This is a genomic window from Microbacterium abyssi (assembly GCF_015277895.1).
Lineage (GTDB): Bacteria > Actinomycetota > Actinomycetes > Actinomycetales > Microbacteriaceae > Microbacterium > Microbacterium abyssi.
Map to the genome: position 1 here is coordinate 1,577,379 of NZ_CP063815.1, position 55,972 is coordinate 1,633,350.

The window sequence follows — 55,972 nt, forward strand, 5'->3', positions numbered from 1 at the left end:
TCGCCCAGCCCACGATGTCACTCATGAGCCAAGCTTAGAACCGCCGGTACCGCGTAGGCATCCGCCCTCAGATCGATCCCGAAGTTCTGTCCCGCACGGGCCACGTGCCGTCGAGGGCGTCTTCAGGCTCGATGCGCCCGATCCGGATGAAGTACTCGGTGAGACTCTCGGCCTGGGTACGCGCCCAGCCGATCTGCTGCGTGTGGAGCTCGTGCGCAGAGCCCGCGAGCGGAAAGCTCCGCGCGATCGCCTGGGCGACGCGCCCCGCGGCGATCGCATCCGCCGACGCCTCGTGCGCGCCGTCGAGCGGGACTCCGTAGTGCTGTGCGACGACCTCCAGAGTGCGCTTGCCCTTCCTGTAGCGGTCGACGGCCTTGTCGATCACCAGCGGATCGATGATCGGTCCCGGTGCCTCGAGGACAGGGAAGCCATGGCGGACGCACTCGTGAGTGAGAAGCGAGAAATCGTAGGCGGCGTTGTACGCGACGACGGGAAGACCCTGCGCGAACAGCGATCGCAGCGAATCCGCGACCTCGGCGACGACCTCGTGGGCGGGCCTGCCGTGTGCTCGCGCCTGCTCGGTCGTGATGCCGTGCACCGCCGCGGCGCCGTCGGGGATGGGCACGCCCGGGTCGGCGAGCCAGGAACGGGCGGCGATCTCACGCCCCTTCGCGTCGAGCACGCCGACGTGCGCTGTGACGATGCGGTCGGCCGTGACATCGACGCCGGTCGTCTCCAGGTCGAAGACGCCGATGCGGCCGAGCCAGGTCGGGAGGTCGAGATCGAGTGCCATGAGATTCTCCTATGTCACGCCCCACGCTAGGGACGACCTCGGACATCGCGCCGCAGGCACGCCCGTAGACTGATTCCATGCCCGTGCCCTCGCCCTATGCCGATCGGCTCAGCCGCATCCCGATCGAACGACGCGAGGTCGACGTACGCGGTGGTCGCACCGCCTACTGGGTCTACGGGCCGGAAACCGCCGCGATGACGATCATCGCCGTGCACGGCTTCCGCGGCGAGCACCACGGTCTCGAACCCGTTCTCGCCTACCTCCCCGAGGTCAGGGTCATCGGCCCCGATCTGCCGGGGTTCGGTGAGAGTGCACCGCTGCCCGGGCGCACCCATGATCTCGACGAGTACGCGCAATGGCTGCGCGAGTTCGCAGCCGCCGTCGCCCCCGGTGCGATCATCCTCGGTCATTCCTTCGGCTCGATCGTCGTCTCCGCCGCCGTCGCAGGGGGCCTGGAGACGCCACGACTGATCCTCATCAACCCCATCGGCGCGCCGGCGCTGGAGGGGCCGAAGGGCGTCCTGACCAAGCTCGCCGTGCTCTACTACGCGCTCGGAGCGAGGCTCCCGGCCGTCATAGGCACGGCGCTGTTGCGCAACCGCCTGATCGTGCGGGGGATGAGCATCGTGATGGCGAAGACGAAGGACCCTGACCTCCGCCGTTTCATCCACGATCAGCACGACACGTACTTCTCCGACTTCGCCGACCGCGACGCGCTGCGTGACGCGTTCGTGGCGAGCGTCTCACACGACGTCCGGGCGTTCGCTGCCGACATCGACGTGCCCGTGCTCCTGGTCGCCGCCCAGCAAGACGACATCACCCCGATCGAGGCCGAGCGGCACCTGGCGACGCTGTTCGCGGATGCGGAACTCGTCGAGATCGCGGACGTCGGCCATCTCATCCACTACGAGACGCCTGCGGAGGCAGCCGGTGCTATCCGCCGCTTCCTCAGGGTTCCCGTCGCGCGAGACCGATGAGTCCGGCGACGCGGTAGGGGATGACCTCGCCCATCGCCAGCGACGTCTCGGTGCGCTCGACCCCCTCGATCGACAGGATGCGGGCATCCGTGTCGAACAGGTGCCGGGCATCGCGGCAGGCCACGCGGGCCAGCAGATCGATCGATCCGCTCAGGCCGTGTACCTGCAGCACCTCGGGGATGCGCGCGAGCTCTGCCGTGATCCGGGGAAGCTCAGTCTGCCGCAGACCGATGTTGATGAAGGCCTGAAGGGGGAACCCAAGCACCTCCGGTGAGAACGATCGCTCGTAGGACAGGAAGACGCCGGTCTGCTCCAGCCGGGCCATTCGGGCCTGGATGGTGTTGCGCGAAAGACCGAGGCGTTCGGCGAGCGCGACGACGGTCATGCGCGGGTCCTCGGACAGCGCACTCAGCAGTTCGAGATCTACACGATCAAGCGTGGACATAGTGCCAAACGATAGCAGGTCGCGATGCCGGGAATTGGGCAACATGCTCAAGTATGGCGCGGATGCTTGAGCGTGCTGATCAGCGGACGTACCCTCGAAGTACCCGATGAAGACGTCGGTACAAGGCGTGCACGTCCCCACAAGGGACCCACACGACAGGAGGACGAAGATGTCACCGCAGACCACTCCGATCGCAGACACAACGCAGGATCTCGAACTCGCAGAGCGGCTGATCGCTCCGGACGGGACCCGGCTGAGCAATCCCGAACTCGACGCGTTCGTGTCCGATGTCGATCCCGCACAGCTGCGTGCGCTGCACCGCGACATGGTCATCCTTCGTCGCATCGACGCCGAGGGCGTCGCCCTGCAGCGTCAGGGTCAGCTCGGTCTCTGGGCGCCGTGCAACGGCCAGGAGGCCTCCCAGATCGGGACGGCCCGCGCGTTGGACCCGATCGACTTCGTGTTCCCGAGCTATCGCGAGACCGGGGTCATCTACGCCCGCGGTGCCCAGCCAGGCGACTTCGTGCGCGTCTGGCGCGGTGAGGAGGGTGCGCCGTACGACCCCATGCAGATGCGAGTGGCCCCGCTCCAGATCATCATCGGGGCCCAGACGTTGCATGCTGTCGGTTACGCGATGGGCATCAAGCAAGAGAAGGCTCCTGAGGTAGCCGTGACCTACTTCGGCGACGGCGCGACGAGCCAGGGCGACGTCAACGAGGCGATGGTTTTCGCAGCCTCGTACCAGGCACCGGTCGTGTTCGTCTGCCAGAACAACCACTGGGCGATCTCCGAGCCGGTCGCTCTGCAGTCGCAGTACCCGATCTCGGGCCGCGCCCCCGGCTTCGGCATCCCGAGCATACGGGTCGACGGCAACGACGTGCTCGCGTGCATGGCGGCGATGCGCTGGGCGCTTGCGCACGCTCGCGACGGCAAGGGCCCCGCCTTCATCGAGGCGGTGACATATCGGATGGGACCCCATACGACGTCGGACGACCCCACGCGATACCGCGACCCGGCCGAGCTCGAGTCGTGGAAGACCCGTGACCCGATTGCGCGCGTCGAGTCGTACCTGCGCGGTCTCGGCGAGATCGACAACGAGCAGATCGCTGCTACCCATGCCGATGCCGACAAGATGGCGCGCGAGATGCGCGCCGAATGCCTCGGCATGGTCACGCGCGAGCCGCTGGCTGTGTTCGACGGGGTGTATGCCGAGCCGCACTGCGGCATCGACCGGCAGCGCGACGAGTACGCCGCGTACCTCGCCACCTTCGAGGAGGCCTGAGATGACCCAGCTCACGCTCGGCAAGGCCCTCAACGCCGGCCTTCACAAGGCCATGCACGACGACGACAAGGTCGTCATCATGGGCGAGGACATCGGCAAGCTCGGTGGTGTCTTCCGGATCACCGACGGGCTGCTCGACGAGTTCGGCGCGGCCCGCGTGATCGACACGCCGCTCGCCGAGTCCGGCATCGTCGGGACCGCAGTCGGTCTCGCGTATCGCGGCTACCGGCCGGTCGTGGAGATCCAGTTCGACGGCTTCGTCTACCCCGCGTTCGACCAGATCGTCTCACAGGTCGCGAAGCTGCACTACCGGACACAGGGCCGGGTGAAGATGCCGATCACGATCCGCATCCCATGGGCGGGCGGCATCGGCGCGGCGGAGCACCACTCCGAATCGCCCGAGGCCTATTTCGTGCACACCGCCGGTCTGCGCGTGATCGCCGTGTCGAACCCGCAGGATGCGTACCGCTGCCTGCAACAGGCGATCGCCTCCGACGACCCGGTGATCTTCTTCGAGCCCAAGCGGCTCTACCACCACAAGGGCGAGGTCGACCTGGACGCCTCGCTCGCGGACGCCCCGCCGATGGGGCTCGCGCACGTCGTCCGGCAGGGCACCGACGCGACGATCCTGACGTACGGCGCGATGGTCTCGACGGTCCTGGATGCCGCATCCGCCGCCGAGGACGAGGGGCTGTCGCTCGAAGTCATCGACCTGCGCTCCCTATCGCCGATCGACTACGACACGATCGCGGCGGCGGTGCGACGCACCGGCCGTGTCGTGGTCGCGCACGAAGCCTCGCGCGAGGCCGGCGTCGCTGCAGAGGTCATCGCCAGCATCACCGAGCGCTGTTTCGAGTACCTGGAGGCGGCGCCCGTGCGGGTCACCGGGCACGACGTGCCGTATCCTCCCGCCAAGCTGGAGAAGTTCCATCTCCCCGATCTGGATCGGATCCTCGATGCTGTCGACCGCGTGCTCGATCGCCCGAACAGCCTGACGGGAGCTGAATCATGATCCAGGAGTTCCGCCTTCCGGACCTCGGCGAGGGGCTGACCGACGCCGAGGTCGTGCAGTGGCTCGTGGCCCCCGGTGACACGGTCGCCCTGAACCAGACGCTCGCCGAGGTCGAGACAGCCAAGGCGGTCGTCGAGCTGCCGTCACCGTACGACGGCACGGTCACGACGCTGCACGCCGAGGCGGGGGACACTGTCGAGGTCGGCGCGCCGCTGATCGCCTTCGACGTGGCCGGTGCTGAGACCGCCGACGCCGCGCAGGCGGGCGCCGAACCGGCGGATGCCGCGACTGCCGCGAACACGGGCGACGCATCCGATGCCGGCGAGAAGACGCCGCCGAACCTCGTCGGTTATGGAGCTGCGCCCTCGAGCAAGGCTCGTCCGGCCCGGCGCGCCCGGAGAGCCGCAGCCGCGTCGACGCCGACCGACACCGCAGTGCTCGAGGCCGCCCCCCATGACGTTCTTCCTGATGCCCCGGCATCCCCTCGCATCGGAGACCGCCCGCGCTCCACTCCACCGGTGCGCGCCTACGCGAAGCGCCTGGGAGTCGACCTCGTCCTCGTCGCCGCGGAGGTCGGCGACCGCGTGATCACCCGTGACGATATCGACGCCTATGCCGAGCGCATCGGCGGTCAGACGGACAGACCCGCTCCTGCGGCATCGCAGCCAAGCGCCTTCGGGGATGCGTCGGAGCGCGAGACGCGGATCCCCATCCGCGGAGTGCGCAAGCACACCGCCGCGGCCATGGTTCAGAGTGCGTTCACCGCTCCGCACGTCACGACGTTCCACACCGTCGATGTCACCGCCACCATGGATCTCATCGCCAGTCTGCGCGCTGATCGCTCGCTGTCGGAGCACAGGATCGGCCCTCTCGTGGTCGTCGCGAAGGCGGTATGCCTTGCACTCGGCCGCACGCCGGGACTGAACTCCCGCTGGGACGAGGAGGCCGGCGAGATCGTACAGCCGCACTACGTGGACCTCGGCATCGCGGCGGCGACGGATCGCGGCCTGATCGTTCCGAACATCCGCGATGCGGACGGGATGAACCTGCCTCAGCTCGCAGACGCTGTCAGCGCACTCACGCAGACGGCACGGTCAGGCAAGACCTCACCGGCTGACCTTGCCGGGGGTACCTTCTCGATCACGAACATCGGCGTGTTCGGCATCGACGCGGGCACCCCGATCCTCCCGCCGGGGCAGTCGGGCATTCTCGCGGTCGGCGCTGTGCGGCGGATGCCGTGGGAGCACCACGGCGAGATCGCGCTGCGTCAGGTCATGACGCTCAGCCTGTCCTTCGACCACAGGATCGTGGACGGCGCAGAGGGTGCCAGGTTCGTGAAGGACGTCGCTGACATCCTCGAACAGCCCGGCCGCGCCATGATTCTCGGCTGATCCGCAGCCACTGGGACCGACGCGACGTCGCGGCCGTCGCGACCCTCAGGCGGTGAGCGCCGCGTGCGCCATCGCGCCGAGGATCGCGGCGGTCGATCTCTTCGATCGCGAGGCGCTGCGCGTGCTGTGCGGTGTCGAGTTGATCAGCCCGAAGCAGGCCTGCACCCGCAGCCGGAGTTCGTCCGCAGGTGCCTCTCGCAGCGGCGAGAGCGCGGAGATCCACAGATCGATGTAGGCGCGCTGCAATCGGCGCACCTCGGCGCGATCCTCGTCGTCAAGATGGGCGAGATCGCGGTCGTGGACACGGATCACATCGGCGTTGCCGAGTGCGAAGTCCACGTGGAAGTCGATCAGCGCCTGCATCCGAACGTCGGCGCTCCCCGCGCCATTCGAGACGCGCGAGCCACCGCTCACAAGGTCCTCGCTGACCTTGACCAGCACGGCGCCGAGCAGTGCCTGCTTTCCGGTGAAGTGCCGGTAGACCGCTGGGCCGGAGACGCCGACGGCCGCTCCGATGTCCTCCAGACTGACACCGGAATAGCCGCGCTCCGCGAACAGGCGGGCTGCCTCATGCAGCAGCGCATCAGCACGCTCCGCCTTTGCGCGATCCCGTGCAGTGAGTGGGGTTGTCATTTCAGTTAACGCTCGCTAACCTAATTTATCGGGTTAGTGCACACTAACCGAAAAGGCACGCTCGGTGCCACTGCGTGAGTCGAGGAGGACGTCACGATGCCCGTGACCCAGCAGACGCTTGCCACCCAGCTGCGTGAACGCCTTGCGACCGTCGCTCTCGGCGGGCCGGAGAGATCACGCGAACGTCATGTCGCTCGTGGCAAGCTCCTGCCGCGGGAACGCATCGTCAGGCTTCTCGACGAGGGGAGTCCCTTTCTCGAGGTCGCCCCGCTCGCGGCGGAGGGCCTGTACGGGGGAGAGGTTCCGGCGGCCGGAGTGGTCGCGGGCATCGGGCTCGTTCACGGTCGGCACGTGATGGTGGTGTGCAACGACGCCACCGTGAAGGGCGGCAGCTACCTGCCGCTCACGGTGAAGAAGCACCTCCGCGCGCAGGAGATAGCGATCGAGAATCGGCTTCCGTGCCTGTACCTGGTCGACTCGGGCGGCGCGTTCCTGCCTAAGCAGGACGAGGTGTTCCCCGACCGGGATCACTTCGGGCGGATCTTCTTCAATCAAGCACGGATGAGCGCCGAGGGCATTCCGCAGCTCGCGGCAGTCCTCGGCTCCTGCACCGCCGGCGGCGCATACGTGCCCGCGATGAGCGACGAGACCGTGATCGTGCGCAATCAGGGCACGATCTTCCTGGGAGGCCCGCCGCTCGTTAAGGCCGCGATCGGCGAAGTCGTCACGGCTGAGGAGCTCGGCGGGGGAGAGCTGCACGCACGTCGGTCCGGCGTCGTCGACCACCTCGCAGAGGACGACGAGCACGCCCTGGAGATCCTGCGCGACATCGTCCAGACGCTGCCACCGCCGGCCGCCCCGGCATGGGAGGTCTCGGCATCCCGCGCTCCCGACGAGCAGACCAGTCTCTATGACATCGTGCCAGTGGATGTGAACGCCGCCTACGACGTGCACGAGGTGATCACGCGGCTCGTCGACGGCGACTCCTTCCGCGAGTTCAAGGCCGAGTACGGCACGACCCTGGTCACCGGATTCGCTCGGCTGCACGGGCACCCGGTCGGGATCATCGCCAACAACGGCGTGCTTTTCAGCGAGTCGGCGCTCAAGGGCGCGCACTTCATCGAGCTGAGCGATCAGCGCGGCATTCCGCTGCTGTTCCTGCAGAACATCACCGGCTTCATGGTCGGCTCCGACGCGGAGGCCGGCGGCATCGCGAAGGATGGCGCGAAGATGGTGACAGCGGTCGCGACGACGCGCGTGCCCAAGCTCACCGTCATCATCGGCGGCTCCTTCGGTGCCGGGAACTACTCGATGTGCGGGCGGGCGTACTCGCCGCGATTCCTGTGGACCTGGCCGGCGAGCCGGATCTCGGTGATGGGCGGCAACCAGGCGGCATCCGTGCTCGCCACGGTCAAGGAGGACCAGTTCGCAGCCCGCGACGAACCGTGGAGCGCGGATGAGCGCGCCGCCTTCGAAGAGCCCATCAAGGCACAATACGAGAGTCAGGGCGAGCCGTACTACGCGACCGCCCGATTGTGGGACGACGGCATCATCGACCCGGATCAGACCCGTGATCGGCTCGGCCTGGCGCTCGACGTGATCGCCCGCAGCCCGCTGCCCGAACCGCGCTTCGGCATTTTCAGGATGTGACCGCCATGACCGTCTTCGATACAGTCCTCATCGCCAATCGCGGCGAGATCGCCCGTCGCATCATCCGCACGGTCCGGGCGCAGGGCCTGCGAAGCGTCGCGGTGTACAGCGACGCGGATGCCGCCGCACCGCACGTCCGCGAGGCCGACGCCGCAGTGCGCATCGGTCCGGCGCCGGCATCCGAGTCGTACCTCGACGTGGATGCCGTCATACGCGCAGCGCGCGAGTCAGGAGCGCAGGCGATCCACCCGGGTTACGGCTTCCTGTCCGAGAGTGTCGACCTGGCTAATGCGTGCACCGACGCGGGCATCGTGTTCATCGGTCCCTCCGTCGAGGCCCTGCAGATCATGGGCGACAAGGTAGCCGCACGCGAGCAGGTCGCAGCGCGCGGAGTGCCGGTCGTCCCCGGGTTCGACGCGACCGGCCTCTCCGACGACCAGATCGCCGTGCGTGCCACGCAGGTCGGCTACCCGCTGCTGGTGAAGCCGAGTGCGGGCGGTGGCGGCAAGGGGATGGAGATCGTCACGGATGACGCGCATCTCGAGGCCGCTCTCGCTTCTGCCCGGCGCGTGGCGAAGGCGGCCTTCTCAGACGACGCCTTGCTCCTCGAGCGGCTCATCGCCCGGCCGCGCCACATCGAAGTGCAGGTGTTCGGGGACGCGCAAGGCACCGTCGTCGCCCTCGGCGAGCGAGAGTGCACGCTGCAGCGACGCCACCAGAAAGTGATCGAGGAGGCGCCGTCGGCGGGATTGCCCGATGGCGTGCGCGAACGACTGTTCGAGGCCGCGGTGCGCGCGGCGGAGAGCGTCGATTACGTGGGCGCCGGCACGGTGGAGTTCCTCGTCGATGCGGACGCCCCGGACGAGTTCTTCTTCATCGAGATGAACACGCGGCTGCAGGTGGAGCATCCGGTCACGGAGGCGGTCACAGGGCTGGATCTGGTCGCGTTGCAACTCGCGGTCGCGGCCGGCGACGCTCTGCCCGCAGTGCCGCCCGTCACGGGGCACGCTGTCGAAGCGCGTGTCTACGCGGAGTCGCCGGAGGGCGGGTTCCTGCCATCGACAGGCCGCGTGCTGCGATTCGACGCCCCCGCCGGCGTGCGGGTTGACGCCGCGATAGAGACGGGCAGCGAGGTCACCGGGTTCTACGATCCGATGATCGCGAAGATCATCGCGCACGGGCACGACCGGCGGGCTGCGCTGGCACAGCTCGACGAGGCGCTGTCGCGGACCGTCATCCTGGGCGTCGAGACGAATGTGGACTTCCTGCGCTCTCTCGTCACGAACGAGCGCGTCGTAGCCGGCGACCTCGACACCGGACTGATCGAGACGCTGCTGCCCATCGCGCGCACCATTGTGTCCGCGCGGATGATCGCGTCCGCGAGAATTGCTCTGCGCGATGAGACTGCTGCTCCCAGCGCAAGTCTCGTCGCGCAAAGCAATTCTCGGGCGGGAGGGGTGTGGAGCGCGCTCGTCGACGCGAGGGCGCGAGAGGTGGCGTTCGAGACGGACGACGGCGTGGTCGTGGACGAACACGCGGATGCTGAAGCTGGGGGCGATGCTGAGAGCGTCGCCGCGTCCATCTCGGCTGCGGTGGATGCCGACGGCGCTGTCTGGGTCAGTGAGCAGGGTCGCGTCGCCAGGCTGAGCCCCCTGGACCGCCGTGCGCGCATGAAGCACCGGCTCGCGGCACAGCAGCCGGCGTCCGCCAAGACCACGCCGGAGGCGCGCGCGCCGATGCCGGGCAACGTCGTCGCCGTGCACGTCGAAGACGGTGTCACTGTCGAGGCGGGCCAGCCGCTGGTCTCGATCGAGGCGATGAAGATGGAGCATCCCGTGCTCGCGCCGCACGGCGGCAGGGTGCACGTGCTCGTCGCCGTCGGTGATCAGGCACGGCGCGGACAGGCGGTCGCCACCGTCATAGCAACAGCAGATTCCCCAGACAGCGAAGGAGCATCATGACCATCGACCTCACCGAGGAGGAGACCGAGCTCAGCGCCATGGTGCGCGAGTTCGCCGACACCGTCGTCGCACCCCAGGCGTACGAGGCAGACCGCACGCACACGCTTTCGATGGACGTCGTGGCGCAGATGGGCGAACTCGGCCTGTTCGGGCTGCCGTTCCCCGAGGAGCTCGGCGGACAGGGCGGCGACTACATGGCGCTGGGCCTCGCGATCGAGGCGCTCGGGCGAGTCGACCAGTCCATCGCCATCACGCTCGAGGCCGGCGTGAGCCTCGGCGCGATGCCGATCTTCCGGTTCGGCGACGACGCGCAGCGTGAAGAGCTCCTTCCCGACCTCCTCGCAGGGCGAGCCCTCGCCGGCTTCGGCCTCACCGAGCCCGAGGCGGGCAGCGACGCGGGCGCCACGCGGACCACCGCGCGCCTGGACGACGACGAGTGGGTGATCGACGGCGCGAAGCAGTTCATCACGAACTCCGGCACGCCGATCACGCGATTCGTCACGGTCACGGCAGTCACCGGTGCGCACGACGGGCGAAAGGAGATCTCCACGATCATCGTGCCGAACGGCACACCGGGATTCACGGTCGAAGCACCGTACGACAAGGTCGGATGGCGGGCCTCCGACACACATCCGCTGAGCTTCGACGGCGCGCGGGTGCCCGCGTCGAACCTCGTCGGCGAACGCGGTACGGGCTTCAAGAACTTCCTCAGCATCCTCGACGAGGGACGCATCGCGATCGCCGCTCTCGCCACAGGGGCCGCGGAAGGATGCCTCGAGGCTGCTGTCGACTACGCCAAGAGCCGCACGGTCTTCGGCGCAGCCCTCAGCACGCGCCAGAACGCGCAGTTCACGCTGGCGCGTATGCGTGCCCGCGTCCACACCGCGCGGCTCGCGTGGCACCACGCCGCCCGGCTGCGCGATGCCGGCAAGCCGTTCGCCGAGGCGGCCGCGATCGCCAAGCTCGCGGCCGGCGATGCCGCCATGGACAACGCCCGCGACGCCACACAGATCTTCGGTGGCAACGGGTTCATGAACGAGTTCGCCGTCGGACGGCACTATCGTGACTCGAAGATCCTCGAGATCGGGGAGGGGACGACCGAGGTGCAGCTGCTCGTGATCGCGCGTGGATTGGGACTGATATGACGGCGGACATCCTCCAGCGGGGCCTTTACTTCGAAGAGCTCGACGTCGGCGCCCGCTACCTGCATCGCCCCGGCCGCACTGCCACCGAGGCCGACAACGTACTCTTCACCACGCTCACGATGAACACCCAGGCCCTGCACCTCGATGCCGCGTTGGCCCAGACGCAGGAGTTCGGCCAGCGCCTGATGAACTCGATGTGGACGCTGTCGACCATGGTCGGCGCGTCCGTCGCCCAACTCACCCAGGGCACGCTCGTCGCGCAGCTCGGCTTCGGCGACATCGCCTTTCCGCACCCGCTGTTCGCCGGCGACACGCTCTACACCGAGAGCGTCGTGACCGAGAAGCGTCTGTCGAACTCGCGTCCGGGTCAGGGGATCTGCACGATCGCGCACACCGGGCGCAACCAGGATGACGTCGTCGTCGCCACCGCGACCCGCACTGTGCTCATGCACTGCTTGCCGAAGGAGACCTGAGGTGTTCGAACTCGGTCCGGCGCTGCTGTTCTGCCCCGGGGACCGTCCGGAGCGTTTCGCCAAGGCGGCCGAACGGGCCGATGCCGTGATCCTCGACCTCGAGGATGCGGTGGCGCCTGCGGACAAGGCAGCAGCGCGCGCGCACGTCGCGGCATCCGATCTCGATCCCGCTCGAGTGATCGTTCGCGTCAACGCGCCCGACACCGCGGAGTTCGCGGCCGACCTCGAGATGCTCGATGAGTCGCCGTTCCGCACGGTGATGGTCGCCAAGGTCGAGGACACCGTTCCTCTCGACCGATTCGACGAGTCATACTCGCTGATCGCCCTGTGCGAGACGGCCCGCGGGGTGAGCGCAGTGGCCCGGATCGCGGCGCACGACCGCGTCGTCGCGCTCATGTGGGGTGCCGAAGACCTCATCGCATCCCTCGGCGGCACCGCCAGCCGCCATGCCGACGGACGATACCGCGATGCTGCCCGCTATGCGCGTTCCCGTGTTGTCATCGAGTCCGCCGCCTGCGGCAAGGCCGCGATCGACGCCGTGCACATCGACATCGACGACGCCCTCGGCCTGGCTGCGGAGGCCGAGGATGCCGCGGCATCCGGGTTCGTGGCTACCGCGTGCATCCATCCGGGCCAGGTGGGGACGATCCGCGCGGCCTACGCGCCGGATGCCGAAACGGTGGCCTGGGCGCGTGACGTGCTCGCCGCAGCGGAGGGAGAGCGGGGCGTGTTCCGGTTCCGCGGACGGATGATCGACGAACCTCTGCTGCGGCACGCGAGGGCCGTGTCGGCGCGCGGCGCCTGAACTCAGATCACGATCGGCTCGAGCAGACGGAGCAGACCGGGACCGGCCTCGAACCTGTGCAGCGAGCCGTTGCGCAGCACATCGCCCTCTCGTGGCAGCGATCCGCTGGAGGAATGGTGCAGCAGCGATCGGATCACGCCGCCGTGGGTCACGACGATCACGGACTCCGCGACGGGAGCCGAGCGGCGTCGCGACTCTCGTGCGATGACGTCCAGCGCACCGAGAGCGCGGTCGCGGACGGTGTCCAGCGACTCGGCTCCGGTCGGCGCCGAGTGCCAGTCGCCGAAGCGCTCCAGGTACTCGGGCACCAGCAGTCCCTCGCCCTCGCCGAACTCGCGTTCGCGCATGTCGTGCGCCGTCGCGGGCGCCGCCAGGCCGAGGCGCTCCGCGATGATGCGCGCGGTCTCATGCGCGCGCACGAGCGGGCTCGCGTAGATCGCGTGGTGCACACCGCCGCCGAGGAGTTCGGCCGCGGCCAGTGCATCGGCCCGGCCGGTCTCGTTCAGCGGGATGTCGGTGGAGCCCTGGATGCGGCGTGCGAGGTTCCAGTCGGTCTGACCGTGGCGGACGAGGGTGATGAGAGTCAAGACAGCAGTACCTTGAGTGCGGGGAGCACGAGGCCGGTGCCGCCGGGCAGCACGACGTGCGCCCACGGGTCGGCGCGTGTCGGCTCGTGGTTGACGATGATGAGCGGGATGCCGCGGCGGCGGGCGCGCTCGACGAGCCGGACACCGGAGTTCACGACCAGCGACGACCCCGCCACGATCAGCGCCTCGCTTCCGCGCAGCAGCGACTCCGCCGCGCGGAAGCGGTCGGCCGGCACGAACTCGCCGAAGAACACGACGTCGGGCTTCAGCATCCCGCCGCAGATCGTGCACGCCGGGATGATGAATCCGTCGCTGCTCTCCGGCGCCACATCGCCGTCTGGGTTCAGGACGATGTTCTCCGGGACGGTGATCCAGGGATTGAGCTCTTCGATCTGCGCGGCGACGTCGCGGCGGTCGAAGACCTGGCCGCAGTGCAGGCACAGCACGCGGCGCATCGTGCCGTGCACCTCGACCACCCGCGCGCTGCCTGCGCGCAGATGAAGCCCGTCGACGTTCTGCGTGATGATGCCGGAGACGATGCCATCGCGCTCCATCTCCGCGAGCGCGATGTGTCCGGAGTTCGGCTGCGCCGATGCGAAGGCGCGCCAGCCGAGATGGCCGCCGATCCAGTAACGCCGCCTGGCCGCCTCGTCTGCGAGATACCGCTGACCGGTCATCGGGTCTGCGCGCGTGCGGGCGCCCTCACCGCGGTAGGCGGGGATGCCGGAGTCCGTGGAGATGCCGGCCCCGGTGAGCACGGCGATCCTGCGGCCGCGGAGGAGGTCTGCAGATCGCTCGATGCCGGCGGACAGCTCGGCACTGGTCGTCACACTCACGGAACCTCCCAGACGAGTCTACGCGGCACGGCGTCCACGGCCGCGATGGCAGAGTTGTCACCATGCACATCGAGCACGTCGCGAATGCCGCGGACCCGCGGCTCGCCGACTACCGGAACCTCACCGACACGGCGCTGCGCCGCGTGCAGGAGCCGGCGGGCGGTCTGTACATCGCCGAGTCGGCGAAGGTCATCGAACGGGCGATCGCGGCAGGCCACGCGCCCCGGTCGGTGCTGACCCAGCAGCGGTGGCTCGCGGGACTCGAGCGCCTGCTCGGCGGCATCGACGCGCCGGTGTACGTCGTTCCGGACAGCGTCGCCGAGGAGGTCACCGGGTTCGCCGTACACCGCGGCGCGCTCGCGTCGATGCATCGCCCCGGGCAGCCTCGACTGGGCGACATCCTGCGGGATGCGCGTACGGTGCTCGTGCTCGAGGACCTCATCGAGCACACCAACGTCGGCGCCGCCTTCCGTGCTGCTGCAGGCCTCGGCGCGGATGCCGTGATCGTCACGGCGCGGTGCGCCGACCCGCTCTACCGCCGCAGCGTGAAAGTCAGCATGGGGACGGTGTTCCAGGTGCCGTGGACGCGGATCGACGACTGGGACGATGCGCTGCGAACCCTGCGGGAGTCCGGATTCGAGTTGGCGGCTCTCGCCCTGAGCGATGATGCTGTGCCGCTGGACGCGTATGCGGCGGCACGGCCGGAACGGGTGGCGCTCGTGCTCGGCACGGAGGGTGACGGGCTCTCCCGCACCGCGCTGGATGCCGCGGACGCCGTCGTCACGATCCCGATGCGCGGCGGCGTGGACTCGCTGAACGTCGCCTCCGCGGCGGCCGTCGCGCTGTGGGCGCTGATGAGCTGACCGGCTACTCGTCGTCGGCGACGAGGAACACCGGTGACGGCTCGGGCCGCTTCGCCGTGATCAGGTCGCCCGACGACTGATGGCGCAGACGCCGCAGCACCCAGGGCACGAGGTGCTCGCGGGCCCAGCCGAGGTCCTCTGCGCGAGCCTCCCGCCACGTTCGCACCGGTAGCGGATCCGGCTGCATCGCCTGCAGGTCGTTCGGCACATTCAGGGCGCGCAGCACCATCCGCGCGACCTCGTGGTGGCCGAGCGCGTTGTAGTGCAGCCGGTCGTCGTCGAAGAACCGCGAGTCCTGCACGGTCTTCAGCGCCCATTGATCGGCCACGATGCAGTCATGCCGCTCTGCGATCGCTCGAACGTTCTCGTTGTAGATCGCGACCTTCCCGCGGAACGCGCGGAAGACCGGAGTGAACCCGGTGTCGATCCCGGTGAACAGAATGATCGCAGCTCCCGTCGATGCGAGGCGCGAGACCGCGTCGTCGAGCTGTGCGGCGATGTCGTCGGGGTCGGTACCCGGGCGGATCACGTCGTTGCCGCCGGCGCAGATCGACACCAGGTCGGGGCGCAGGGCGACGGCGGGTTCGATCTGGTCGGCGACGATCTGCGCGATGAGCTTTCCGCGCACGGCGAGGTTCGCGTACGCGAAGTCGTCGGCCTGCGCGGCGAGCACCTCGGCGACGCGATCGGCCCAGCCGCGGGTGCCGCCGGGAGCATTCGGATCCGGGTCGCCGATGCCCTCGGTGAACGAATCGCCGACCGCGACGAACCGGTGCCACGGGTGCGGTCCCTCGTTGGCGATGTACGGGGCCCTGGAGGATTCCTGATCGGTCATCATGCGCTCCTTCACAGCATGCGCGGCCGAGAGTGGCGGCCGCGCAGTGAACGAGCATACTCCGCACCTGCGATGCGCTGTCGTCGGGCACCCGGTGTCAGTGGCAGCGATTACCCTTGAGTCGATGCTCTCTCCGTCCTTCCCCCAGCGCGCCCCGTGGGGAACGGCGGACAAGCTTCGCGCCTGGCAGCGGGAGGCGCTGGATCTGTACTTCACGCGTGATCAGCGTGACTTCCTCGTGGCCGCCACGCCGGGCGCTGGAAAGACCACGTTCGCGCTCACGCTGGCCGTCGAGCTGCTCCGCATGGGCGAGGTGAACCGCGTCATCGTGGTCGCGCCCACAGAGCACCTCAAGACGCAGTGGGCGGATGCCGCGGCACGCGTGCACATCCGCCTCGATCCGCGATTCCGGAACAGCCACTGGGCGCCATCCCGGCAGTACCACGGCGTCGTGGTCACCTACGCGCAGGTGGCGGCCAAACCTTCTGTGCACCGGCATCTCACCGAAGACGCCAAGACGCTGGTCATCCTCGACGAGGTGCACCACGGCGGCGATGCGCTGAGCTGGGGCGACGGCATCCGCGAAGCCTACGCGTCCGCGAAGCGCCGCCTCTCGCTGTCCGGCACGCCGTTCCGCAGCGACACGGCGCCGATCCCGTTCGTCACCTACGCGCCCGACGAATCGGGCTCGCGCATCTCGACGACCGACTACGCCTACGGCTACGGCCGCGCCCTCGCCGACGGGGTCGTGCGGCCCGTGCTCTTCCATATGTACTCGGGCAAGATGCGGTGGCGCACCAGCGCGGGCGACGAGCTCGAAGCGCACCTCGGGCAGGACAACACCAAGGACGTCACGTCGCAAGCGTGGCGCACGGCGCTCGACCCGGAGGGCGAGTGGATGCCGGCCGTGCTGTCCGCCGCTGACCGACGGCTGACCGAGATCCGTCATCACGTGCCGGATGCCGGGGGACTGGTGCTGGCGACCGACCAGACCGTCGCGCGCGCCTACGCCAAGATCCTGCACAGCATCACCGGTCAGCAGCCGACGATCGTGCTGTCCGACGACGCCACCGCCTCCGAGCGGATCGAGAAGTTCAGCGCGAGCGACTCCCGCTGGATGGTCGCGGTGCGCATGGTGTCCGAAGGCGTCGACGTGCCCCGCCTCGCCGTCGGCGTGTACGCGACGTCGTCGTCGACGCCGCTGTTCTTCGCGCAGGCCATCGGCCGCTTCGTGCGCGCCCGTCGTCGCGGCGAGGCGGCCAGCGTCTTCCTGCCGAACGTACCCGTGCTGATGGGGCTGGCGAATGAGCTCGAGAAGCAGCGCGACCATGCACTCGACCGGCAGAGCAAGGACGACGACGGTCTCGAGGACTCGCTGCTGGAGAGTGCGAACCGCGAAGAGGAGGCCTCGGACGCGCTGACACAGGAGTTCACCTACCAGGCGATCTCCTCGCTCGCGCACTTCGACCGCGTCGTCTTCGAGGGCCAGGAGTTCGGCCAGCTCGCCGAACCAGGCACTCCCGAAGAGGAGGAGTTCATCGGGATCCCGGGGCTCCTCGAGCCCGAACACGTGCACGAGCTGCTCATGCAGCGGCAGTCGCGGCAGTCGAAGTTGCGCTCGGCGCGAGAAGCGACGGAGGGGCCGGAGCCCACCACCACGCTGCCGCAGCCGTTGCACCGCACCCTGCGCGAGCAGCGGCAGCTGCTCAACAGCCTCGTCGGACTGTACGCACGCCAGGCCGGCGAGCCGCACGGCGCCGTGCATGCCGAGCTGCGCCGGCTCTGCGGCGGCCCCGCTGTCGCCCAGGCGACCGTGGCCCAGTTGCAGCAGCGCATCGACCTGTTGCGCAAGCGCGTCCGCTCCTGAGCTGAGACCCGCGTGCATTAGGAGCCCCGAAATGCTGGCAATCCGGGCTTTCACGCCATCCCCGTCGAACCGCGCCGATAGCTTTGAAGACGCCCGAAGACACCGCTTCCCCTGATCCGGAGAACATATGAGCGCGCCTGCAGACGCGGAGCCGACCGAGTCCGATCGCCGTCGTTGGGCGCGCTATCTCGTCGAGGAGCGCGCCGAGGGGCTGGTGTACCAGAAGCTCGCGGACCGCAGATCCGGTGAAGAGCAGCAGATCCTGCAGAGCCTCGCCGATGCGGAGCGCCGTCACGAGCAGCACTGGCTCGGTCTGCTCGGCGGTGAACCCGCGCGGCTTCCGAGCGCCGGTGTGCGCTCGCGCATGCTCGGGTGGATGGCCGGCCACTTCGGCTGGATCTTCGTGCTGGTGCTCGCGCAGAGTGCGGAGGCCCGCTCGCCCTACGACACCGAGCTGTACGCGACGCCCGCGATGCGGGCGGACGAGAAGATCCACTACGAGGTGGTGCGGGGACTCGCCGCCCGCGGCAGGAGGCGCCTGTCCGGTTCGTTCCGGGCCGCGGTGTTCGGCGCGAACGACGGCCTCGTCAGCAACCTCGCGCTCGTGCTCGGAATCGGCGCGACCGGCGTCGCACCGAGCTTCGTCCTGTTCAGCGGCATCGCGGGTCTGTTCGCCGGCGCCCTCTCCATGGGGGCGGGGGAATTCGTCTCGGTGCGCTCGCAACGCGAGCTGCTGGCGTCGACCGAGGCCAACGAGAGTGCCGCCCAGTCGGCCGGAGACCTCGACATCGACGAGAACGAACTGGCGCTGGTGTACCGTGCGCGCGGCATGGACCAGGAGGAGGCGCTGGTGCGCTCGCGTCGCATCATCGGGGCGGCGCAGGAGGGCGTCCGCCGTTCGGCGACCGGTCCGATCCACGCGCACGCACCGTCGAGCGACCACGAGCTTGTCGGCAGCGACTGGACGGCCGCGGCGTCCAGCTTCCTCCTGTTCGCGTCAGGGGCGATCGTTCCCGTGCTGCCGTGGATCTTCGGTCTGCAGGGCATCACAGCGATCCTGGTGGCACTGCTGCTGGTCGGCGTCGCGCTGCTCGCGACGGGAGCGGCCGTCGGCATCCTCTCCGGAGGCCCGCCGCTGCGTCGGGCGCTGCGCCAGCTGGCGATCGGCTTCGGCGCCGCCGCGATCACGTACGCGCTCGGCCTGGTGTTCGGCGTCGGGGCGGTGTAACGCAGAAGGTGAAGCAACCGGATACAAGAAAAGCCCCCGTCAGGGGGCTTTTCTGTGTTGTGCGCGGAGCGGGACTTGAACCCGCACGCCCTATTCGGGCACTAGCACCTCAAGCTAGCGCGTCTACCATTCCGCCACCCGCGCAGGTGGTGAAGGTCGTTGCCGACCGAAGAGAAACATTACCAGGTTTCCCCGGCACTGCCGAACCGGGACGCGGCTCGGGCGCGCCGCAGGCGCTTCGATAGCCTGGAGTCATGCCCGAGCCCCAGCATCCGGAAGTCGCGCGCCTCGCGCGGGACCTCATCCGCATAGACACCTCCAACTTCGGGGGCGGCAGGGCGGCGGGAGAGCGCGAGGCCGCCGAGTACGTCGGCGCGTACCTCGAGGGCCTCGGGCTCCAGACGCACTATTACGAACCCGTTCCGCGCCGCACCAACGTGATGGCCCGCGTTACCGGGCGCGACTCGAGCAAGCCCGCCCTGGTGCTGCACGGCCACCTGGACGTGGTTCCGGCCATGGCCGAGGACTGGACGGTCGATCCGTTCGCCGGTGAGATCCGCGACGGGATGCTGTGGGGACGCGGCGCCGTGGACATGAAGAACATGGATGCCATGATCCTGACCGCCGTCGCAGACATCCTGCGCGCAGGGGAGCAGCCGGAGCGCGACCTGGTGCTGGCGTTCTTCGCCGACGAGGAGAACGGCGGCGTCGAGGGATCGACGCAGGTCGTGAAGGACCATCCCGAGTGGTTCGCCGGCGCCACTGAGGCGATCAGCGAGGTCGGCGGCTACTCGATCACGGTCGACGACCGCCGCGCCTACCTGCTGCAGGTGGGGGAGAAGGCGCTCATCTGGATCCGTCTGGTCGCCAAGGGCCGTGCGGGGCACGGCAGCCGATTCCATGAGAACAACGCCGTGGTCAAGCTCGCCGAGGCCGTCGCTGCGATCGGCCGGACACGCTGGCCTATCCGGCTCACCCCGACGACCACCGCGCTGCTGCAGGGGCTCAGCGACCTCACCGGACGTGCAGTGGACGATCCGGACGCCCTCGCCGCGGCAGCCGGGCCCGCCGAAACGTTCCTGCGTTCCACCTTCCGCACGACGACCAACCCGACGGTGCTGACCGCGGGCTACAAGCACAACGTGATCCCCGAGCGCGCCGAGGCGCTGATCGACGTCCGCGTCATCCCCGGTACGGAGGACGAAGTGCTCGCCGAACTGCAGGACATCGTCGGCGAGGACATCGTGATCGAGACCGTCGTGCGCGACATCGGCATGGAGACGCCGTTCTCAGGCGATCTCGTCGACACCATGGTGTCCTCTCTCGGCCGACACGACCCCGGCGTCCCCGTGATCCCGTATCTGCTCGGGGCAGGCACCGACAACAAGGCGTTGTCGAGGCTCGGCATCACGGGGTACGGCTTCGCGCCGCTGCGGCTGCCGGCCGATCTCGACTTCACGGGAATGTTCCACGGTGTCGATGAACGCGTCCCCGTAGAATCGCTTGTCTTCGGTCAACGTGTTCTGACCGATCTGCTGCGCTCGTACTGACGCATACCCCGCTCTACCGGAAAGCTCCTCCATGCATCTACTCGAAGCGCTGTTCCTCGGCATCGTCCAGGGACTGACCGAGTTCCTCCCGATCTCCTCCAGCGCGCACCTGCGCATCGTCGGCACGTTCACCGGCTCGGGCGAGGACCCGGGGGCGGCGTTCACCGCGATCACGCAGATCGGCACCGAGGCCGCAGTGGTCGTGTTCTTCTGGCGTGACATCGTCCGCATCATCGGGCACTGGTTCCGATCGCTGGCAGGCAAGCTGCCTCGCAACGACCCGGATGCCAGGATGGGCTGGCTCATCATCATCGGCAGCGTCCCGATCGTCCTGCTCGGGCTGCTGTTCCAGGACCAGATCGAGACGGTGCTGCGGTCGATGTGGATCGTCGCGATCATGCTCATCGTCTTCGGCATCCTGCTCGGTATCGCCGACCACGTGGGCGCGAAGCGCCGCAAGCTCGACCAGATCACCTACCCGCACGGCATCTTCTTCGGCCTCGCGCAGGCGCTCGCGCTGATCCCCGGTGTCTCCCGCTCGGGCGGCACGATCACGATGGGGCTGTTCCTCGGATACGAGCGCGCGGCGGCTGCCCGCTACGCGTTCCTGCTGGCGATCCCGGCCGTGTTCGGCAGCGGCTTCTTCCAGCTGTTCAAGAGCTGGGACGCACCTGACCAGTACTTCACGATGGGCGAGACCATCGCCGCGACAGGCATCGCCTTCGTCGTCGCCCTCGGTGTGATCGCGTTCTTCATGAACTGGATCTCGAAGCGCAGCTTCCTGCCGTTCGTGATCTACCGGATCCTGCTCGGAGCCACACTGCTGATCCTGCTCAGCACCGGAGTGCTCGCAGGATAGCCCTAGCGCTTGCGGTCGCCGGGGCCGTCGTCCCGGCGGCGCAGGTAGCGCTCGAACGCCTGGGCGATCGCGTCGCCGGACGCCTCGGGGGAGTCCCACGTGTCGCGCGTGCGCTCGAGCTGGTGGATGTACTCGGTCATCTCCTCGTCGTCCGCCGCGGCCGCGTCGATCGATGCCTCCCAGGTGGCGGCATCCGTGCGGAGGCGCTCACGGGGGAAGTCCACGCCGGTGAGCTCCTCGAGGCGGTCGAGCAGGGCCAGCGTCGCCTTGGGCGACGGCGCCGCGGAGGCCACGTAGTGCGGCACGCTCGCCCACAGAGTGGCGCTCGGGATGCCGGCGCCTTCGGCGAAGTGCTCGATCACGCTGAGGATGCCGACCGGGCCCTCGTACAGCGAGCGTTCGAGGCCGAGGGTCTCACGGGCCTGCTCGTTCGAGCTGGCGGCGAAGATCGAGATGGGGCGCGTGTGCGGGACGTCGGAGAGCATCGCGCCGAGCAGGATGAAACCGGTGATGTCGTCGCGCAGGGCGACATCGATGAACTCGTTCGCGAAGGCCTGCCAGGTGCGCGCCGGCTCCACTCCGGTGAGCAGCCAGAACTCCGGCTCCCCGTCCTGGCGCTCGGCCCGCGGACGCCAGAGCGACGCTTCCGGCCAGCGCAGCTCCCGACGGCCCGTGGCGTCCATCTTGGAGGACGGCCGGGTGTACTGATAGTCGAAGTAGAGCTCCGGATCCACGGAGTGGACGAGTTCGTAGTCCGCGCTCTCGCGCAGCACCTCGATCGCACCGCTCGCGGCCTCGCCGGCGTCGTTCCAGCCGTCGAAGGCGACCACGATGATGCGATCTCCGAGTGCATCCATCCGGTTCTCTCCCTTCGACGGCGGAATGCGGCTATCCCTCCAGGCTAGTCCGCGCCCAGCCGAGGTGGTGCATCGCCCGGATAGCATGGACGGGTGAGTCACAAGCCGCAGGCAGTCCTCTGGGACATGGATGGAACACTGGTCGACACCGAGCCGTACTGGATGGCGGCCGAGACGGCTCTGGTGGAGTCGTTCGGCGGCACCTGGAGCCACGAGCAGGCGATCCAACTCGTCGGGAACGGGCTGGAGGACAGCGCGCGGATCCTCCGGGATGCGGGCGTCGACATGGCGCCGGAGGCCATCGTCGCGCACCTGACCGAAGAGGTCAGGACCGCTCTCGCCACGCAGGGCGTGCCCTTCCGCCCCGGCGCACGCGAGCTGCTGCGCGACCTCCAGGCCGCGGGAATCCGCACCGCGCTGGTGACGATGTCGCTGCGACGGATGGCCCGCAGCGTCGTCGACCTGATGGATTTCGACGCGTTCGAGCACATCGTCGCCGGTGACGATGCGGATCACCCGAAGCCGCATCCCGCGCCCTACCTGCAGGCCGCCGACCTGCTCGGCATCGACATCGCCGATGCGCTGGTGATCGAGGATTCCGTCACCGGGCTGCGTTCCGGGCTCGCATCCGGCGCCGTCGCACTGGGCGTTCCGCACATGATCCCGCTCGACGAGGCCGGTGCGCACGCGCTGTGGCCGACGCTCGAAGGACGCACGGCCGGCGACATCGTCGATGTGTTCTCCTCCGTGCGCACGCAGCAGCGCGAAGGGGCACTGCGTTGAGCGCCGCGTCGCGCCCGAGCGGTCCGTTCCGCGTCGGCGACCGCGTGCAGCTCACCGGGCCCAAGAACCGCCTGCACACCGTCACCCTCGCCGAGGACGGCGAGATGCACACGCATCATGGCGTGCTGTTCCACCGCGACCTGATCGGTCTTCCGGACGGTTCGGTCGTCGCCAACAGCTCGGGCCACGAATACCTGGCGTTGCGCCCGCTGCTGCGGGACTTCGCGATGTCGATGCCGCGTGGCGCGGCGATCGTCTATCCGAAGGATGCCGCGCAGATCGTGATGCAGGCCGACATCTTCCCCGGCGCCACGGTCGTGGAGGCCGGCGTCGGATCAGGTGCGCTGTCGCTGTCGCTGCTGCGCGCGATCGGTCCCGCCGGTCGTCTGGTGTCGTTCGAGCGCCGTGAGGACTTCGCCGAGGTCGCGAGGTCCAACGTCGAGACGTTCTTCGGCGCGGAGCCGGAGACCTGGGAGGTCGTCGTCGGCGATCTGCTCGACGCGCTGCCACAGACGCAGCCGGCCGGAAGCGTGGATCGCGTGGTCCTCGACATGCTCGCGCCGTGGGAGGTGATGGATGCCGTCGCAGAGGCCCTGACGCCAGGGGGAGTCGTGCTCTGCTACGTGGCGACCGCGACTCAGCTCTCGCGCGTGGCCGAGTACATCCGTGGCACGGGCTGCTTCACAGATCCGGACGCCTCTGAGACGATGGTGCGCGGCTGGCACGTGGAGGGACTGGCCGTCCGCCCGGATCACCGCATGGTCGCCCACACCGGCTTCCTCCTCACCGCCAGGCGCCTCGCGCCGGGAACGGTGGCGCCGGAGGTCAAGAGGCGTGCCTCCAAGTCGAGTTACGGCGATGAGGACGTCGAGCTCTGGACGCCGGGAGCCGTCGGCGACCGCGACATCACGGACAAGAATCTCCGCAAGCGTGCACGGGAAGCGGCCAGAGCCGCAGACGGCGCGCGCCAGGCCGCCGCGTCGCGCGACGCCGAGGAACGATCGCAATAGACTGGAGCGCGTGCGTAAAACCTCAGCCGCTCTGGCCACACTCGCCCTTGCCGCCGTCGCCCTGACCGGATGCGCGGCCGGCCCCTCATTCGACGGTGCGGCGTGCGATCGCGCGGCATCCTCGAGCGGCATCGCGGATCTCGCCGACGTCTCCGGCGAGATCGGGAGCAAGCCCGACGTCGGGCTGTTCACGCCCATCGGCGGTGAGACCAGCTCTTTCGGCGACATCGTCGTCGGCTCAGGCCCGGCCCTCACCAGCTCCACGCAGAGCGCGGTCTTCGAGTTCTCGCTGTTCTCGGGCAAGACCGGCGAACCGGTGGCCGCGACCGCCTACGACGAGGACAGTGCTCAGCTGGCGAGCGTCGGCTACTGGGCGCAGACCGTCCCGGCATTCGGCAGCGCACTGGAATGCGCGACCGAGGGCTCGCGCGTGCTCACCGTCGTTTCGCCCGAGGACTTCGGCGCGCAGAACCTCACCAGCTTCGGCCTCGACGAGGATGAGCCGGTCGTCGCGGTGTTCGACGTCGTGAAGGCCTACCCCAGCCGGGCCGAGGGCGCGCTGCAGTACAACGACGCGTCCGGCATGCCGACCGTCGTGCGCGCCCCTGACGGCCGCCCCGGCATCATCGTCCCGGACAGCGACGCTCCGGCCGAGCTCGAGGTGCAGACGCTGATCAAGGGCGATGGGGAGAAGGTCGCCGAGGACGACACCCTGCTCGTCAACTACACCGGAGTGACCTGGGACGACCGCGAGGTCTTCGACTCTTCTTGGGATCGCGGGGCCGCGACCTTCGACATGGCGAGCCTCATCCCCGGCTTCACGCAGGGCCTCACCGGTCAGACCGTCGGCTCGCAGGTGCTCATCGTGGTTCCGCCGGAGCTCGGCTACGGAGAGGCGGGTACCGGCGGCGTTCCCGGGAACGCGACACTCGTGTTCGTCGTCGACATCCTCGGCATCGATCCGCCGACAACAGCGCAGCAGTGATGGCCGCCCGCATTCCCCCGGAAGAGCGTCAGACGAACCTCGTCGTGGCGCTGATGGCCACGGAGATCGGGCTCACCAAGCAGCAGATCCTCGACAGCGTGTCGGGGTACCGTCAGCGCGCCGAAACCGGCGGCAGGACCGACGCACTGGAGAAGATGTTCGAGCGCGACAAGGACGAGCTGCGCGCGCTCGGCGTCCCGATCGAGACGATCGGCGATTCAAGCGATCCGAACGATCTGCGCGAGGCGCGCTATCGGATCCCGAAGGCCGAGTACGATCTCCCGGCCGACATCTCGTTCAGCCCTGCCGAACTCGCCGTGCTCCAGCTCGCCGGCAGCGTGTGGAGTGCGGAGTCGGCATCCGCCGATGCCCAGGCCGGGGTCCGTAAGATCCGCGCTCTCGGCATCGACGGCGACGAGCCGATCATCGGCTTCGCCCCCCGGATCACGGCGCGCGAGAGCAGCTTCGCACCGCTGCAGGCCGCGATCGAGGAATGCCGTGTTGTGACTTTCGACTACCTCAAGCCGGGGGAGCAGGCACCGCGCCGACGCAAGGTGGAGCCGCTCGCCCTACTGGACTTCGAGGCGCGCTGGCATGTCTACGGCATCGACCTCGACGCCGACGGCGATCGCACATTCCTGCTGAGCCGTATCGTCGACGACGTCACCGTGACGCGCACGACCTTCGACCCGGGTCTCCGCGAGGGCGCAGGCGAACGCGCCCTCGCCGGACTCGACGCCGTGGCCGCACGCAACTCAGCACTGCTGGAGATCACACCCGGTACCGAGGCGGCGCTGCGACTCGGCCGACGGGCGAAGAGCGAGACCCAGGGGTACAGCGTGCCCTACGTCGACCTGCACATCTTCGCCGACGAGCTCGCCTCCTACGGGCCGGAGGTGCGCGTCGTGGAGCCCGCTGCACTGCGTGACGCCGTCGTGGCCCGTCTCACGGCGATCGTGGCGGCGCACGAGTCCGCATCGAACGGTGAGCGAGGCGCATGATGGCGGACAAGCCCAGACCGCTGCTCGCTGCGGATCGGGTGCGCGCGTATCTGACCCTCGTGCCGTACCTGCTCGAGCGCGGCGAGGTGTCCCTCGACGAGGCCGCGCGCGAGTTCGACGTCTCCGTCGACGAAATGCGCAGCATGGTCGAGAAGCTGACCGTGATCGGCCTGCCCGGCGACAGTGGCTACTGGCAGCAGCCGCACGAGCTGTTCGATATCAACTGGGACCTGCTCGATGAGGAAGGCGTCATCGAGATCACGAACGATGTCGGTCTCCGTCGCGTGCCTCGATTCACCGCCCGTGAGGCGGCCGCTCTGCTCGCCGGTCTCCAGATGGTCGCGGCCGTACCTGCAGTCTCGGATCCGGGTCTCGTCGCCGGGCTCATCGCCAAGTTGTCCCGTGCTGCCGCGAACGCGCCCGCCGACGTCGTCATAGCGCCGAGCGCGGTCGACGAGGTGCGCGACGCCGTATCGGCTGCCCTGCGGGAGAGCGTGGCCGTGTCGTTCCGCTATCAAGCGCCGGATGCCGAGCCCACCACCCGCACGGTGGACCCGGTGCAGGTCCTGATCACCAACGGCCAGTGGTACCTGCAGGGCTGGTGCCATCTGCGCCGGGCGATGCGCACCTTCCATCTCGACCGCGTCAGCGAGCCGCAGCTCACCGACATCCCGATCACGCATGCGGACGCGCCCGTGCCGAATGCCTTCGGAACGGGCGGCGACGACACCGCGGTCACGGTGCGTCTGCCCCATCGCCTCGTGCCTCTTCTGGGCGACTACGTGCGGGCGGACAACTCCCAGGCCGACGGCGATCACGTGCTCGTCAGCATCCGTCTTTCCGATCCGCGCGGGATCAAACGCGTCGCAGGACGGTTCGGCGGTCAGCTCCAGGTGCTCGACCCCGATGTCGCACGTGCGGCCGCGCGCGACTGGGCGGCGGCCGGACTCGCCCTGTACGGGAGACCGTGACTCAGCATTCGCGGGTAAACTGAACCCTGGCCGCCCCGTATTGAGGAGCATTCGATGGGTAATCTTTTCGCAGGTCCACATCTGTGGATCATCCTGATCATCATCCTGCTGCTCTTCGGCGCTGCGAAGCTGCCGGCGCTCGCGAAGAGCATGGGCCAGTCCGCCCGCGTGTTCAAGGGCGAGATGAAGGCCATGAAGGACGACGACGCGCAGTCTCCGGCGGCAGGCGGATCCGACGCCACGGCGGCGAACACAGTCCAGGAGAACGCGGTCCAGGAGCCGATCGATCGCCCCGCCGATCGGGACACGCCACCGCGCAGTTCGTAGCCGGTGACCGAGCTCGACACACCGGCGTCGTCGAAAGGCCGTCGCGACCGACGCATGTCGCTCGGCGCACATCTGAAGGAAGCGCGTCGACGCCTGATCATCGCCGTGATCGGCCTTGCCGTCGGCATGGTCGTCGCCTTCTTCGTGACCGATCCCATCATCTGGTACATCACCGAGCCGATCCGGATCCTGGATGCCGAGCGCGGTACCGAGACGCCGTTCGCCCAGTTCGTGTTCTCGGGAGTCTCCTCCGCGTTCGATCTGCGACTGCGCATCTCGTTCGCCATCGGCCTGCTCATCTCGGCCCCGGTCTGGCTGTGGCAGATCTGGGCCTTCATCATGCCCGGCCTCACGCGCAAGGAGGTCCGCTACACGATCTCCTTCGTCGCAGCGGCCATCCCGCTCTTCTTCGGCGGCGCGTACGTCGCGGTGCTCGTCGCCCCGCACGTGATCGAGATCATGTCGAACTTCGTGCCCGAAGGCGGCGTGAACTACTTCAACGCCAAGGAGTACTACGACTTCATCTTCAAGTTCATCATCGTCATCGGCGTCGCCTTCGTGCTCCCCGTGTTCATGGTGGCGCTGAATTTCGCGGGACTCCTCACGGGGCGCGCGATGCTGGGCGGCTGGCGCTGGGCGGTTCTCATCGCGGCGCTGTTCGCCGCGATCGCGACGCCGGCCGCTGACATCTTCTCGATGCTGCTGCTCGCCGGAATCCTGGTCGTCCTCTATCTCGCCGCGAGCCTGCTCTCGCTGCTCCTCGACCGGCGTCGACGCAAACGAACCGGGCCCGACGGCCTTCCACTGACGGAGGCTGACGCATGAGCTCACCAGCAGATCGCTACGCCGCCGCACGCGACAGCGCGTCGCACCCGGAGACCGCCGCCTTCGCCGCCAAGCAGAGGTTCGACCTCGATCCCTTCCAGATCGAAGGATGCCACGCCCTCGAGCGGGGTCGCAGTGTGCTCGTCGCCGCTCCCACCGGCGCCGGCAAGACGATCGTCGGCGAGTTCGCGATCCACCTCGCCATGCAGACACCGAACGACAAGGCCTTCTACACGACGCCGATGAAGGCGCTGTCGAACCAGAAGTTCCGAGAGCTCGTCGAGGTCTACGGGGCCGAGAACGTCGGCCTGCTCACGGGCGACACGAACATCAACGGCAACGCGCGGATCGTCGTGATGACGACCGAGGTGCTGCGGAACATGATCTACGCCGACTCGGCCGCGCTCGGCGCCCTTCGCTACGTCGTGATGGACGAGGTGCACTATCTCGCCGATCGCTTCCGCGGCGCCGTGTGGGAAGAGGTGATCATCCATCTGCCGTCCTCGGTGCGGCTGGTCTCGCTCAGCGCCACCGTCTCGAACGCCGAGGAGTTCGGCGACTGGCTCGACACGGTTCGCGGCGACACCGAGGTGATCGTCTCCGAGATCCGTCCGGTGCCGCTCGAGCAGCACGTGCTGGTGCGGGATGACCTGCTGCCGCTGTTCGACGATCGCGCCGGGGTCGCGACGGCGACGGTGAACCAGGAGCTCATGCGCATCCGCTCCTTCACCGGCTCGCGGTACGACAGCAACAAGCGCGCGCAGTCGTACATCAGCGGCAGACACGCCGGCAGGCAGAGCCCCCGTCCGCCGCGCGGCGGACGACGTCCGGTGCGGGCGGCGAACGCACAGCGCATCGAGCGGATGGACCGTCCGGACGTCATCCAGCTGCTCGAGCGCACCAATCTGCTGCCGGCGATCTTCTTCATCTTCAGCCGCGTCGGCTGCGACGCCGCCGTCCAGCAGGTCCGTCGCTCCGGCATCCGACTGACGACGCAGGAGGAGCGGCGCGAGATCCGGGAGTACGTGGAAGAGAGCACCCGGACTCTGCAGGATGAGGACCTCGGGGTGCTCGGCTACTTCGAGTGGGTGGACAATCTCGAGCGGGGCGTGGCGTCGCACCACGCGGGACTCCTGCCGGCGTTCAAGGAGGTCGTCGAGGAGCTGTTCCGGCGCAAGCTCGTCAAGGTCGTCTTCGCCACGGAGACGCTGGCGCTCGGCATCAACATGCCCGCCCGCACGGTCGTGCTCGAGAAGATGGAGAAATTCAACGGAGAGGCGCGCGTCGCCATCACGTCGGGGGAGTACACCCAACTGACCGGGCGCGCAGGCCGACGCGGCATCGATGTCGAGGGACACGCCGTCGTGCAGTGGACCGAGGGCATGGATCCGCAGGCGGTGGCCGCGCTCGCGTCACGGCGCACGTATCCGCTGAATTCCAGCTTCCGTCCCACGTACAACATGGCCGTGAACCTGATCGACATGTTCGGGCGCCCGCGAGCACGTCAGGTCCTCGAGTCATCGTTCGCGCAGTTCCAGGCGGATCGCGCGGTCGTGGGCCTGGCCCGTCAGGTCCGTGAGGCCGAGGAATCGCTGGACGGCTACCTCAAAGCGATGCAGTGCGATCGTGGCGACTTCCTCGATTACGCCGGCATCCGTCGTGAGCTGAGCGATCTCGAGAAGAAGAACCGGCAGGATGCGCATGGACCGCGCGGCGCACGCGACAAGCGCATGAAACGCATCCAGAGTCTCCGCACGCGAATGCAGCGCCACGGCTGCCATGGCTGTCCGGATCGCGAGGCGCACGCCCGCTGGGCCGAGCGGTATTGGAAGCTGAAGCGGCAGACCGACCGCACGCGAAAGCAGATCGAGAACCGCACCGGCACCGTCGCGCGCGTGTTCGATCGCGTCGTCGAGGTGCTCGCCACTCTGGACTACGTCACGGGCACCGGTAGCGACACGATGCTCACCGAGGCCGGCCGCACCATGCGACGGATCTACGGCGAACGCGACCTACTGGTGGCCGAGTCGCTGCGTCAGGGGCTGTGGAACGGCCTGGACGCGCCTTCGCTCGCCGCGATGGCGTGCTGCCTGGTGTACGAGCCGCGTCGTGACGAGGCGAACTCGGGGGAGCGGGGGCTGCCTCGCGGGCCGTTCCGCGCGGCCTACGAGAAGACGACCACACTGTGGTCAGAACTCGACGATCTCGAGCAGGCGCACAACCTTCCGGGCTCCGAGCCGCTTGCCGCCGGCCTCGCTGGAGCGATGCACGCCTGGGCGCGCGGGGCCCTGCTCGACCGCGTCCTGGTCGACGCCGACATGGCGGCGGGTGACTTCGTCCGCTGGGCGAAGCAGACGATCGATCTCCTCGACCAGCTCTCGATCGTGGCCGAGGACCTGGGTCTCGCTCGCACTGCCCGCCAGGCGCTCGACGGCGTGCGCCGCGGCATCGTCGCCTACTCGACGATGTGAGAATGATACGGATGCCATCCGCCTCCGCCGACCCCGCGGGTCGGACCCGACCGCTGCTGCCGCTCTGGCTCGCCGTACCCGTCGCCGCCGTCGCCGGCCTGCTGATGGATCTCGCATACCCGGCGGTGAGCGCCTGGATCCTCGCATTCCCGGCGGTCGCGCTGCTGCTGCTGGCCCTGATCGGACGTCGTGCCTGGTCTGCGCTGCTGGTGGGCTTCGCCTACGGCGCGGTGTTCTTCTTCCTCCTCGTCTCGTGGACCTCGCGCTACCTGGGCGTCATCCCGTGGTCGGCGCTCGCGCTGCTGGAAGCCGCGCTCACGGCAGTCGCCGTGATCCTCATCACGCTGGCCTATCGCTGGCTGCCGCGCGCCGTCCCCGGAACAGTGGGACGCCTTGTGCTGCTGCCCGCCGCGGTGGGCGCCCTTTGGGTGGGCAGAGAGCTCCTGCTGGGGTCCTGGCCCTACACGGGCTTTCCGTGGGCCAGGCTCGGCATGACGCAGTCGGAGAGCCCCCTGGCGACACTGTCGTCGTGGGTGGGCGTCAGCGGGCTGAGCTTCCTGATGGTGTTCGCCGTCGCGATGCTGATCGAGAGCGCGCGGCTGCGACTGTGGCGGCGACCGCTACGGCTGATCGCGCCGGCCGTTCTCGTGCTCGTTCTGTTCGTCACACCCGCCTTCCCCACGACGGATGCCGGAACCATGCGGATCGGGGCCGTACAGGGGAACGGCCCCACGGGCTACTTCGATGATCGCGAGCCCTACGCCGTCGTACAGGCGCAGACGGATGCCACCGAACCGCTGTACGGCGAGGACGTGGATCTGCTCGTGTGGCCGGAGGGCGGACTGGACGGCGACCCGTTCCAGAACGACTCGCTCGCACGGCGGATGACGATGGTGTCCAATCGCGTCGACGCTCCACTGCTCGCGAATGCGGCAACGGGTCGAGGCGAGCAGTTCTTCAACACGTCGATGCTCTGGGTGCAGGACGGCACCGCAGAGCTGACGCACGACAAGCGCTTCCCCGTGCCGTTCGGCGAGTACGTGCCGGACCGCGACTTCTACTATGCGATCGTCCCGGATCTGATCGGGCTCATCGGACGCGAATACACGCACGGCACGAATCCACCGCTCGTGGACGTCGGGGGCGTCAAGGTCGGACTGGCGATCTGCTTCGACGTGATCTACGACGAGGTCATCTCAGAGGGCTTGCGCGGCGGCGCTGAGGTGCTGGTGTTCCAGACCAACAACGCCGATTTCCGCGGCACCGACGAGAACCTGCAGCAGCTGGCGTTCGCGCGGATGCGGGCCGTCGAGACCGGTCGCAGCGTCGTCAACGTCTCGACCGTGGGCACCAGCCAGATGATCGCCCCGGATGGCCGGACGTTCGCAGCGCTGGACGCAGATGAGGCCGGAGCGATGCTCGAGAATGTCGAGCTGCGCTCCGGCCTCACCGCTGGCGTGATCCTGGGGCCCTGGTTGCAGCAGCTGCTGCTGTGGGGCGGACTGGGCGCGCTCCTGATCGGGTGGTGGCGCGCCCGTCCTCGGCGTTAGGCGCCGATCTTCTCGCGCGTCGGGTCCTCACCGGCCCCGCGACGTGCGCGGATGAACGCGAGACGCTCTTCCAGGAGCTCCTCGAGCTCAGCGCGGGTGCGTCGCTCCAGGAGCATGTCCCAGTGCGTGCGTGCGGCCTTCTCGTCGGTCGCATCCGGCGTGATGGTCTGGCCATCGACGCTCAGCACGGCCTCGGCACCGCACGAACGGCACTCCCAGGTCTGCGGCGGTTCTGCGTCTGCGGCGAACATCAGCGTCGTGTTGTTGCCGCACGTGTCGCACTTGTAAGTCGTCTCGCGACGCTCCATGAAAACGACGCCCTCTTCGCTCTGTAGGCTCTGGGCGCCGAGTCGGATGCCGCGGAGGCTGCGATCTGCCATTTTGTGGTCCTCTCGTCGCCATCAGGTATACCGCTCGCGCCTGTGCGCGCGCTCAATGGCCCGGTGATCGCGGCGGTATTCACAGTCGAATCCCAGCCCTGTCGGTTATGGGCTCAGAAGAGGGTGCTCACGGCGACATCGGCGCGGTCGGTGACGACGCCGTCGACGCCCGCCGCGACGAGGCGCCGCATCTCGATCGGGTCGTTCACGGTCCACACATGCACCTCGACACCATGCCGGTGGGCGGCGCGCACCAGGGCGGGGGTGAGGGCGCGCACCGCACCGTACCGTTCAGGGATCTGGAGGGCGTCGAGATCCCGCAGCACGCGCCCGGGGGAGAGGCGCAGGGCGGTCAGCAGACGCGCCCGGATCATGCTGGTCCGTCCGGCGGACGTGGCCGGCCGGATCGCGGCGCCGGCATCCATCACGGCGTCGACGGCACGACGGCGACGCGCGTCCGAGAAGCTCGTCAGCAGCACGCGATGCGCGTGCGGAGCGATGACCCGACCGAGGGGGGCGGTGGCGGCATCCGTCTTCACATCGATGTTGAAGCGCGTGTCCGGAAAGTGCTCGAGCATCTCACTGACCGTCAGCAGACCGCCGTGCGGCGCGAGGAGCTCGGCCAGTTCCACCGTGCGCACCTCATCGACCCGCCGGTCATCGCCGAACAGGCGCGAGAGCGTCTCGTCGTGGAACAGCACGACGTCGCCGTCCGCGGTGACCTGACAGTCGGTCTCGACGTACTCGACACCGATCGCGTGGGCGGCGGCGAACGCGCCGGCGGTGTTCTCCCACACCGACGGGACCTCGCCGTCGCCCACGATCAGACCACGGTGGGCGAGAACCCGAGGGTGTCGTGCCTTCTCGAAGAACGGGTGCGTCACGCGCCGGGCGTGCCCGAGGGCGGCTGGACGCCGGGTCGCGGAGTGAACGCGCTGCCGATGCCCTTGAGCGCCTCGGTAAGCTCGCTGGGGATGATCCACAGCTTGCTGGACTCGCTGTCCGCGATCTTCGGGAGCATCTGCAGGTACTGGTAGGCGAGGAGCTTGTCGTCCGGCGCGCCCTGGTGGATCGAGGCGAACACGTTCTGGATCGCCTCGGCCTCGCCCTGGGCGCGGAGCACCGCGGCCTGCTTGTCACCCTCGGCACGCAGGATCTCGGCCTGCCTGGCGCCCTCGGCCTCGAGGATCGCAGACTGCTTGGTTCCCTCGGCCGTCAGGATCGCGGCGCGGCGGTCGCGCTCTGCGCGCATCTGCTTCTCCATCGAGTCCTGGATGGAGAGCGGCGGATCGATGGCCTTGAGCTCCACGCGACCGACGCGGATGCCCCACTTGCCGGTGGCTTCGTCGAGCACGACGCGGAGCTGGCCGTTGATGTTGTCGCGGCTGGTGAGCGCCTCTTCGAGGTTGAGGCCACCGACGACGTTGCGGAGCGTGGTCGTGGTCAGCTGCTCGACGGCGCCGAGATAGTTCGCGATCTCGTAGGTCGCCGCGCGCGCATCGGTCACCTGGAAGTAGACGACCGTGTCGATCGAGACGACCAGGTTGTCCTCGGTGATGACAGGCTGCGGCGGGAACGAGACGACCTGCTCGCGCATGTCGATGAGCGGCCGGAGCCGGTCAATGAAGGGAACCAGGATGTTCAGCCCCGGCGTGAGGGTCTTGTGATACCGGCCGAGGCGCTCCACCACGCCGGCAGTGGCCTGCGGGATGATGCGGATCGAGCTTGCGACCGTCACCACCACGAAGATGATGACCGCGATCGCGAGGATCCATCCGATCGCTGTCGGGATGAACGAGGAATCGTCCACTGGTTCTCCTAGTCGTTGAGTGGGGCTAGTCGCCTGCCGGGCGCACGATCGCCGTGGCGCCGTTGATCGCGGCGATGAGGATGGGCGCGCCCTGCGGAATCATGACGGCGGTCTCGGTGCGCGCAGTCCATGTGTCGCCGTTGCTGACCTTCACCTGGCCCGTGACCTGTGTGATGTCGGCAAGTGCGGTGCCGCGCAGGCCGATGAGTGCCTCGACGTTCGATTTGGTGGGATCCTCGCTGCGATGCAGGCGCTTCAGCAGCGGTGGACGGAGGAACAGGATGAACAGTGCCGCCGCAGCGGCGGCGATGACCAGCTGCGCCCAGAGCGGGAGACCGATCAGGCCCATGACGAGACCGACGATGCTGCCGAGGGCGAGCATCAGGAACGTGAAGTCGAGCGTGAGCATCTCGATGACGAGGAACACGGCGATCAGCACCAGCCAGCCGATCCACGCCCACTCGGTGACCAGCTCGATGAAGACGGATACGTCGTCCATGGCGCCCTCCTTTGCCGTCAACCTATCACGCGATACAGACGCGTCCACGGCGCGGTTCCGGGTCGTTGGTAAAGTGAACTGGCCGCGTCTTCCGCGGCGTTTTTCCGCATCGCAAGGAGTCACTGTGACCGACGTTCTGCCCGCAGGTTCACTCGCAGGAAAGGTCGCGCTGGTCACCGGTTCGTCCCGTGGCATCGGCGCGGACACCGTGCGCTACTTCGCCGAGGCCGGCGCGGACGTGGTCATCAATTTCCGCAACAAGGCCCCGCGCGCCGAGAAGCTCGCCGGGCAGTTGCGCGACCTGGGCGGGCGCGCGCTCGTCGTCGGCGCAGACCTCACGGATCCCGCCTCCGTCGCGGAGATGTTCGAGAAGGTGCGTGCCGAGTTCGGGAAGCTGGACATCCTCGTGCTCAACGCTTCGGGCGGCATGGAGTCCGGCATGGCCGAGGACTACGCGTTGACGTTGAACCGCGATGCGCAGCTCAGCGTCCTGAACACGGCGCTGCCGTTGCTCGGCGACGGATCGCGCGTCGTGTTCGTGACGAGCCACCAGGCGCATTTCATCCGCACCACGCCGACCATGCCCGAGTACGAGCCGGTCGCGCAGTCGAAGCGCGCGGGCGAGGACGCGCTGCGCGAGCTGATCCCGGCGCTCGCCGAGAAGGGCATCGGATTCACCGTCGTCTCCGGAGACATGATCGAGGGCACGATCACTGCGACACTGCTCGAGCGCGCCAACCCCGGCGCGATCTCGGCGCGTCGTGAGGATGCCGGGCGTCTTTACAACGTGTCGGAGTTCGCTGCCGAGGTGGCGCAGGCCGCCGTCGATCCCGTTCCGGCGGACAACACGCGACTGGTCGGCGACATCAGCGGATTCGCCGCGGAGTGACCTGAGCCGACGAAGGCCCTGCCGATCGGCAGGGCCTTCGTCGTTCCACCGGTTTGATCAGACGGCGGCGGCGGGACCGGGATCCGACAGGGGCGGCGACTCGGCCCTCTTCTCATCCCGCCCGAGCGTGATCGCCCGGACGATCTGAATGAGTCCGAGGACCACGAGCGTGATTCCGAGGATCCACCACAGCGCGACGGCGGCGAGCAGCGGCGAGAAGATCACGATCACACCTGCAGCGATGCTCAGAATCGCGTAGATGATGGTCCAGGCCCGCGATCCGTCCTTGTTGAGCAGTGTCAATGCGACCACGCCGTCGACTATCCAGCTCACGCCGAGGAAGATCGCCGTGACGAGCGCGAGCGTGATCGTGGCGGCCTGGAGGTTCAGGAACGCGACGACGCCGGCGACGATGTAGAGCACGCCGAGGACGATGTGACCCGTGCGCGCCCAGCCGCCCTTCTTGCCGGAGAAGATGCCGAGACCGACGTAGACCAGGCCCGCGACGATCAGGTACGCGGCGATGATGCCCGTGACGATGATGGCCGTCTTGAGCGGCCACACGAGCAGAACGATTCCCGCGATGAGTGCGACCGCACCGGAGATCGCCAGCGTGATGCGGATGGAGGTGAACAGCGATTTCGCTTCGGTGAGTGAGTCAGACATGTCGAGCGCCTCTCTGTGAAGATCCTGTGAAGGACGTGCTCAGCGTAGCGCGCCAGAGGTTCGGAATGGGAGAGGTCCGTGGCAGGATCTTTCACATGACCGATGCGCCCTCTGCCGCCGATTCGCATGATCTGATCCGGGTCCGGGGTGCCCGCGAGAACAATCTCAAGGACGTCAGCGTCGACATCCCGAAACGCCGGCTGACGGTGTTCACCGGCGTCTCGGGCTCGGGGAAGAGCTCGCTGGTGTTCGACACGATCGCCGCCGAATCCCGCCGCATGATCGACGAGACCTACAGCGCCTTCGTGCAGGGATTCATGCCGTCGGTGCCGCGCCCCGACGTCGATGTCCTCGAGGGACTCACCACGGCGATCATCGTCGACCAGGAGCGATTGGGCGCGAACCCCCGATCGACCGTCGGCACTGTGACGGATGCCAACGCCATGCTGCGCATCCTGTTCTCCAAGCTGGGCCAGCCGTACATCGGCGGCCCGACCGCGTTCTCGTTCAACATCCCGACGCAGAAGGCCAGCGGGGTGATGACCGGCCCGGGTGGTGAGAAGAAGATCGTGAAGGACGCGATCTACCTCGGCGGCATGTGCCCACGCTGCGAGGGCAGGGGAGCGGTATCGGACCTGGATCTCGCACAGATCGTCGACGAGTCGAAGTCGCTCGACGAAGGAGCGATCATGGTGCCCGGCTACACCGCCGACGGCTGGATGGTGAAGGGCTTCTCTGCGTCCGGTTTCTACCCGGCCGACAAACCGATTTCGCAGTTCACCGAGAAGCAGCGGCACCTCTTCCTCTACGGCGAGGTCACGAAGGTCAAGATCAGCGGCATCAACATGACCTATGAGGGCCTGATCCCGAAGATCACGAAGTCGATGCTTTCGAAGGACCTCGACGCGCTGCAGCCGCACATCCGCGCATTCGTCGAGCGCGTCGCGTCCTTCACGACCTGCCCCGAGTGCGACGGCACCCGGCTCACGGAGGGGGCGCGCTCCTCGAAGATCGAAGGCATCAGCATCGCGGACGCCTGCCGGATGCAGGTGACCGACCTCGCTGCGTGGGTGAAGGGGTTGGAACTGACCGGGGCGGGTCCGCTGCTCGAGGCGCTCGAGGCCAACCTCGACGCCTTCGTGACGCTGGGGCTCGGATACCTGAGCCTGGAGCGCCCGTCCGGAACGCTGAGCGGGGGAGAAGCGCAGCGCATCAAGATGCTGCGCCACCTCGGCTCGTCACTGACCGACGTGACTTACGTGTTCGACGAGCCCACGATCGGGCTGCACCCGCACGACATCAGGCGGATGAACTCACTGCTGCTGAAGCTCCGCGACAAGGGCAACACGGTGCTCGTCGTCGAGCACAAGCCTGAGACGATCGCGATCGGCGACCACGTGGTCGACCTCGGTCCTGCGGCGGGCAGCGGGGGAGGGGAGATCTGCTTCGAGGGCACGGTCGAAGGACTCCGCGCGAGCGACACGATCACCGGTCGTCATCTCGACGACCGTGCGTCGCTGAAGCCCTCGGTTCGCGATGGGAAGGGCGCGATCGAGGTGCGTGGCGCCTCGACGAACAACCTCCACGACGTGGACGTGGACATTCCCCTGGGCGTGCTGACGGTCGTGACGGGTGTCGCCGGTTCGGGAAAGAGCTCGCTCATCCACGGATCGGTATCCAAGCGCGACGGCGTCATCGCGATCGACCAGGGTGCGATCAGGGGTTCTCGCCGCAGCAACCCTGCGACGTACACCGGGATGCTGGAGCCGATCCGCAAGGCGTTCGCGAAGGCGAACGGCGTGAAGCCCGCGCTGTTCAGCGCGAATTCGGAGGGCGCCTGCCCGTCGTGCAAGGGATCCGGCGTCATCATCACCGAGCTCGGGTTCATGGACACGATCGAGACGCCGTGCGAGGACTGCGGCGGCAAGCGATTCCAGGCAGCGGTGCTGGAGTACAAGCTCGGCGGCAAGGACATCACCGAGGTGCTCGATCTTCCGGTGTCGGAGGCTCGTGAGTTCTTCTCGCAGCCGGATTCGAAGATTCCGGCCGCCGTCGCGATCCTGGAGCGCCTCGACGACGTCGGCCTGGGATATCTCTCGCTGGGGCAGCCGCTGTCGACGCTTTCGGGCGGTGAGCGTCAGCGCGTCAAGCTCGCGATTCAGATGGGGGACAAGGGCGACATCTACGTGCTCGACGAACCGACCTCCGGTCTGCATCTCGCGGATGTCGACAAGATCCTCGGACTCCTGGACCGACTGGTGGACGCGGGCAAGACCGTGGTCGTGATCGAGCATCACCAGGCGGTGATGGCGCACGGCGACTGGATCATCGACGTCGGCCCCGGCGCCGGTCACGACGGAGGGCGCGTGGTGTTCGAGGGCACGCCGGCAGACCTCGTCGCGGCCAAGTCGACGCTGACAGGCGAGCACCTCGCCGAGTACGTCGGCGCCTGACTCTCAACTGGCACGCAGAACTCTCGCTGGGTCGCATGGCTCCACAGTTCCGTTCTCGAGAGGACGCCGATAATGCACATTATGTCAGTACGAAGTGATGTGACCCGGCCAATGCGCGCCGACGCTGAGAGCGACGCGCGCGAGCGCTACGGCGACGCTCTCCCCCGCCGCCGTATCGATCAGCGAGTCCACTTGATGGATTGCCTCCCGTTCGACCGGTTTGGCCCATCATCGTTCTGTCGATCATCAGCGCGGTCGACGGCATTCTCAGCATCAAACCGGTGGATTTCATCGCCAGATGCTTCCGTGATGTCGGCTGGCCGCGGCGTCTGTGGTGGATGATGCCCGTGATCAAGTTCGCAGCCGCGCTGGGACTCGTGGCCGGGATCTGGATTCCGGGAATCGGGCTGCTCACGTCCGTGTGTCTGGTCATCTACTTCGTCGGTGCGATCGCGATGCACATTCGAGCCAGGGACTTCGGTCGGAACCTCTTCGTCAATGCTCTCGGAATGCTGCTGATGTGCACAGCGGTGTTCGTGTGGTGTTTCCTGAGCTGAACCGGTCAACACTCCAGATCGGTACCCTCGCCGAGTGACCACCGTTCAGAGCCGCGCGCGGAACCCCTGGGAATCATGTCAATGGCCTGGTGCGAAGCCGGTCGCCCCGAGACCATCGAGCATCAGTCCGCGGAATGGAGACTTTCATGACCGCCACGAACCGTGCCCGCGTCATCGTTCAAGAGTGGGTTTCGCTTGACGGGTTCGCGTCGGGGCCGATCGACGAAACGGAGATCATGAGCGTTGTCGACGAGGACATCGACCGGCGAAGCCAGACCTACAACGAAGAGTTCCTGGCCGGCGCGGACGCCGTACTGCTCGGCAGCCGCACCTACCGCAAGTTCGCCCGGTACTGGCCCACAGCGACGGAGCCGATCGCGAATCGCGTCAATGAACTCCCGAAGATCGTCGCATCGACGACTCTGGACTCGGCACCGTGGGGGCAGCACGCGCCTGCGACGGTCGTCGCGGACGCGGAAGAGTACGTCGCACAGTTCCGCCAGGACGGCGAGGCACTGCTGGTGGTGTGGGGCTCTCTGAACCTGACGCGGTCGCTCCTGCGCGCGGGCCTGGTCGACGAGCTCGATCTGTTCGTCGCCCCGATCTGGTTGGGCGAGGGAACGCCGCTGCTCGATATCGGACGGGTGAGAGTGGAGCAGCTCGTCAGCGAAAACTGGGACGCGCTTACGCACGTCCGCTACCGGATCACGCAGGCTGAAGACGGGCTCAGGTCGGATCGATGCCTCGTTCAGCCATGAGAGCCTGCAACTTCTCCGCGGAATCGGTCTCGATGCACACGCATGCCCGCAACCCCCGCTCTTCAGATCGCAGCAGATAGTAGTTGGTGCTGTCAGTCAGCTCATCGCCGCCGGCATCGAGGAAGATCCAGCGCACGCGGACCAGTACCAGCGAATCCGTGAGATGGTTCTCGTCGACGATGTCATAGCGGACCGAGGCCAGTCCCAGTCGCTGATACAGCGGGTAAGACTGCTCCAGGCCCTCGATCATCATGTCGTGGGACTCCAGCACGCCGGAGAAACGATCATCGACGATCATTCCGGGCGTCGCCCACAGCTCGGCTGCGCCCTCCGCATCGAAAACGGTCAGCATGCTCGCGTAGCGATCGAAGTAGTCGATCAGGTGAAGCGTCTCGATGCCCATGCGGGAATGCTAATCGCGCAGAAGGCGTCTGGCTAGGGTCGCCGCGTGACTCTCATCGATCGAAGCGCGTCGGCCTGCGCTTGAACGCCGCCCGCGCGGAGTAGCGTGGAACCGTGCCCGATACCACCCACTCCTCCCTCGTGACACCCGGGTGGAGGGCCTGGCTGATCTGGTCCGTCGGCGTCGCCGCATATGTGCTCGCCATCGCGAACCGCACCTCCCTCGGCGCGGTCGGTGTGGACGCCGCCGAGCGGTTCCAGGCGGATGCCGCGACCCTCTCGCTGTTCGCCGTCGTGCAGCTGGCCGTCTACGGCGGTATGCAGATCCCCATCGGCGTCTTCCTCGACCGGTACGGAGCTCGCCCGATCATCACCCTGGGCATGATCCTGATGGCCGCCGGGCAGCTGACCATGGCGCTCTCCCCCAGCATCGGCATCGCGATCCTCGCCCGCGTGCTCCTCGGCGCCGGCGACGCCATGGTCTTCCCGGCGGTGCTTCGTCTTGTCGCCACATGGTTCCCCGCCCAGCGCGGTCCGCTGATGGTGCAGCTCACCGGAGTCCTCGGCCAGTCGGGACAGCTGGTCGCCCTCATTCCGGTGGCCGCACTCCTGCACGCCACCACCTGGACGATCACGTTCGGAAGCATCGCCGGGCTCGGCGCGCTGTTCGCCGTCCTCGTCTTCGCCGTGATCCGCAATCACCCGCCCGAGGTCGCCGCCGACGTGTCCGTCAACACCGACACCGGGGTCGTGCGCGTGGTCACTTCTGCGATCGACACCGGCGTCGGCATCCGCGCGGCCTGGGCGCATCCCGGAACGCGCCTCGCCTTCTGGTCGCACTTCGCGACGCCGTTCGCCGGAACCGCGTTCGTGCTGCTGTGGGGAATGCCGTTCCTCACGGCGGGCGAGGGCCTCTCCCCCGCCCAGGCAGCGACCCTCATCTCTGTATATGTCGCTGTCGGCATGATTCTTGGGCCGATTCTCGGCGAGCTGTCGCGTCGCATTCCGAATCGGCGATCTCTGGCGCTGGTGCTCCCGACCGTTGCAGTTCAGATGTTCGCCTGGCTGGCAGTGATCGCCTATCCGGGGCCCGCTCCCCTTTGGCTGCTCTATGTGCTCGCGATCGCGCTTGCCTCCGGCGGACCGGCATCAATGATCGCGTTCGACCACGCGCGCACCCACAATCCTGCGCACCGTCTCAGCACCGCTACGGGCCTCACGAACGCCGGCGGCTTCATCGCCGCGCTCACCGCGGTGTTCCTGATCGGCCTCGCGCTCGACCTGCAGGGCGCAGGAACGCCTGAGACCTATTCGCTCGAAGCGTTTCGGCTCGCGTTCCTGACGCAGGTGCCGCTGTGGCTGCTGGGCACGATCTTCATCGTGATCGAGCGCAAGCGCACGCGGATCCGCATGGGATTGGACCGTGAGCGCGTGCGGCGCCCACGGTCCGAGTAGTTCAGAGCCCGGCGGGGTCGTCCGGTGCGCTGGTGCTGCGGCGCGTGGTCTGCGACCCCGAACCGGGGTCGACGGAGGTCTGCGTGACCGAGTTCGTCTGACGACGGCGCGCGACGAGGATCAGGCCGATGATGAACACGACCGCTCCGGCGCCCATGAGGATGTAGCCGATGAGGTCCAGATTCGCCCACTCCACCTCGACGTTGATCGCGAACGCGAGGATCGCTCCGATCACGAACAACACGATTCCAGTGCCGATGCTCATGGTCTTCCCTTCCGGTGCCGCGGGTCGGCACACGTTTCAGGGCCGAAACCCTGTGAGACCTCGATGATGGCAGGAACCTGTTTCCTCGACAACGGGTTGACACGGCGGGGCGCCGCACGGTCAGGTTCAGCGTCGCAGCGCCTGGAACGTCTCGAGGATCAGCTCGACGCTCACGTTCGCGGGCACCTCTGCGTCCCCGTACTCGAACTCGGCGAACTCGACGCCGCGCACCTGATCGCGGAGAGCGGCGAAGATGTCAGCGATCTGGTGCGGACGCAGGCCCCCTGCCACCCGATACGCGGCGGGGATGTACCCGGGCTCGAGCACATCCCAGTCGACATGGATCCACACCTCGCGCCCGGTCACGAGCTCGGCGACGCGCTTCGGGGTGCTCTCGGCCGGAGACAGCACCTGCACGCCCGCGCGTGACAGCAACTCCGCCTCAGCAGGATCGATGTCGCGCCCTCCGACAACGATCACCTGCTCGGGATCGAGTCCGGCACCGTGTCCGCTGTCCCACAGTCCGCACGCGGCCGCCAGCACCATGCCGCCCAGATACCCCGACCCGGTCGTCTCCGGGGTGTTGAAGTCGCCATGGGCGTCGATCCACAGCACGACGGCGTCCGGGTGCCGCTCCGCGACGGTCGGAAGGGTACCGAGGCTCGCCGCGCAGGTGTTCGTCACGAGCAGCGGCGTGTCACCGGCATCCAGGACATCGCGCAGGGCATTCCGCAGCGCCTCCAGCGTCGGACGCGCGGCCGGCAGGGCGTCGCGCCAGTCGTCGACGGCGCTCGGCGACGGCGTCCCGACGACGGCCGGTGTCCGTCCCAGATACTCGCCCAGCGCCGCGCCGGCGGCGTGCGCACCGCGCAGCGCCCCATCCGTGCGGTCGGCGACCCGCCCCTGCGATACGACGATTCCGAACTCCTGTGCCATGGTGTCTCCTTCGTTCAACGGCCGCGCGGCGTCCAGCCGGACGGCGATGGTCCATCGTCCACGGCCCGCTCGGCGTCGACGACTGCGGACCAGCCCTGTGCGGCATCCACGGCGTCGAATCCGCCGCGGGCAAGCCGCATGCCGACATCCTCGTGATGCATCCGCGGTGCGCCACCGCGCCGCACGGATGCCCGGACGCTCCACGCGTCGTCGGCATAACCTCCGCCGCGGAAGACCCGGTACTCGTCGTAGCGCGCGGGATCCAATAGATCCCAGCACCACTCCCAGACGTTGCCGAGGGTGTCGAACAGGCCGTGCAGGTTCGGGAGCTTTCCGCCGACGTTCTGCGGCGACGTCACGCCGTCCGCCGCTGTCCAGGCGATCTCGTTCAGCGGCCCGTACTGCGGTGCCGCCGAACCCGCGCGGCATGCGTGCTCCCACTCGGCCTCGGTGGGGAGCCGGAAGCCATCGCTGTCGACGTGCCAGGTCACGACCTCGCCGTCGAACGAGTAGGCGGGATCGAGCCCCTCCCACTCGGATGCCGCGTTGCAGAATCGGACGGCGCGCAGCCAGCTGAGATCGGATGCCGGGCGCCGTGGATGCTGCGCGGGAACGCCCAGGACCTCCGCGAACTGCTCCTGCGTGACCGGGTAGACGCCGATGTCGAATGCTTCGAGCCGGACCGTGCGCCGCGTCTTTCGCCGCGCGTCGTGAAGGGCCACAGCGCCAGCGGGGATCCGGGTCATCTCGATGTCGGTCATACGCCTGCACGTGTGGGCGGGGCGGGGATGCGGATGGCGAAGATCCGCATGAAGTACTGGCACAGCGGACCGATCAGCAGCGCGAAAGCGAGCGTGCCGATGCCGACGTTGCCGCCCAGGGACCAGCCCACGGCGACCACGACGATCTCGATGCCGGTCCGAACGATCCAGATCGACCAGCCAGTGCGGTTGTGCAGCCCGGTCATGAGGCCATCGCGCGGGCCGGGTCCGAAGTGCGCGCCGATGTACAGGCCGGTCGCGGCGGCGAGGACCAGAAGGCCGATGACGAAGAAGCAGACGCGCAGCCAGAGCGGCTGGCCGACGGGGATGAGGAGCAGGCCCACATCGGCGGCCGGACCGACGAGCAGCGCGTTCAGAAGAGTACCGACGCCGTATCGCTGTCGCAGCGGCAGCCACAGCAGGAGCACCACGACGCTGGTCAGGATCGTGATGACACCGAACGAGAGCGGGACATGCCGTGAGATGCCCTGCGACAGCACGTCCCAGGGGGCGGCGCCGATCTCTCCGCGCACCATGAACGCGATGCCGATTCCGTACAGGAACAGCCCGACCAGCAGCTGCGCGATCCGGCGCGGAAGCCGCCGACCGCGCACGCGGCTCACTGCGGGATCCGTTCGACCCAGGTGGGGTGCTTGGCGGCCCGCCCGTCGCCGGACGACGTGCGCGTGATCCGCCGCTTGACCCACGGGCCGACGTGCTGCCGGTAGTACGCGAGTCCCGAAGGGCCCGCAGTGCGCTCCGCCGGCGACCACCACTCGGCGGGCGGCTCGAACCCGAGTGCGTGGAGAACCCGCGCGGCGACTCGGTGGTGGCCGTTCGCGTTCATGTGCAGGCGGTCGTCGGACCAATAGGCGCCGGAGGAGAGTTCGCGGTCCGGCCAGTTGAGCGCACGGATCACGTCGTGCCGCTCTGCGATCCGCCGCAGCACGGCAGCCGAAAGCTCGTCGCCGCGCCGCTGGATGAGCGAGCCCATCGGCAGCTGCCCGGCCGGGTTCGCCCCGGAGAGCAGGATCAGCGCGACGCCCTGCTCGTCGCAACGGCGGAGCACGCGCGAGAAGGTGTCGGCGATGTGCTCGACGTCCGTGCGCGGGCGGAGCATGTCGTTGCCGCCGCCGTTGAAGGACAGGTGCGTCGGCCCGAGCGCGAGCGCGGGCTCCAGCTGCTCTTCCACGATCGGCCAGGCGAGCTTGCCCCGAACGGCGAAGTTCGCGTACTGGATCGGGTGTCCGACGGCATCCGCCCAGCCCTGCGCGGCGATGTCGGCCCAGCCGCGCACGCGGCCGTCCGGCAGCTCGTCACCGACGCCCTCGGTGAACGAGTCGCCGATCGCCACGAATCTCACTGCAGTCACCGATCCAGCCTATTCCCGTCGGAGGACGACCGGCGTCACCGGTCATCGAGCGCCTTCCCGCGTCGGTCGACCAGACCCCACGCCGCGGTGGCACCGACGACGAAGAACGCCGCGAACACGACGAACAGCAACGGAGCGCCGCCGATCCCGAGCAGCACGGGCACGAGCAGCGGCGCGATGATCGAGGCGATCCGCCCGACACCGGCGGCCCAGCCCGACCCGGTGCCCCGCAATGACGTCGGGTAGATCTCCGGCGTCACGGCGTACAGGGCACCCCACGCTCCGAGGTTGAAGAACGACAGCGCCATGCCGGAGCCGATGATGGCGGCATCCCCGCTCGCGGTCCCGAACAGCACGGCGGATGCTGCGGAGCCGATCAGGAAGACCGACAGCGTCAGGCGCCTGCCCCAGACCTCGATCAGCCACGCGGCCACGGCGTAGCCGGGCAGCTGCGCCAGTGTGATGACGAGGGTGAAGCCGAAGGACCGCACGAGATCGTACCCAGCGTCGACGAGGATGCTGGGAATCCAGATGAACGCGCCGTAGTAGGCGAAGTTCACGCAGAACCACACGACCCAGATGCACAGCGTGCGCACGCGGAACTCCGCCGACCAAAGCGCACGCAGGCGGGTTCCGGCCGAGATGGCGATGGCGCGCGACGGCTGCTCGGCATGCTCGGCATGGTCGGCCACGACGCCGGCATCCGCCTCGAACTTCTCAACGATGCGCTCCGCCTCGGCGATCCGGCCGCGCGAGGCGAGCCAGCGCGGCGACTCAGGCAGCCCCCAGCGCACGATGAGCGCATAGATCGCGGGAACGGCGCCGAGCGCGAACGCCCAGCGCCAGCCGTCGGCGGATGCCGGGATCACGAAGTAGCCGATCAGGGCCGCGGCCGTCCAGCCGACCGCCCAGAACGCCTCGAGGATCACGATCAGCCGCCCGCGGATCCGTGCCGGCGCGAACTCGCTCACATACGTGGACGCGACCGGAAGCTCGGCACCGAGGCCCAGTCCGACGAAGAACCGCAGCACGAGGAGGATCGCCACTCCCCCGGCCAGCGCGCTGGCGCCGGTCGCCAGACCGTAGATGAGCAGGGTGAGTGCGAACACCTGCCGGCGCCCGAACCGGTCGGCGAGCAGACCGCCGAGGCTTGCACCGAGGGCCATGCCGATGAAGCCGACCGACGCGATCCAGCCGCTCTCGGCCTTGCTGATGTCCCACTGTTGCGCGAGAGCCGCGAGGATGAACGAGATCAGCCCGACATCCATGGCATCCAGCGCCCAGCCGATGCCGGATCCGGTGAGCAGGCGCGCGTGCCGGCGGGTGAACGGCAGGTCGTCCAGGCGACGCGCGAGCGCCCGACGACTGGGCACCGCCTCGGTCATCCGCGGTTACTTCTTCAGCAGCGCGGTGCGGAGGGTGTCGAGGCCGACACCGCCGAGGTCCAGCGCCCGCTTGTGGAAGCTCTTGACGTCGAATGCGTCGCCCTGGTCGGCCTGGCACGCGTCACGCACCTGCTCCCAGATGCGCTGGCCGACCTTGTAGGAGGGTGCCTGGCCGGGCCAGCCGAGGTAGCGGTTCACCTCGAACTGCACGAACTCGTCAGACATGTTCACGTTCTGGCGCATGAATGCGAGTGCGTAGTCGGCATCCCATACACCCGTTCCGCTTGCACTGAGCCCGGTCGAAGTGTCGAGACGGTCCTTGCCGAGATGCACGCCGATGTCGAGCACCACCCGGGCCGCACGCATGCGCTGACCGTCGAGCATGCCCAGGCGGTCGGCCGGGTCATCGAGGTAACCGAGCTGCTGCATGAGCCGTTCGGCGTACAGCGCCCATCCCTCCGCATGACCCGAGGTGCCTGCGAGCAGGCGTCGCCAGGAGTTGAGCTCCCCACGGTTGTAGACCGCCTGAGCGATCTGCAGGTGATGCCCGGGAACGCCCTCGTGGTAGACGGTGGTCAATTCGCGCCAGGTGTCGAACTCGGTGACGCCCTCGGGCACCGACCACCACATGCGGCCGGGTCGGGAGAAGTCATCGGTCGGTCCCGTGTAGTAGATCCCGCCCTCCTGGGTCGGCGCGATCATGCACTCGATGGTGCGGATCTGCTCCGGGATGTCGAAGTGCGTGGCGGCGAGTTCGGCGACCGCGCGGTCGCTGGTCTCCTGCATCCACTTCTGCAGAGCGTCTGTGCCGTGGAGCTTGCGGGCGGCATCCTGCTCGAGATGCGCGACGGCCTCCTCGACCGTCGCGCCGGGCAGGATCTCGTTCGCGATCGCGGTCTGCTCGGCGACCATGCGGGCAAGCTCCTCGCGTCCCCACTCGTAGGTCTCGTCGAGGTCGACCTTCGCGCCGAGGAAACGACGGGAATGCAGCGCGTACAGGTCGCGGCCGACGGCGTCGACGTCGGATGCCGCGGGCGCGAGCGTGCCCGTGAGAAAATCCCGCAGACCGTCGTAGGCGACGCGAGCGGCCGCGGCGCTGTCGGCCAGATCACGAGCGAGGGATGCGGGCAGCCCGCCCTCGTCCGGCGCGGCGTCGGCGACGAACGAGGCGAAGAAGCCGTCATCCGCCGTGTACCGGACGATCTGGGCGGCGACTTCGGTGACCTGCCGCCGGGCGGGAACGATACCGTTCGCGATGCCCTGCTGCAGGGTTTCCGCGTAGCCGCGGAGGGCCGCCGGCACAGCGGCGAGTCGCTTCGCGATGACCTGCCAGTCATCCGCGGTCGTGGTGGGCATGAGGTCGTACACCTGACGGATGTCCTGAGCCGCGGATGCGATGACGTTGAGATCGCGCAGGTGCCACTGGGCGTCGTCGAACTCGAGCTCGAGGTCGAGCTCGCTGAGCAGATCGGTCTTGGTGACCTCGTCAATCTGATCCGCGGGAGTGAGCGCGGCGAGCTCGGTGCGGGCGTTGCGCACCGCGGCGACGTAGCGCTCGTGGCCTTCCGGACTGAGGTCGCCATAGCGGTCGTTCCACTCGTCCCGGCCGATGTACGTACCGAGGGTGGGGTCCAGTTCTGCCAGCGTGTCGACCCACTCTTCGGCGACCTTGTCGATCGCTGTGGGTGTGCGGGGGGTTTCCGTCATGAGCTTCAGCGTAGTGCGGGCTGCGGCCCGCGCGCTCCTAGTGCGCGGCCTCGTTCCAGTCGTGCCCGCGACCGACCTGCACGTCCAACGGCACGGACAGATCGGCGGCGCCGGCCATCTGCGTCTGCACGATCTGCTCGGCGGCGTCCCACTCTCCCGGAGCGACCTCGACGACGAGTTCGTCGTGGATCTGCAGCAGCACTCGGGAACGCATGCCGGCTTCGTTCAGATCGGCGTGGATACGGAACAGCGCGATCTTCATGACGTCTGCGGCGCTGCCCTGGATCGGGGCGTTGAGCGCGGCGCGCTCGGCGTTCTCACGAAGCACGCGGTTGGGGCTCGACAGATCGGGGAACGGACGGCGGCGGCCGAAGATGGTCTCGGTGTAGCCGACCTCCTTCGCCTTGACGACGGAGGCGCGCAGGTAGTCGCGCACCGCGCCGAACCGGGCGAAGTACTCGAGCATGAGCTGCTTGGCCTCGGACTGCTCGATGCGCAGCTGCTTGGAGAGCCCGAAGGCGCTCAGACCGTAGACGAGCCCGTACGACATGGCCTTGACCTTGGTGCGCATGGCCGAGGTGACCGCTGCGGGCTCGACGCCGAAGACGCGCGCGCCGACGAAGCGGTGCAGGTCTTCTCCGCTGTTGAAGGCCTCGATGAGCCCCGCGTCGCCGGACAGATGCGCCATGATGCGCATCTCGATCTGGGAGTAGTCGGCCGTCAGCAGAGTCTCGTAGCCCTCGCCGACTTCGAACGCGCTGCGGATGCGACGCGACTCCTCGGTGCGCACCGGGATGTTCTGCAGGTTCGGATCCGTGCTGGACAGACGCCCGGTCTGGCTGCCGGTCTGCACGTAAGTCGTGTGGATGCGGTCGTCATCCTTGATCGCCGTGTCGAGCGATTCGATGATCTGACGCAGCTTCGTCGCCTCTCGGTGCTGCAGAAGAAGATCGAGGAAGGGGTGTGGATGGCTCTCCTGCAGGTCGGCGAGCACCGCGGCGTCCGTCGAGTAGCCGGTCTTGGTCTTGCGCGTCTTCGGCAGCTGCAGATCGTCGAAGAGCACCTCCTGAAGCTGCTTGGGCGAGCCGAGGTTGAATTCACGCCCGACCAGAGTGAACGCCTGAGTGGCCAGGCCGTCGGTGCGCGCGGCGAGTTCGCCGGAGAACGTCGACAGGACGTCGTGCGACACGGCGACCCCGGCGATCTCCATGTCGGCGAGGACGAGCAGCGTCGGCAGCTCGATGTCGGTGAGGACGGCGGCGACGGACTCCGGCAGGTCCTCGCGGATGGCCGCGGCCGTGCGCAGAATGAACCACGCCTCCTGAGAGGGCGTCGCGCCGTCGGTCTCGGGAACCAGCTGAGAAGGATCGGCGACGGGGAGCTTCTCGCCGAGGTAGCGGTCGACGAGGTGCGAAAGCGTCTTGTCGGGCAGGCTCGGCCGAAGCAGCCAGCCGGCGAGCAGCGTGTCGTAGGCGAGCCCCCCGATGCGGATGCCGGCGCGCAGCAGCGCCTTCACCTGAGGCTTGGCGTCGTTGAACACCTTCGCGGCGTCGGACTCCAGCCAGGGACGCAGCGCGTCGGCGACATCGTCGGACCAGTCGATCTCGTGCAGCTCGGTGAGGCTGGCGACGCCGATGCGGGTGACAGCGCCGCCGTTCGTGACCACCGTCACACCGAGCTCGAGGTTCTGCGCATCAAGCCACGCGGCGAGGTCGGCGGCGGTGCTCTGGAGCGGCGCGGGCAGGTCGACGGCGGGTTCGGAATCGACGGACTCCTCCGCTGCGCCCATGGCGTCGAACACCCGGGGCAGCAGCGTGCGGAACTCCAGCCGGGCGAAGATGTCGCGGATGGCCTGGACGTCGGCGGGGGCGACGATGAGATCGGCGGGTGCGACCGGCAGCTCGACATCGGTGAGCAGACGGTTGAGCTTGCGGTTGCGGCGCACAGCATCCATGTGCTCGCGGAGATTGCCGCCCACCACGCCCTTGATCTCCTCGGCGCGTGCCAGCAGCTCGTCGAGCGAGCCGAACTGGGTGAGCCACTTGACCGCGGTCTTCTCCCCCACCTTCGGCACGCCGGGCAGGTTGTCGCTGGTCTCGCCCACGAGGGCGGCGATGTCGGGGTACTGGTCGGGGCGGACGCCGTAGCGCTCCTGCACGGTCGTGGGGTCGTAGCGCTTGAGCTGCGAGACGCCCTGGACGGACGGGTACAGCAGCGTGACCTCGTCGTTCACCAGCTGGATGGTGTCGCGGTCGCCGGAGACGACGAGCACGTCGTACCCCTGCTCCGCCCCCTGCTTGGCGAGGGTCGCGAGGATGTCGTCGGCCTCGATGCCCTCCTGCGTGAGAACCGGGATCGACATGGCGGCCAGGCAGTCCTGCAGAAGCGGGATCTGACCCCGGAACTCCTGCGGCGTCTCGGAACGCGTCGCCTTGTACTCGGGGTACTCGTCGGTGCGGAACGAATGCCGTGACGTGTCGAATGCGATCGCCATGTGCGTCGGCTGCTCGGCCTTGATGAGGTTCACGAGCATCGACAGGAAGCCGTAGATGGCGTTCGTGTGCTGGTTGTCCTTGGTCGTGAAGTTCTCGACCGGAAGAGCGAAGAACGCCCGATACGCGAGCGAGTGGCCGTCGACGACCATGAGGGTAGGCTTTGCGGAGTCCGTCACTCTGACAGCCTAACGAGGACGGCAGACACCCGCTCAGGAGGACGCGTGACCGATACCCGGATGACCGGACTGGAGTGGGCCACGCAGCGTGGCATGGGCGCGCTGGCCGAGAAGATGGGCATCGAGTTCACCGAGTTCTCGGTCGAGCGCAGCGTCGCCACGATGCCCGTCGAGGGCAACACCCAGCCAGTCGGATTGCTGCACGGCGGCGCCTATGTCGTTCTGGGCGAGTCCCTCGGGTCGATGTCGGCGAACCTCGCCGCAGGCCCCGGCCGGCTCGCGGTCGGCGTCGACATCAACGCGACCCACACGCGCTCCGCGACCTCGGGGATCGTGACCGGCGTGTGCACCCCGATCCACCTGGGACGCAGCGTGATGGTGCACGAGATCGTCGTGACCGACGATCAGGACCGTCGGTGCTCGACCATCCGCATCACGAACATGATCAAGAGCCTGCCGGACTGAGCGCGGTAGGTTTCGACTCGCTTCGCTCGCTCAACCTGAGTCGGTTGCGGGTCAAGGCCGCTTCGCGGCCTTGACCCGCAACCGACTCACTTCTTCGGCGCGAGCTGCTCGATGATCGCCTTGGCGACGTCCTGCATCGTGAGGCGACGGTCCATGGACGCCTTCTGGATCCAGCGGAACGCCTCCGGCTCGCTGAGGCCCATCTTCTCGTTCAGAAGCCCCTTGGCGCGATCGACGAGCTTGCGGGTCTCGAAGCGCTCGACCATGTCGGCCACCTCGGCCTCGAGAGTGATGATCTGCTCGTGGCGGGCCAGCGCGATCTCGATCGCCGGCAGCAGGTCGTTCGGCGTGAACGGCTTGACGACGTACGCCAGGGCGCCGGCCTCGCTGGCGCGCTCGACGAGCTCCTTCTGGCTGAATGCGGTGAGGAGGACGACCGGGGCGATGTTCGCTTTGTGCAGCCGTTCGGCGGCGCTGATGCCGTCGAGCTGCGGCATCTTCACGTCCATAATGACGAGGTCGGGGCGCAGCTCGGTGGCCAGGGCCACAGCCGTCTCGCCGTCACCGGCTTCGCCGACGACATCGAAGCCGTTGTCGCGGAGGATCTCGACGATGTCGAGTCGGATCAGCGATTCGTCTTCGGCGACGACGACGCGTCGCGGGGCGGATGCCGTGGGCTGCTCAGACTGTTCTTGCTCGGTCACATGACCATTCTAGGGGACGGCCGCTCCCCGCCCGCCGCATCCGCGCAGGTGTGGAAGGGAAGGCAGCGCACCCTGCGCTAAAGTCGAAGGCGCGACATGCGAGCCGGCGTGGCGGAATGGTAGACGCGGAGCACTCAAAATGCTTTGTCCGAAAGGACGTGTGGGTTCGAGTCCCACCGCCGGCACAAGACCTGGATGCCCTCGCGCGTCTCAGTCGCCGGCAGTGACGAGCGCCGAGAACTCCACGAGGACCTGTGGGTGCGCGAGGATGCGGAAGTGCCCCCCGGTGGCGAGTCGCACGTTGCGCGCCCCCACGAGCTCGCTGCCCTCCGGGATGTGCGGATCGAACTCGCCGAACACCGAGACGACCCGGCCGTTCACGTCCTGATGCCGGGCGATCGCGAGGATCGAAGGATGAACAGGTGAGAAGGCGCGCAGGGTCTGCCCCGGCATCATGCGCGCGTAGCGCGAACCGCTGAACGGCGTGGCTACGGCCAGCATGCTCGCCACGCGGCCGGCTTCCGGGCCCACCATCACCAGCTTGCCGGCCAGACCGCCCTTGCTGTGGGCCACCAGCACGACATCGCGGAGGTCGGCGGCTTCCAGGAATGCGGTGACTTCGACTGCCGCATCCGCGACGGGGCGCTGATTGCGTCTGAGCGTCTCGATCACATGCACGGGATGCCCGCGACCGTGAAGCTGCTCGATGAGCGGCTGGAGGAACTTCCACGACTCGTACACGCCGGGCAGCACCACCACCGGTGCGCGGTCGCCCGAGGCGAACGACCGTGGATCGGTTCGATTGAAGATCGCCCTGAGCTGCCAGCGTGCGGCGTAGGCGTAGTCCAGCAGCCACCACGACGCGTGCCGGACCGCACGTACGACGGAGGGGCGAAGCCGCAGCCCCGCCCCTCCGTGCGCATGTCCGGTCAGGCGCCCGCCTTGTAGATCGGCGCCGCTCCGTTCACGGCATCCCCGACCTTGTGGACGCGGATGTCGTTGGTGGAGCCGACGATTCCGGGAGGCGATCCGGAGATCACGACGACCTTGTCACCCTCGACCGCGAGATCGTTGTCGAGCAGGTACTCGTCGACCTGGTGGTACATCAGGTCTGTGTGCTGGACCATCTCGACCAGCGTGGAGCGGATGCCCCAGGTCAGTGCCATACGGCGTCTGATGCTCGGCTCCGGAGTGAAGGCCAGCATCGGGATGCGCGAGCGCAGGCGCGACAGGCGTCGAGCGGAATCGCCGGACTGCGTGAACACGCAGAGGTACTTCGCGTCGACGAACTCGGCGACTTCGAGAGCCGCCAGCGTGATCGCCCCGCCCTGCGTGCGCGGTTTGGTGGTCAGCGGTGCGATCCGCTCCAGGCCGTGCTCCTCAGTGGACTCCACGATGCGCGCCATGGTCTCTACGACGACGATCGGGTACTCCCCCACGCTGGTCTCGCCGGAGAGCATCACGGCGTCGGCGCCGTCGAGGACCGCGTTGGCGACGTCCGAGGTCTCTGCGCGGGTCGGCACGGGGCTCGAGATCATCGACTCGAGCATCTGCGTCGCGACGATCACGGGCTTGGCGTTGCGGCGGGCGAGCTCGACGGCGCGCTTCTGCACGATCGGCACGGCTTCCAGAGGCAGCTCGACGCCCAGGTCGCCGCGGGCGACCATGATGCCGTCGAACGCGTCCACGATCTCCTCGAGTGCGTCGACGGCCTGCGGCTTCTCGATCTTGGCGATGACGGGAACCTTGACGCCCTCTTCCGCCATGATCTCGTGCACCCGCTCGACGTCGGCGGCGTTGCGCACGAACGACAGGGCGATGATGTCGGCACCTGTGCGCAGACCCCAGCGGAGGTCGGCTTCGTCCTTCTCGCTCAGAGCCGGCACGTTCACGGCCACCCCGGGCAGGTTGATGCCCTTGTTGTTGGACACGGCGCCCGCCACGATCACCTTGGTGGTGACGACCGTTCCGTCAGTCTCGACGACCTCGACGCGGACCTTGCCGTCGTCGATGAGGAGGAAGTCACCGGGCTTGACGTCCTGCGGCAGGCCCTTGAACGTCGTGCCGCAGATCTCGCGGTTGCCGACGATGTCTTCCGTCGTGATCTTGAAGATGTCGCCCTCGGCGAGCTCGTACGGGCCCGCCTCGAACTTGCCGAGCCGGATCTTCGGACCCTGCAGGTCTACGAGCACGGCGACCGCGCGGCCGGCGTCGTCCGCGGCGCGGCGGACGTTGGCGTAGTTGGCGTCGTGGACGGAGTAGTCACCGTGGCTGAGGTTCAGCCGAGCGACGTCCACCCCCGCATCGATGATGGCTCGGACGTTCTCATAACTCGACGTTGCCGGGCCCAGCGTGGCGACTATTTTCGCGCGTCTCAACAGATACTCCAGGGTAAGAGGTCGGGGGAATTGGTGGCGACGGTGCCTTCGCCAGCCTACGCGGGCTGCAGGCCGATTGCGACATCCGTGGGTGCCACCGGCGCGGGGAGCACCGTGGTTCCCATCAGGTGCCGGTCGACGGCGGCAGCCGCCGCGCGCCCCTCTGCGATCGCCCACACGATGAGCGACTGACCGCGCCCGGCATCCCCTGCGACGAACACGCCGGGAACGGTCGTCTCATATGCGTCATCGCGACGGAACGCGCCGCGATCCGCGATCTCGGGCCGCACGTCGTCGGTGAAGCTCTCGGTCTCCGGGCCGGTGAAGCCCATCGCGATGAGCACCAGGTCCGCAGGGATCTCGCGCTCAGTGCCGCTCTTGGGCACGCGGCGGCCATCGACGTACTCGGTCTCGGCGACGCGCAGCGCTCGCACCTCGCCGGCCGCGTTCGCGAGGAACTCGACGGTCGACGCCAGGTACTGGCGCTCACCGCCCTCCTCGTGCGCGGACTGCACCTCGAAGACGGTCGGCATCATGGGCCAGGGCTGGTGCTCCGGACGCTGGTCGCCAGGCTGCGTGCCGATCGCGAGGTTCGTCACGCTCAGTGCGCCCTGTCGGTGGGCGGTGCCGATGCAGTCGGCTCCGGTGTCGCCGCCGCCGATGACGATGACGTGCTTGCCCTCCGCGGTGATCTGGTTCGGCACGGCATCTCCCGCGACCGCCCTGTTGGACTCCACGAGGTACTCCATCGCGAAGTGCACGCCGTCGAGGTCGCGTCCGGGGATCGAGAGGTCGCGCGGCACCGTCGAGCCGGTGGCGAGGACGACCGCGTCGTAGCGCGCGCGCAGATCGGCCCAGCTGATGTCCTTGCCGATCTCCACGCCGGCACGGAACCGTGTTCCCTCCTCCTGCATCTGACGCAGGCGGGACTCGAGCTGGTTCTTCTCCATCTTGAAGTCCGGGATGCCGTAGCGCAGCAGCCCGCCGATGCGGTCATCGCGCTCGAACACGGCCACGGTGTGCCCTGCACGGCTGAGCTGCTGTGCTGCGGCGAGACCGGCAGGACCGGACCCGACGACGGCGACGGTCTTGCCTGTCAGCCGCTCCGGCGGCTGTGGCTCGACCCAGCCCCTCGCGAAGGCCTCGTCGATGATCGACACCTCGACCTGCTTGATGGTCACTGCGGGCTGGTTGATGCCCAGCACGCACGCGCTCTCGCACGGCGCAGGGCACAGTCGGCCGGTGAACTCGGGGAAGTTGTTCGTCGCGTGCAGGCGCTCGATGGCCGAGCGGTCCTCGCCGCGCCACGTGAGGTCGTTCCACTCCGGGATCAGGTTGCCGAGCGGGCAGCCCTGGTGGCAGAACGGCACACCGCAGTCCATGCAGCGCCCCGCCTGGCGGCGCAGCACGTTCTTGTCGCCGGGCTCATAGACTTCTTTCCAGTCCATGATGCGCACGGGAACCGGGCGGCGCGCGGGGAGCTCGCG

55 protein-coding genes and 2 tRNA genes (2 of these 57 only partly in view) are annotated in these 55,972 nt (G+C 68.2%); 30 read left to right on the plus strand and 27 right to left on the minus strand.

The features are described from left to right. On the minus strand, nucleotides 1-25 hold the 5' portion of the coding sequence (locus tag IM776_RS07635; protein WP_194422377.1) for a hypothetical protein. 266 nt of this gene lie to the left of the window's left edge; the window shows 25 of its 291 coding nt (coding positions 1-25); its start codon is at nucleotides 23-25; the stop codon falls past the left edge of the window. Nucleotides 26-67: 42 nt separating this feature from the next. Further along, nucleotides 68-793 (minus strand): 3'-5' exonuclease, encoded by a 726-nt coding sequence (locus IM776_RS07640; protein WP_194422378.1) that lies wholly within the window; start codon nucleotides 791-793, stop codon nucleotides 68-70. 77 nt (nucleotides 794-870) lie between these two features. On the opposite strand from IM776_RS07640, the gene IM776_RS07645 reads away from it, so the two are divergent. Next, nucleotides 871-1,770: an alpha/beta fold hydrolase gene (locus IM776_RS07645; protein WP_194422379.1), complete on the plus strand. Its 900-nt coding sequence runs from the start codon at nucleotides 871-873 to the stop codon at nucleotides 1,768-1,770. Here the strand turns inward: IM776_RS07645 and IM776_RS07650 are convergent. Further along, a complete protein-coding gene (locus tag IM776_RS07650) occupies nucleotides 1,742-2,215 on the minus strand; it encodes an Lrp/AsnC family transcriptional regulator (protein WP_194422380.1) in 474 nt (157 codons plus the stop codon). The genes IM776_RS07645 and IM776_RS07650 overlap by 29 nt on opposite strands. Nucleotides 2,216-2,384: 169 nt before the next feature. On the opposite strand from IM776_RS07650, the gene pdhA reads away from it, so the two are divergent. The 3 genes from pdhA to IM776_RS07665 are packed head-to-tail and all read left to right on the plus strand — an operon-like array spanning nucleotide 2,385 to nucleotide 5,900. Beyond that, nucleotides 2,385-3,497, plus strand: coding sequence for a pyruvate dehydrogenase (acetyl-transferring) E1 component subunit alpha (gene pdhA / locus IM776_RS07655; RefSeq protein ID WP_194422381.1), 1,113 nt, complete (start codon nucleotides 2,385-2,387; stop codon nucleotides 3,495-3,497). A gap of 1 nt (nucleotide 3,498) precedes the next feature. After that, nucleotides 3,499-4,509 (plus strand): alpha-ketoacid dehydrogenase subunit beta, encoded by a 1,011-nt coding sequence (locus tag IM776_RS07660; RefSeq protein ID WP_194422382.1) that lies wholly within the window; start codon nucleotides 3,499-3,501, stop codon nucleotides 4,507-4,509. After that, complete coding sequence (locus IM776_RS07665; protein WP_194422383.1) at nucleotides 4,506-5,900, plus strand: dihydrolipoamide acetyltransferase family protein; 1,395 nt, start codon at nucleotides 4,506-4,508, stop codon at nucleotides 5,898-5,900. The genes IM776_RS07660 and IM776_RS07665 overlap by 4 nt, the downstream gene beginning before the upstream one ends. Nucleotides 5,901-5,945: 45 nt before the next feature. On the opposite strand, the gene IM776_RS07670 is transcribed toward IM776_RS07665, so the two are convergent. Continuing rightward, nucleotides 5,946-6,533 carry a TetR/AcrR family transcriptional regulator gene (locus tag IM776_RS07670; protein ID WP_194422384.1) on the minus strand — a complete coding sequence of 196 codons (588 nt, stop codon included), beginning with the start codon at nucleotides 6,531-6,533 and terminating at the stop codon, nucleotides 5,946-5,948. A gap of 96 nt (nucleotides 6,534-6,629) precedes the next feature. Between IM776_RS07670 and IM776_RS07675 the strand changes: the two genes are divergently transcribed. Genes IM776_RS07675 through IM776_RS07695 form a run of 5 tightly spaced genes read left to right on the plus strand, consistent with a single transcriptional unit; the run spans nucleotide 6,630 to nucleotide 12,567 of the window. Then, entirely contained in the window at nucleotides 6,630-8,183 is a 1,554-nt protein-coding gene (locus tag IM776_RS07675; RefSeq protein WP_194422385.1) for a carboxyl transferase domain-containing protein, read from the plus strand. A 5-nt stretch (nucleotides 8,184-8,188) separates the two neighbouring features. Beyond that, on the plus strand, nucleotides 8,189-10,144 hold the full coding sequence (locus IM776_RS07680; RefSeq protein ID WP_194422386.1) for an ATP-binding protein: 1,956 nt from the start codon (nucleotides 8,189-8,191) through the stop codon (nucleotides 10,142-10,144). Further along, nucleotides 10,141-11,289, plus strand: coding sequence for an acyl-CoA dehydrogenase family protein (locus IM776_RS07685; RefSeq protein WP_194422387.1), 1,149 nt, complete (start codon nucleotides 10,141-10,143; stop codon nucleotides 11,287-11,289). The genes IM776_RS07680 and IM776_RS07685 overlap by 4 nt, the downstream gene beginning before the upstream one ends. Then, nucleotides 11,286-11,762, plus strand: coding sequence for a MaoC family dehydratase (locus tag IM776_RS07690; RefSeq protein ID WP_194422388.1), 477 nt, complete (start codon nucleotides 11,286-11,288; stop codon nucleotides 11,760-11,762). Before IM776_RS07685 ends, IM776_RS07690 begins: the two co-directional genes overlap by 4 nt. Nucleotide 11,763: 1 nt before the next feature. Then, a complete protein-coding gene (locus tag IM776_RS07695) occupies nucleotides 11,764-12,567 on the plus strand; it encodes an HpcH/HpaI aldolase/citrate lyase family protein (RefSeq protein WP_228479967.1) in 804 nt (267 codons plus the stop codon). Between the two features lie 2 nt (nucleotides 12,568-12,569). On the opposite strand, the gene IM776_RS07700 is transcribed toward IM776_RS07695, so the two are convergent. Together IM776_RS07700 and IM776_RS07705 are read right to left on the minus strand one after the other, a co-directional pair. After that, nucleotides 12,570-13,154 (minus strand): histidine phosphatase family protein, encoded by a 585-nt coding sequence (locus IM776_RS07700; RefSeq protein WP_194422390.1) that lies wholly within the window; start codon nucleotides 13,152-13,154, stop codon nucleotides 12,570-12,572. Next, complete coding sequence (locus IM776_RS07705) at nucleotides 13,151-13,990, minus strand: Sir2 family NAD-dependent protein deacetylase (protein WP_194422391.1); 840 nt, start codon at nucleotides 13,988-13,990, stop codon at nucleotides 13,151-13,153. The genes IM776_RS07700 and IM776_RS07705 overlap by 4 nt, the downstream gene beginning before the upstream one ends. Nucleotides 13,991-14,052: 62 nt before the next feature. Here IM776_RS07705 and IM776_RS07710 point away from each other — a divergent pair, with 62 nt between their 5' ends. Beyond that, entirely contained in the window at nucleotides 14,053-14,853 is an 801-nt protein-coding gene (locus IM776_RS07710) for a TrmH family RNA methyltransferase (protein WP_194422392.1), read from the plus strand. Between the two features lie 4 nt (nucleotides 14,854-14,857). Here the strand turns inward: IM776_RS07710 and IM776_RS07715 are convergent, their stop codons facing one another. Continuing rightward, on the minus strand, nucleotides 14,858-15,688 hold the full coding sequence (locus IM776_RS07715) for an SGNH/GDSL hydrolase family protein (RefSeq protein WP_194422393.1): 831 nt from the start codon (nucleotides 15,686-15,688) through the stop codon (nucleotides 14,858-14,860). A 124-nt stretch (nucleotides 15,689-15,812) separates the two neighbouring features. Here IM776_RS07715 and IM776_RS07720 point away from each other — a divergent pair, with 124 nt between their 5' ends. Together IM776_RS07720 and IM776_RS07725 are read left to right on the plus strand one after the other, a co-directional pair. Continuing rightward, nucleotides 15,813-17,555, plus strand: a complete 1,743-nt coding sequence (locus IM776_RS07720; protein WP_194422394.1) for a DEAD/DEAH box helicase — start codon at nucleotides 15,813-15,815, stop codon at nucleotides 17,553-17,555. A gap of 127 nt (nucleotides 17,556-17,682) precedes the next feature. After that, complete coding sequence (locus tag IM776_RS07725; RefSeq protein ID WP_194422395.1) at nucleotides 17,683-18,783, plus strand: VIT1/CCC1 transporter family protein; 1,101 nt, start codon at nucleotides 17,683-17,685, stop codon at nucleotides 18,781-18,783. A gap of 60 nt (nucleotides 18,784-18,843) precedes the next feature. On the opposite strand, the gene IM776_RS07730 is transcribed toward IM776_RS07725, so the two are convergent. Beyond that, nucleotides 18,844-18,927, minus strand: a tRNA-Leu gene (locus IM776_RS07730). A gap of 110 nt (nucleotides 18,928-19,037) precedes the next feature. Between IM776_RS07730 and IM776_RS07735 the strand changes: the two genes are divergently transcribed. Together IM776_RS07735 and IM776_RS07740 are read left to right on the plus strand one after the other, a co-directional pair. Next, complete coding sequence (locus IM776_RS07735; RefSeq protein WP_194422396.1) at nucleotides 19,038-20,333, plus strand: M20/M25/M40 family metallo-hydrolase; 1,296 nt, start codon at nucleotides 19,038-19,040, stop codon at nucleotides 20,331-20,333. Between the two features lie 31 nt (nucleotides 20,334-20,364). Next, nucleotides 20,365-21,192 (plus strand): undecaprenyl-diphosphate phosphatase, encoded by an 828-nt coding sequence (locus IM776_RS07740; RefSeq protein ID WP_194422397.1) that lies wholly within the window; start codon nucleotides 20,365-20,367, stop codon nucleotides 21,190-21,192. A gap of 2 nt (nucleotides 21,193-21,194) precedes the next feature. Here the strand turns inward: IM776_RS07740 and IM776_RS07745 are convergent, their stop codons facing one another. Then, nucleotides 21,195-22,049, minus strand: coding sequence for a PAC2 family protein (locus tag IM776_RS07745; protein ID WP_194422398.1), 855 nt, complete (start codon nucleotides 22,047-22,049; stop codon nucleotides 21,195-21,197). 93 nt (nucleotides 22,050-22,142) lie between these two features. Between IM776_RS07745 and IM776_RS07750 the strand changes: the two genes are divergently transcribed. The 9 genes from IM776_RS07750 to lnt are packed head-to-tail and all read left to right on the plus strand — an operon-like array spanning nucleotide 22,143 to nucleotide 31,972. Continuing rightward, nucleotides 22,143-22,832, plus strand: a complete 690-nt coding sequence (locus tag IM776_RS07750) for an HAD family hydrolase (protein ID WP_323741056.1) — start codon at nucleotides 22,143-22,145, stop codon at nucleotides 22,830-22,832. After that, a complete protein-coding gene (locus tag IM776_RS07755) occupies nucleotides 22,829-23,842 on the plus strand; it encodes a tRNA (adenine-N1)-methyltransferase (protein ID WP_194422399.1) in 1,014 nt (337 codons plus the stop codon). Before IM776_RS07750 ends, IM776_RS07755 begins: the two co-directional genes overlap by 4 nt. A 10-nt stretch (nucleotides 23,843-23,852) precedes the next feature. Beyond that, nucleotides 23,853-24,827 carry an FKBP-type peptidyl-prolyl cis-trans isomerase gene (locus IM776_RS07760; RefSeq protein ID WP_194422400.1) on the plus strand — a complete coding sequence of 325 codons (975 nt, stop codon included), beginning with the start codon at nucleotides 23,853-23,855 and terminating at the stop codon, nucleotides 24,825-24,827. Further along, complete coding sequence (locus tag IM776_RS07765; RefSeq protein WP_194422401.1) at nucleotides 24,827-25,828, plus strand: helix-turn-helix transcriptional regulator; 1,002 nt, start codon at nucleotides 24,827-24,829, stop codon at nucleotides 25,826-25,828. Before IM776_RS07760 ends, IM776_RS07765 begins: the two co-directional genes overlap by 1 nt. Next, on the plus strand, nucleotides 25,828-26,799 hold the full coding sequence (locus tag IM776_RS07770; RefSeq protein ID WP_194422402.1) for a helix-turn-helix transcriptional regulator: 972 nt from the start codon (nucleotides 25,828-25,830) through the stop codon (nucleotides 26,797-26,799). Before IM776_RS07765 ends, IM776_RS07770 begins: the two co-directional genes overlap by 1 nt. Nucleotides 26,800-26,853: 54 nt before the next feature. Beyond that, the gene (gene tatA, locus IM776_RS07775; RefSeq protein WP_194422403.1) at nucleotides 26,854-27,126 is read left to right on the plus strand and encodes a twin-arginine translocase TatA/TatE family subunit; all 273 of its coding nucleotides are present in this window, start codon (nucleotides 26,854-26,856) and stop codon (nucleotides 27,124-27,126) included. A 54-nt stretch (nucleotides 27,127-27,180) separates the two neighbouring features. Beyond that, nucleotides 27,181-27,951 (plus strand): twin-arginine translocase subunit TatC, encoded by a 771-nt coding sequence (tatC, locus tag IM776_RS07780; protein WP_194422551.1) that lies wholly within the window; start codon nucleotides 27,181-27,183, stop codon nucleotides 27,949-27,951. Next, a complete protein-coding gene (locus IM776_RS07785; protein ID WP_194422404.1) occupies nucleotides 27,948-30,422 on the plus strand; it encodes a DEAD/DEAH box helicase in 2,475 nt (824 codons plus the stop codon). The genes tatC and IM776_RS07785 overlap by 4 nt, the downstream gene beginning before the upstream one ends. Nucleotides 30,423-30,433: 11 nt before the next feature. Continuing rightward, nucleotides 30,434-31,972: an apolipoprotein N-acyltransferase gene (gene lnt / locus IM776_RS07790; protein ID WP_194422405.1), complete on the plus strand. Its 1,539-nt coding sequence runs from the start codon at nucleotides 30,434-30,436 to the stop codon at nucleotides 31,970-31,972. On the opposite strand, the gene IM776_RS07795 is transcribed toward lnt, so the two are convergent. From IM776_RS07795 to IM776_RS07810, 4 genes are all read right to left on the minus strand, one after another. After that, complete coding sequence (locus tag IM776_RS07795) at nucleotides 31,969-32,352, minus strand: RNA polymerase-binding protein RbpA (protein ID WP_194422406.1); 384 nt, start codon at nucleotides 32,350-32,352, stop codon at nucleotides 31,969-31,971. The two genes, lnt and IM776_RS07795, sit on opposite strands and share 4 nt — an antisense overlap. 113 nt (nucleotides 32,353-32,465) lie before the next feature. Continuing rightward, nucleotides 32,466-33,236 (minus strand): glycerophosphodiester phosphodiesterase family protein, encoded by a 771-nt coding sequence (locus IM776_RS07800; RefSeq protein ID WP_194422407.1) that lies wholly within the window; start codon nucleotides 33,234-33,236, stop codon nucleotides 32,466-32,468. After that, on the minus strand, nucleotides 33,233-34,162 hold the full coding sequence (locus IM776_RS07805; protein WP_194422408.1) for an SPFH domain-containing protein: 930 nt from the start codon (nucleotides 34,160-34,162) through the stop codon (nucleotides 33,233-33,235). The genes IM776_RS07800 and IM776_RS07805 overlap by 4 nt, the downstream gene beginning before the upstream one ends. Before the next feature lie 25 nt (nucleotides 34,163-34,187). Further along, complete coding sequence (locus IM776_RS07810) at nucleotides 34,188-34,661, minus strand: NfeD family protein (protein WP_194422409.1); 474 nt, start codon at nucleotides 34,659-34,661, stop codon at nucleotides 34,188-34,190. A gap of 124 nt (nucleotides 34,662-34,785) precedes the next feature. Between IM776_RS07810 and IM776_RS07815 the strand changes: the two genes are divergently transcribed. Then, the gene (locus IM776_RS07815; protein ID WP_194422410.1) at nucleotides 34,786-35,550 is read left to right on the plus strand and encodes an SDR family oxidoreductase; all 765 of its coding nucleotides are present in this window, start codon (nucleotides 34,786-34,788) and stop codon (nucleotides 35,548-35,550) included. Nucleotides 35,551-35,607: 57 nt separating this feature from the next. Here IM776_RS07815 and IM776_RS07820 read toward each other — a convergent pair whose 3' ends face one another. Next, on the minus strand, nucleotides 35,608-36,216 hold the full coding sequence (locus tag IM776_RS07820) for an HdeD family acid-resistance protein (protein WP_194422411.1): 609 nt from the start codon (nucleotides 36,214-36,216) through the stop codon (nucleotides 35,608-35,610). A 95-nt stretch (nucleotides 36,217-36,311) separates the two neighbouring features. On the opposite strand from IM776_RS07820, the gene IM776_RS07825 reads away from it, so the two are divergent. The 3 genes from IM776_RS07825 (at nucleotide 36,312) to IM776_RS07835 (ending at nucleotide 39,984) form a co-directional block, all read left to right on the plus strand. After that, on the plus strand, nucleotides 36,312-38,669 hold the full coding sequence (locus IM776_RS07825) for an ATP-binding cassette domain-containing protein (RefSeq protein ID WP_194422412.1): 2,358 nt from the start codon (nucleotides 36,312-36,314) through the stop codon (nucleotides 38,667-38,669). A 200-nt stretch (nucleotides 38,670-38,869) separates the two neighbouring features. Then, nucleotides 38,870-39,226 carry a DoxX family protein gene (locus IM776_RS07830; RefSeq protein WP_194422413.1) on the plus strand — a complete coding sequence of 119 codons (357 nt, stop codon included), beginning with the start codon at nucleotides 38,870-38,872 and terminating at the stop codon, nucleotides 39,224-39,226. Nucleotides 39,227-39,372: 146 nt separating this feature from the next. After that, nucleotides 39,373-39,984, plus strand: a complete 612-nt coding sequence (locus IM776_RS07835) for a dihydrofolate reductase family protein (protein WP_194422414.1) — start codon at nucleotides 39,373-39,375, stop codon at nucleotides 39,982-39,984. Here IM776_RS07835 and IM776_RS07840 read toward each other — a convergent pair. Beyond that, entirely contained in the window at nucleotides 39,953-40,387 is a 435-nt protein-coding gene (locus IM776_RS07840) for a hypothetical protein (protein ID WP_194422415.1), read from the minus strand. The genes IM776_RS07835 and IM776_RS07840 overlap by 32 nt on opposite strands. A 113-nt stretch (nucleotides 40,388-40,500) precedes the next feature. Between IM776_RS07840 and IM776_RS07845 the strand changes: the two genes are divergently transcribed. Further along, nucleotides 40,501-41,841 carry an MFS transporter gene (locus IM776_RS07845; protein ID WP_228479968.1) on the plus strand — a complete coding sequence of 447 codons (1,341 nt, stop codon included), beginning with the start codon at nucleotides 40,501-40,503 and terminating at the stop codon, nucleotides 41,839-41,841. 1 nt (nucleotide 41,842) lies between these two features. On the opposite strand, the gene IM776_RS07850 is transcribed toward IM776_RS07845, so the two are convergent. The 8 genes from IM776_RS07850 to polA all read right to left on the minus strand — a co-directional run bounded on the left by IM776_RS07850 (nucleotide 41,843) and on the right by polA (nucleotide 50,938). Beyond that, nucleotides 41,843-42,106 (minus strand): DUF6458 family protein, encoded by a 264-nt coding sequence (locus IM776_RS07850; protein WP_194422416.1) that lies wholly within the window; start codon nucleotides 42,104-42,106, stop codon nucleotides 41,843-41,845. 126 nt (nucleotides 42,107-42,232) lie between these two features. Next, complete coding sequence (locus IM776_RS07855) at nucleotides 42,233-43,042, minus strand: arginase family protein (protein WP_194422417.1); 810 nt, start codon at nucleotides 43,040-43,042, stop codon at nucleotides 42,233-42,235. Nucleotides 43,043-43,056: 14 nt separating this feature from the next. Beyond that, nucleotides 43,057-43,803, minus strand: a complete 747-nt coding sequence (locus IM776_RS07860; RefSeq protein ID WP_194422418.1) for a formylglycine-generating enzyme family protein — start codon at nucleotides 43,801-43,803, stop codon at nucleotides 43,057-43,059. Further along, nucleotides 43,800-44,426, minus strand: coding sequence for a membrane protein YczE (gene yczE / locus IM776_RS07865; protein WP_228479969.1), 627 nt, complete (start codon nucleotides 44,424-44,426; stop codon nucleotides 43,800-43,802). The genes IM776_RS07860 and yczE overlap by 4 nt, the downstream gene beginning before the upstream one ends. Further along, nucleotides 44,423-45,175, minus strand: a complete 753-nt coding sequence (locus tag IM776_RS07870) for an SGNH/GDSL hydrolase family protein (RefSeq protein WP_422730943.1) — start codon at nucleotides 45,173-45,175, stop codon at nucleotides 44,423-44,425. The genes yczE and IM776_RS07870 overlap by 4 nt, the downstream gene beginning before the upstream one ends. A 35-nt stretch (nucleotides 45,176-45,210) precedes the next feature. Then, nucleotides 45,211-46,560: an MFS transporter gene (locus tag IM776_RS07875; protein ID WP_194422419.1), complete on the minus strand. Its 1,350-nt coding sequence runs from the start codon at nucleotides 46,558-46,560 to the stop codon at nucleotides 45,211-45,213. Between the two features lie 6 nt (nucleotides 46,561-46,566). Next, on the minus strand, nucleotides 46,567-48,267 hold the full coding sequence (locus IM776_RS07880; protein WP_194422420.1) for a DUF885 domain-containing protein: 1,701 nt from the start codon (nucleotides 48,265-48,267) through the stop codon (nucleotides 46,567-46,569). Nucleotides 48,268-48,304: 37 nt separating this feature from the next. After that, nucleotides 48,305-50,938 carry a DNA polymerase I gene (gene polA, locus IM776_RS07885; protein WP_194422421.1) on the minus strand — a complete coding sequence of 878 codons (2,634 nt, stop codon included), beginning with the start codon at nucleotides 50,936-50,938 and terminating at the stop codon, nucleotides 48,305-48,307. 60 nt (nucleotides 50,939-50,998) lie between these two features. Here polA and IM776_RS07890 point away from each other — a divergent pair, with 60 nt between their 5' ends. Next, nucleotides 50,999-51,403 (plus strand): hotdog fold thioesterase, encoded by a 405-nt coding sequence (locus tag IM776_RS07890; RefSeq protein WP_194422555.1) that lies wholly within the window; start codon nucleotides 50,999-51,001, stop codon nucleotides 51,401-51,403. Between the two features lie 86 nt (nucleotides 51,404-51,489). On the opposite strand, the gene IM776_RS07895 is transcribed toward IM776_RS07890, so the two are convergent. Further along, nucleotides 51,490-52,107 (minus strand): ANTAR domain-containing response regulator, encoded by a 618-nt coding sequence (locus tag IM776_RS07895; protein WP_194422422.1) that lies wholly within the window; start codon nucleotides 52,105-52,107, stop codon nucleotides 51,490-51,492. A 102-nt stretch (nucleotides 52,108-52,209) separates the two neighbouring features. Between IM776_RS07895 and IM776_RS07900 the strand changes: the two genes are divergently transcribed. Next, nucleotides 52,210-52,292: transfer RNA gene (locus IM776_RS07900), tRNA-Leu, on the plus strand. Between the two features lie 25 nt (nucleotides 52,293-52,317). Here the strand turns inward: IM776_RS07900 and IM776_RS07905 are convergent. The 3 genes from IM776_RS07905 to IM776_RS07915 all read right to left on the minus strand — a co-directional run. Continuing rightward, complete coding sequence (locus IM776_RS07905) at nucleotides 52,318-52,866, minus strand: esterase/lipase family protein (protein ID WP_323741057.1); 549 nt, start codon at nucleotides 52,864-52,866, stop codon at nucleotides 52,318-52,320. A gap of 170 nt (nucleotides 52,867-53,036) precedes the next feature. Further along, on the minus strand, nucleotides 53,037-54,485 hold the full coding sequence (pyk, locus tag IM776_RS07910) for a pyruvate kinase (protein WP_194422423.1): 1,449 nt from the start codon (nucleotides 54,483-54,485) through the stop codon (nucleotides 53,037-53,039). 56 nt (nucleotides 54,486-54,541) lie between these two features. Next, nucleotides 54,542-55,972, minus strand: partial view of a glutamate synthase subunit beta gene (locus IM776_RS07915; RefSeq protein ID WP_194422424.1) — the 3' portion only. 36 nt of this gene lie beyond the right edge of the window; 1,431 of the gene's 1,467 nt are visible here — the last part of the coding sequence; the start codon falls outside the window, past its right edge; the stop codon is at nucleotides 54,542-54,544.

What these genes read in the sequence shown, in the direction of transcription:
- IM776_RS07640 (WP_194422378.1), bottom strand. Translation starts at nt 793, where the DNA reads ATGGCACTCGATCTCGACCTCCCGACCTGGCTCGGCCGCATCGGCGTC.
- IM776_RS07645 (WP_194422379.1), top strand. Translation starts at nt 871, where the DNA reads ATGCCCGTGCCCTCGCCCTATGCCGATCGGCTCAGCCGCATCCCGATC.
- IM776_RS07650 (WP_194422380.1), bottom strand. Translation starts at nt 2,215, where the DNA reads ATGTCCACGCTTGATCGTGTAGATCTCGAACTGCTGAGTGCGCTGTCC.
- pdhA (WP_194422381.1), top strand. Translation starts at nt 2,385, where the DNA reads ATGTCACCGCAGACCACTCCGATCGCAGACACAACGCAGGATCTCGAA.
- IM776_RS07660 (WP_194422382.1), top strand. Translation starts at nt 3,499, where the DNA reads ATGACCCAGCTCACGCTCGGCAAGGCCCTCAACGCCGGCCTTCACAAG.
- IM776_RS07665 (WP_194422383.1), top strand. Translation starts at nt 4,506, where the DNA reads ATGATCCAGGAGTTCCGCCTTCCGGACCTCGGCGAGGGGCTGACCGAC.
- IM776_RS07670 (WP_194422384.1), bottom strand. Translation starts at nt 6,533, where the DNA reads ATGACAACCCCACTCACTGCACGGGATCGCGCAAAGGCGGAGCGTGCT.
- IM776_RS07675 (WP_194422385.1), top strand. Translation starts at nt 6,630, where the DNA reads ATGCCCGTGACCCAGCAGACGCTTGCCACCCAGCTGCGTGAACGCCTT.
- IM776_RS07680 (WP_194422386.1), top strand. Translation starts at nt 8,189, where the DNA reads ATGACCGTCTTCGATACAGTCCTCATCGCCAATCGCGGCGAGATCGCC.
- IM776_RS07685 (WP_194422387.1), top strand. Translation starts at nt 10,141, where the DNA reads ATGACCATCGACCTCACCGAGGAGGAGACCGAGCTCAGCGCCATGGTG.
- IM776_RS07690 (WP_194422388.1), top strand. Translation starts at nt 11,286, where the DNA reads ATGACGGCGGACATCCTCCAGCGGGGCCTTTACTTCGAAGAGCTCGAC.
- IM776_RS07710 (WP_194422392.1), top strand. Translation starts at nt 14,053, where the DNA reads ATGCACATCGAGCACGTCGCGAATGCCGCGGACCCGCGGCTCGCCGAC.
- IM776_RS07715 (WP_194422393.1), bottom strand. Translation starts at nt 15,688, where the DNA reads ATGACCGATCAGGAATCCTCCAGGGCCCCGTACATCGCCAACGAGGGA.
- IM776_RS07720 (WP_194422394.1), top strand. Translation starts at nt 15,813, where the DNA reads ATGCTCTCTCCGTCCTTCCCCCAGCGCGCCCCGTGGGGAACGGCGGAC.
- IM776_RS07725 (WP_194422395.1), top strand. Translation starts at nt 17,683, where the DNA reads ATGAGCGCGCCTGCAGACGCGGAGCCGACCGAGTCCGATCGCCGTCGT.
- IM776_RS07735 (WP_194422396.1), top strand. Translation starts at nt 19,038, where the DNA reads ATGCCCGAGCCCCAGCATCCGGAAGTCGCGCGCCTCGCGCGGGACCTC.
- IM776_RS07740 (WP_194422397.1), top strand. Translation starts at nt 20,365, where the DNA reads ATGCATCTACTCGAAGCGCTGTTCCTCGGCATCGTCCAGGGACTGACC.
- IM776_RS07745 (WP_194422398.1), bottom strand. Translation starts at nt 22,049, where the DNA reads ATGGATGCACTCGGAGATCGCATCATCGTGGTCGCCTTCGACGGCTGG.
- IM776_RS07765 (WP_194422401.1), top strand. Translation starts at nt 24,827, where the DNA reads ATGGCCGCCCGCATTCCCCCGGAAGAGCGTCAGACGAACCTCGTCGTG.
- IM776_RS07770 (WP_194422402.1), top strand. Translation starts at nt 25,828, where the DNA reads ATGGCGGACAAGCCCAGACCGCTGCTCGCTGCGGATCGGGTGCGCGCG.
- tatA (WP_194422403.1), top strand. Translation starts at nt 26,854, where the DNA reads ATGGGTAATCTTTTCGCAGGTCCACATCTGTGGATCATCCTGATCATC.
- tatC (WP_194422551.1), top strand. Translation starts at nt 27,181, where the DNA reads ATGTCGCTCGGCGCACATCTGAAGGAAGCGCGTCGACGCCTGATCATC.
- IM776_RS07785 (WP_194422404.1), top strand. Translation starts at nt 27,948, where the DNA reads ATGAGCTCACCAGCAGATCGCTACGCCGCCGCACGCGACAGCGCGTCG.
- lnt (WP_194422405.1), top strand. Translation starts at nt 30,434, where the DNA reads ATGCCATCCGCCTCCGCCGACCCCGCGGGTCGGACCCGACCGCTGCTG.
- IM776_RS07795 (WP_194422406.1), bottom strand. Translation starts at nt 32,352, where the DNA reads ATGGCAGATCGCAGCCTCCGCGGCATCCGACTCGGCGCCCAGAGCCTA.
- IM776_RS07810 (WP_194422409.1), bottom strand. Translation starts at nt 34,661, where the DNA reads ATGGACGACGTATCCGTCTTCATCGAGCTGGTCACCGAGTGGGCGTGG.
- IM776_RS07820 (WP_194422411.1), bottom strand. Translation starts at nt 36,216, where the DNA reads ATGTCTGACTCACTCACCGAAGCGAAATCGCTGTTCACCTCCATCCGC.
- IM776_RS07825 (WP_194422412.1), top strand. Translation starts at nt 36,312, where the DNA reads ATGACCGATGCGCCCTCTGCCGCCGATTCGCATGATCTGATCCGGGTC.
- IM776_RS07835 (WP_194422414.1), top strand. Translation starts at nt 39,373, where the DNA reads ATGACCGCCACGAACCGTGCCCGCGTCATCGTTCAAGAGTGGGTTTCG.
- IM776_RS07840 (WP_194422415.1), bottom strand. Translation starts at nt 40,387, where the DNA reads ATGGGCATCGAGACGCTTCACCTGATCGACTACTTCGATCGCTACGCG.
- IM776_RS07850 (WP_194422416.1), bottom strand. Translation starts at nt 42,106, where the DNA reads ATGAGCATCGGCACTGGAATCGTGTTGTTCGTGATCGGAGCGATCCTC.
- IM776_RS07855 (WP_194422417.1), bottom strand. Translation starts at nt 43,042, where the DNA reads ATGGCACAGGAGTTCGGAATCGTCGTATCGCAGGGGCGGGTCGCCGAC.
- IM776_RS07860 (WP_194422418.1), bottom strand. Translation starts at nt 43,803, where the DNA reads ATGACCGACATCGAGATGACCCGGATCCCCGCTGGCGCTGTGGCCCTT.
- IM776_RS07875 (WP_194422419.1), bottom strand. Translation starts at nt 46,560, where the DNA reads ATGACCGAGGCGGTGCCCAGTCGTCGGGCGCTCGCGCGTCGCCTGGAC.
- IM776_RS07880 (WP_194422420.1), bottom strand. Translation starts at nt 48,267, where the DNA reads ATGACGGAAACCCCCCGCACACCCACAGCGATCGACAAGGTCGCCGAA.
- IM776_RS07890 (WP_194422555.1), top strand. Translation starts at nt 50,999, where the DNA reads ATGACCGGACTGGAGTGGGCCACGCAGCGTGGCATGGGCGCGCTGGCC.